Below are 51,026 nucleotides of genomic sequence, written 5' to 3' on the forward strand. Positions count from 1 at the left end.
GCCGAGGCCTCTCGCGCCCTGTCCGGCAAGCGGACCGATTCCGGCGTGTACCTCCGAACGTGGGAGGATCGGACGTGGCGGGCCGGGGCCGCGCACCCCGTCGCGCCGTAGCCGTACGCGACAGTGCGTGCGCAGGGCAGTACCGGGCGCGAGCATGGAGGAGCACCGTTGAGCAGGTTGCGCTGGCTGACCGCGGGGGAATCCCACGGTCCCGCACTCGTCGCGACGCTGGAAGGCCTTCCCGCCGGCGTGCCGGTCACCACGGACATGGTGGCGGACCATCTCGCGAGGCGGCGGCTGGGCTACGGTCGCGGCGCCCGGATGAAGTTCGAGCGTGACGAGGTCACCTTCCTCGGCGGCGTCCGGCACGGCCTCACCCTCGGCTCCCCGGTCGCGGTCATGGTGGGCAACACCGAGTGGCCGAAGTGGGAACAGGTCATGGCGGCCGACCCGGTAGACCCCGAGGTGCTGGCCGGCCTCGCCCGCAACGCCCCGCTGACCCGCCCGCGACCCGGCCACGCCGACCTCGCCGGCATGCAGAAGTACGGCTTCGACGAGGCCCGCCCGGTGCTGGAACGGGCCTCCGCGAGGGAGACCGCGGCTCGGGTGGCGCTGGGCGCCGTGGCCCGCTCGTACCTGAAGGAGACGGCCGGCATCGAGGTCGTCTCCCACGTCGTGGAGCTCGCGGCCGCCAAGGCACCCTACGGCGTGTATCCGACCCCGGCCGATGTGGAGAAGCTCGACGAGGACCCGGTGCGCTGCCTGGACGCGGACGCGTCGAAGGCGATGGTCGCGGAGATCGACCAGGCCCACAAGGACGGTGACACCCTCGGCGGAGTGGTCGAGGTGCTGGCGTACGGCGTACCGGTGGGACTCGGCTCGCATGTCCACTGGGACCGGCGTCTCGACTCCCGGCTGGCCGGCGCCCTGATGGGCATCCAGGCGATCAAGGGCGTGGAGGTCGGCGACGGCTTCGGCCTGGCTCGGGTGCCCGGCTCCCAGGCACATGACGAGATCGTCGCCACCGACGACGGCATCAGGCGCTCCTCGGGCCGCTCCGGCGGCACCGAGGGCGGTCTGACCACCGGTGAACTGCTGCGCGTACGGGCCGCGATGAAGCCGATCGCGACCGTGCCGCGGGCGCTGAAGACCGTGGACGTCGTCACCGGCGAGGAGACCGCCGCCCACCACCAGCGCTCCGACGTGTGCGCCGTGCCGGCGGCCGGCATCGTCGCCGAGGCCATGGTCGCCCTGGTCCTCGCGGACGCGGTCGCGGAGAAGTTCGGCGGCGACAGCGTCACCGAGACCCGCCGCAATGTGACGTCCTACCTCGAGAACCTGGCCATCCGGTGACTCCGCTGATCGTGCTGGTCGGCCCGATGGGCGTCGGAAAGTCCACCGTCGGGCACCTGCTGGCCGAGCGGCTGGGCGTCGGCTACCGAGACACCGACGACGACATCATCGCCGGGACGGGCCGCAGCATCGCCGAGATCTTCGTGGACGAGGGCGAGCCCGCCTTCCGCGCGATCGAGAAGCAGGCGGTGCGCACCGCGCTCGCCGAGCACGGCGGCGTCCTGGCCCTGGGCGGCGGCGCCATCCTCGACGCCGACACGCGCGCGCTGCTCGCCGGGCAGCGGGTCGTCTATCTGTCGATGGACGTCGAGGAGGCGGTCAAACGCACCGGTCTCAACGCCGCCCGGCCGCTGCTCGCGGTCAACCCGCGCAAACAGTGGCGCGAGCTGATGGAGGCCCGGCGCCATCTGTACGAGGAGGCAGCCACGGCCGTCGTGGCCACGGACGGCCGCACGCCGGAAGAGGTCACCCGCTCCGTTCTGGACGCACTGGAGATGAAGACCGTATCCCCCGGGGGACACCCCCCGGACCCCCGGCCGGAGGACGTTGTGGCAGACCAGGTGACAAGGATTCAGATCGGCGGTACCGCGGGCACCGACGCGTACGAGGTCCTGGTGGGCCGGCAGCTCCTGGGCGAACTCGGCGGGCTGATCGGGACCGCCGCCAAGCGGGTCGCGGTCGTGCACCCCGAGGCCCTGGCCGAGACCGGCGAGGCGCTCCGCGCCGATCTCGCCGGGCAGGGCTACGAGGCCATCGCCATCCAGGTGCCGAACGCGGAGGAGGCCAAGACCGCCGAGGTCGCCGCCTACTGCTGGAAGGCGCTCGGCCAGTCCGGGTTCACCCGCACCGACGTCATCGTCGGCGTGGGCGGCGGCGCCAGCACCGACCTGGCCGGGTTCGTGGCCGCCACCTGGCTGCGCGGAGTGCGCTGGATCGCGGTGCCGACCACGGTGCTGGCCATGGTCGACGCGGCCGTCGGGGGCAAGACCGGCATCAACACCGCCGAGGGCAAGAACCTCGTGGGCGCCTTCCACCCGCCCGCCGGCGTGCTGTGCGACCTCGCAGCCCTGGACTCCCTCCAGACCAACGACTACGTCTCCGGGCTGGCGGAGGTCATCAAGGCCGGCTTCATCGCCGACCCCGTGATCCTCGACCTCATCGAGGCCGATCCGCAGGCCGCCCGCACCCCGGCGGGCCCGCACACCGCCGAGCTCATCGAGCGCTCGATCCGGGTCAAGGCCGACGTCGTCTCCTCCGACCTGAAGGAGGCGGGCCGGCGGGAGATCCTCAACTACGGCCACACGCTCGGGCACGCCATCGAGAAGAACGAGCGCTACAAGTGGCGCCACGGCGCGGCGGTGTCGGTGGGCATGCACTTCGCCGCCGAACTCGGCCGGCTCGCCGGGAGGCTGGACGACGCCACCGCCGACCGGCACCGCGCCGTCCTCGAAGCGGTCGGGCTGCCCCTGCACTACCGCCACGACCAGTGGCCCAGGCTGCTGGAGAACATGAGGATCGACAAGAAGTCCCGCGGCGACCTGCTGCGCTTCATCGTCCTCGACGGCCTTGCCAAGCCCACCGTGCTGGAGGGGCCGGACCCGGCGGTGCTGCTCGCCGCGTACGGAGAAGTCGCGGAATAGCACCCGCGGACCTCGCGGAGCCTGCCCGCCGGGTATTCGGCCCGGCGGGTCAGGCACTCAGGGCCGCCTTCGGCCGTTCATCGGACAACGGTAGGGGCGGTACCCGTTCGAACAGCCGCTCCGACACCCTAGGCTGTCGGAGAGCGCGGGGACCCCCCTGCCATCAGTGCTTGTCGCCTGCGGCGAGTGAACCGAGCCCAGCAGACCGAGACGGAGTGGCACCGGATGCAGCACGCAGTGGGTTCTCCGCTGCCGCCGCCCCACCGACCGGGGCACGGACCGGCCGACGGCTGGTCACCGGCCGCACAGCACCCGGGAGCGCACCCCCCGGGAGCACACCAGGGGCCCGCCCCGGTGCCCGCGCCACCGCCGGCCCCCGGCTACCCCGGACCGACGCCGCAGCCCACGGGCGTCCCGCAGCCCCCGCATCCGCCACCGGACACCACCGGGCATGTGCCGCTGCCGCCCGGTGGCCCCGTCGCCATGCCCAGTGCCCCGCAGGCCCCCGCGGCGGCCGACCCGGCCGGCACGACCCTCGCGGTCCTGCTCATAGGCCCCGCGGGCGCCGGGAAGACCAGCGTCGCCAAGTACTGGGCGGACCACCGCCGGGTGCCGACCGCGCACATCAGCCTGGACGACGTACGAGAGTGGGTGCGGTCCGGCTTCGCCGACCCGCAGACCGGGTGGAACGACCACTCGGAAGCGCAGTACCGTCTGGCCCGCCGCACCTGCGGCTTCGCCGCACGCAACTTCCTCGCCAACGGGATCTCCTGCATCCTCGACGACGCCGTCTTCCCCGATCGCCCGGTCGTCGGCCTCGGTGGCTGGAAACGGCATGTGGGGCCTGGGCTGCTGCCGGTCGTGCTGCTGCCCGGTCTGGACATCGTCCTGGAACGCAACGCCGAGCGGTCCGGCAACCGCCGCCTCGGCGACGAGGAGGTCGCCCGCATCCACGGCCGCATGGCCGGCTGGTACGGCTCGGGCCTCCCGATCATCGACAACTCCCAGCTCGGCATACCGGAAACGGCCGACGTCCTGAACGACGTCCTCGCCAGGTCCATCGCCAGCCCTCCGTCCTGGTGAGCCACATGGTGCGGCTGGAGGACACACCAGCGGCCCTCGCCCGCCTGCCCTGGGCAGGCGCAGCGCGTTTCCGCCGACCGGATCCGCCGGACAGGCCTTGAGGGCCGCGCCCGACCCGCTGTCTCCGGCCCGCTGCTCCTTGTCACCCCGGCCGTGGGCCACGCTGCCGATACAGCCGATACAGCCGATACAGCCGATACAGCCGATACAGCCGATACAGCCGATACAGCCGATACAGCCGTTTACGAGCGGGAGCCGCGCGGAACCCGCGACGGCTCCGCGCGGCCCGTCGCGCATGCCGTGGCCCTTTCCACCGGACACGGCCGCCTCATCCTCGAGGGCCGGCACCTCGCCGCACTGCCCCGGGACGCCGCAGCGCACCACCGCGTACCGCCGCCCACTCGGACCTCTCGACCGGCGGTTTCCGGCCACCGCTCATAGGCTCGGGACATGTCTGAGGTGTACGCGCTCCGCCGGACGCGGCTGAGGGAATGCTGCAACGCGGGTGGCAGCGCGGCGGCGCTGGTCACCCGGCCCGCCAATGTGCGCTATCTCGCGGGTCCCGCCCCGGAAGGCGCCGTACTGCTGCTGGGCCCGGCCGAGGACTTCCTGGTGTGCGCCGGGCTGCCCGACGACCGTTCCGGGCAGCCCCGGCCCGACGAAGCGCTGCGGGTGCACGTCGTGCCCGGCACCGGAGGTGATCCCGCCGTCGCGGCCGCCGGGCTCGCCGCCACCGGGGGCGCCGACTCCCTCGCCGTCGAGGAGCACCACCTCACCGTGACCCGGCACCGCGCTCTCCGCTCGGTCGCCCCCGGGCTGCGCCTGGCCGACATCGGCGGCGCCGTCGAACAGCTCCGGGTGGTCAAGGACGAGGAGGAGATCTCCTGTCTGCGTATCGGCGCGGAGATCGCCGATCAGGCCCTCGGCGAGCTGCTGGAATCCATTCTCGTCGGCCGCACCGAACGCCATCTCGCGCTGGAACTGGAGCGCCGCCTGGTCGACCACGGCGCCGACGGCCCTGCCTTCGCCACTTCCGTCGCCACCGGCCCGAACGCCGGGCGGCCCGGTCACCGGCCCACCGACCGGCGGGTGGAGGAGGGCGACTTCCTCTCCGTCTGCCTCGGCGCCACCTACCGCGGGTACCGCTGCGAGATCGGCCGTACGTTCGTCATCGGCACCGCTCCCGCGGACTGGCAGATCGAGCTGTACGACCTCGTCTTCACCGCTCAGCGGGCCGGCCGGGAGTCCCTCCTGCCCGGCGCCGCCTGCCGTGACGTGGACCGCGCGGCCCGCCAGGTACTGGACAGCGCGGGGTACGCGGCGGCCCTTCCGGCGCTCACCGGACACGGAGTCGGACTCGAAATCGACGAGGACCCTCAACTGACCCCCGGGACCATGGGTAAACTGGACGCTTGTGTGCCGGTCACCGTCGAACCGGGGGTCCACCTCCCGGGCCGGGGCGGTGTCCGGATCGATGACACGCTCGTCGTGCGCCCCGAGGCGGACGGCGGACCCGAGCTACTCACCATCACGACCAAGGAACTGCTGGCGCTCTAGCTTCGCGCCGAGTGCCGGCCCCGAGTCGTCTCACGTCAGTCCAGGAGATTCCGCAACGTGGCTTCCACGAACGACCTCAAGAACGGCATGGTGCTCAAGCTCGAAGGCGGCCAGCTCTGGTCCGTCGTCGAGTTCCAGCACGTCAAGCCCGGCAAGGGCCCGGCCTTCGTGCGCACCAAGCTCAAGAACGTGCTCTCCGGCAAGACCGTCGACAAGACCTTCAACGCCGGTGTGAAGGTCGACACGGCCACCGTCGACAAGCGGGACATGCAGTTCTCCTACATGGACGGCGAATACTTCGTCTTCATGGACATGGAGACCTACGACCAGCTGCACATCGACCGCAAGGCCGTCGGCGACGCCGCCCACTTCCTCATCGAGGGCTTCGAGGCCACCGTCGCGCAGCACGAGGGCGAGGTGCTCTTCGTCGAGCTTCCGGCCGCCGTCGAGCTGACCATCGCCGAGACCGAGCCGGGCGTCCAGGGCGACCGCTCCACCGGCGGCACCAAGCCGGCCACGCTGGAGACCGGGCACCAGATCCAGGTCCCGCTCTTCATCACCACCGGTGAGAAGATCAAGGTCGACACCCGCACGAGCGACTACCTCGGCCGGGTGAACAGCTAACCGTGGCTGCCCGCAACACGGCCCGCAAGCGCGCCTTCCAGATCCTCTTCGAGGGCGACCAGCGCGGCGCCGACGTCCTGACGGTCCTCGCGGACTGGGTCCGGCACTCCCGGTCCGACACCCGGCAGCCGCCGGTGAGCGAGTACACGATGCAGCTGGTCGAGGGCTACGCGGAACACGCGGCGCGCATCGACGAGCTGATCGCCCAGTACTCGATCGGCTGGACCCTGGACCGCATGCCGGTCGTCGACCGCAACATCCTGCGTCTCGGCGCGTACGAGTTGATCTGGGTCGACGAGACCCCGGACGCCGTCGTGCTCGACGAGATGGTGCAGCTGGCGAAGGAGTTCTCCACCGACGAGTCGCCCTCGTTCGTCAACGGCCTCCTCGGCCGGTTCAAGGAGCTCAAGCCCTCGCTGCGCCGCGACGAGGGCTGATCCGGCACCGGCACTGCCGCGCAGGCACCGGACCGGCACAGACACGCCGGAGGGCCCGCAGCACGACCGCTGCGGGCCCTCCGGCGTGTCCGGGCCCCCGCCCGGACCCCTGGCCTGCTCCTCGGCTCGCAGAACGAACGCGGAACGAACGCCGCCGGGGTGGCCCGACCTCTGCAGGTCGGGCCACCCCGGCGGTACGTTTCTGCTCGGGCGGTGGTGCGATCAGCCCTCGTCGTGCGAGGCGACCGCGCGGCGCGCGTCCGGGTCCAGCACGCCCCAGCTGATCAGCTGCTCGGTGAGGACCGAGGGCGACTGGTCATAGATCACGGCGAGCGTGCGCAGGTCGTCCTGGCGGATCGAGAGCACCTTGCCGTTGTAGTCGCCGCGCTGGGACTGGATCGTCGCCGCGTACCGCTGCAACGGGCCGGCCTTCTCCGGCGGCACCGTGGCCAGCCGCTCCAGGTCGAGGACCAGCTTCGGCGGCGGCTCGGCGGCGCCGCCCGGAGTGGTACCAGGAAGCAGCTCCTGCACCGGAACGCCGTAGAAGTCCGCCAGCTCGGCAAGACGCTGTACGGTCACTGCGCGGTCGCCGCGCTCGTACGAACCCACCACGACCGCCTTCCAGCGGCCCTGGGACTTCTCCTCGACACCGTGGAGGGAAAGGCCCTGCTGGGTGCGGATCGCGCGGAGCTTGGCCCCGAGCTGTTTGGCGTATTCGCTGGACATATAGCTCCCCGGCACTGTGTCGACGCGACCGGCATGATTTCCGGGCCGCGCGGCTGGTAACTCACTGTGAGGTTACGCAGAGTTACTCTCGCCCGTCAAGCCGAACGGTCCACACCGACTCTTCCGGGTCCGGCGAAGACCGTTGCGCCAAGGGAGTGGCTGGTGGCGGCGGAAGGGGGAGTCAAGGGTGTCGCTCCCCACCTGATAGCGTGGGCCACGCAATTCCGACGTCCTTTAAGGTCCGTCCCGTGAGGCGGAGAAGGAGGTCCGTTCCCATGGACACGCAGTCCGATGCGCGGCCCGTTCTCGAAGGCCCCGACATCGCGCGGGTACTGACCCGCATCGCCCACGAGATCGTCGAGCGCGCCAAGGGCGCCGACGACGTGGTGCTCCTCGGCGTCCCGACCCGGGGCGTCTTCCTAGCCCAGCGGCTCGCCGCCAAGCTCGAGCAGGTCACCGAGCGCAAGGTCCCGGTCGGCTCCCTCGACATCACCATGTACCGCGACGACCTGCGCATGCACCCGCCGCGTGCGCTGGCCCGCACCGAGATCCCCGGCGACGGCATCGACGGCCGGCTGGTCGTCCTCGTCGACGACGTGCTCTTCTCCGGGCGCACCATCCGTGCCGCCCTCGACGCGCTGAACGACATCGGGCGCCCGCGCGCGGTGCAGCTCGCCGTCCTCGTCGACCGCGGCCACCGCGAGCTGCCCATCCGCGCCGACTACGTCGGCAAGAACCTCCCCACGTCGTTGCGGGAGACGGTCAAGGTCCTGCTCGCCGAGGAGGACGGTCGCGACACCGTGCTGCTCGGCGCCAAGCAGCCCTCCCCGTAGCGGTCCGGGCGCGCCACCCGCGTGCGCCGGCCCGGTGCACCGCCACGCCCCGGGCTGTCCGGATTCTCCCGTTCTTCCGATTGAACTGTCTTACGGAGCCTGAAAGATGCAGCGTCATCTCATCTCGGCCGCCGACCTCACCCGCGACGACGCCGTCCTGATCCTCGACACCGCCGAGGAGATGGCCCGGGTCGCCGACCGGCCGATCAAGAAACTGCCGACCCTGCGCGGCCGGACCGTCGTCAACCTCTTCTTCGAGGACTCCACCCGTACCCGGATCTCCTTCGAGGCCGCCGAGAAGCGGCTGTCCGCGGACGTGATCAACTTCACCGCCAAGGGGTCCAGCGTCTCCAAGGGCGAGTCCCTCAAGGACACCGCCCAGACCCTGGAGGCCATGGGCGTCGACGCCGTCGTCATCCGGCACGGCGCCTCCGGGGCCCCGTACCGGCTGGCCACCTCCGGCTGGATCGACGCACACGTCATCAACGCCGGCGACGGCACCCACCAGCACCCCACCCAGGCCCTGCTCGACGCCTTCACCATGCGGCGCCGGCTCGTCGGCCGGGACACCGGGATCGGCCAGGACCTCTCCGGCCGGCGCATCACGCTGGTCGGCGACGTCCTGCACAGCCGGGTCGCCCGCTCCAACGTCGACCTGCTGCACACCCTCGGCGCGGAGGTCACCCTCGTCGCCCCGCCGACGCTCCTGCCGGTCGGCGTCGAGGCCTGGCCCTGCGAGGTCTCCTACGACCTCGACCGCACCCTGCCCAAGTCCGACGCCGTCATGATGCTGCGTGTGCAGCGCGAGCGCATGAAGGCCGCGTTCTTCCCGACCGAGCGCGAGTACTCACGGCGCTACGGCCTCGACGGCGAGCGCATGCGGCGGATGCCCGAACACGCGATCGTGATGCACCCCGGCCCCATGGTCCGCGGCATGGAGATCACCGCCGAGGTGGCCGACTCCGAGCGCTGCACCGTCGTCGAGCAGGTCACCAACGGGGTCTCCATCCGGATGGCCGTCCTGTACCTGCTGCTCGGGGGCAACGAACCCGCCCTCACCCACGCCGCCCGCACCACGGAGGAGAAGTAACACGATGAGCAAGACCCTGATCCGCGGTGCGAAGGTGCTCGGCGGCGACCCGCAGGACGTGCTGATCGACGGCGGGACCGTCGCGGCCGTCGGCACCGGACTGAGCGCCGAGGGCGCCGGTCGTGCCGGAGGCGCGCAGGAGGTAACCGTTGTCGAGGCGGACGGCAAGGTGCTGCTGCCCGGCCTGGTCGATCTGCACACCCATCTGCGCGAGCCCGGCCGCGAGGACTCCGAGACCGTGCTGACCGGCACCCGCGCGGCGGCCAGCGGCGGCTACACCGCCGTGTTCGCCATGGCCAACACCTTCCCCGTCGCCGACACCGCAGGCGTCGTCGAGCAGGTCTGGCGACTCGGCAAGGAACACGGCTACTGCGACGTACGACCCGTCGGCGCCGTCACCGTCGGCCTGGAGGGCAGCACACTCGCCGAACTGGGCGCCATGCACGAGTCCGCGGCCGGCGTCACCGTCTTCTCCGACGACGGCAAGTGCGTCCACGACGCCGTGATCATGCGGCGCGCCCTGGAGTACGTGAAGGCCTTCGACGGCGTCGTCGCCCAGCACGCGCAGGAGCCCCGGCTGACCGAGGGCGCCCAGATGAACGAGGGCGTCGTCTCCGCCGAGCTGGGCCTGGGCGGCTGGCCGGCCGTCGCCGAGGAGTCGATCATCGCCCGGGACGTGCTGCTCGCCGAGCACGTGGGTTCCCGCGTCCACATCTGCCACCTGTCGACCGCGGGCAGCGTCGAGATCGTCCGCTGGGCCAAATCCCGGGGCATCGACGTCACCGCCGAGGTCACCCCGCACCACCTGCTCCTCACCGACGAACTGGTGCGGTCCTACAACCCGATCTACAAGGTCAACCCGCCGCTGCGCACCGAGCGGGACGTCATGGCGCTGCGCGAGGCGCTCGCCGACGGCACCATCGACATCGTCGCCACCGACCACGCCCCGCACCCGCACGAGGACAAGGACTGCGAGTGGGCAGCAGCGGCCATGGGCATGGTCGGCCTGGAGACCGCGTTGTCGGTGGTCCAGGAGACAATGGTGGACACGGGCCTGCTGGACTGGGCCGGTGTCGCCGACCGGATGTCCTTCACGCCCGCGCGCATCGGACGGGCCGAGGGCCACGGCCGCCCGGTCTCGGCAGGTGAGCCCGCCAACCTCATGCTCGTCGACACGGCATACCGTGGTTCCGTGGACCCCGCGGGCTTCGCCTCGCGCAGCCGCAACACCCCGTACGAGGGCCGCGAGCTGCCGGGCCGTGTCACGCACACCTGGCTCCGGGGCACGGCCACGCTCATCGACGGGAAGCTCACGTGACACCTGTACTCCTGCTGGCCGCCGAGAGGGAATCGGCGGAAGTGACCGACTGGGCGGCCCGGATCGGCTGGGTCGTCGGACTCGCCCTCTTCGTCGCGCTCGTCTACTGGTTGATGCGCGAGGGCTGGAAGTGGCGCGGCACCCTCCAGGGCGACCTGCCCGAGCTGCCCACCCGCCCGTCTCCCACCGCCACCCTCAACCGAGGCGGCGAGCCGCCGCTGCCTGGAATGCCGGAGTCGCAGGCTGCGGCGAAACTGACGATGAGCGGCCGCTACCACGGCTCCACCACCGCCGGGCAGTGGCTGGACCGCATCGTGGCGCACGGCCTGGGCACCCGCAGCCGGGTCGAGCTCACCCTGACGGACGAGGGACTGGACGTCGTACGCCCCGGCGCGAGCGATTTCTTCGTCCCCGTCGCCGCGCTGCGCGAGGTCCGGCTCGACAAGGGCATCGCCGGGAAGGTCCTCACCGAGGGTGGTCTGCTCGTCGTGACCTGGGCGCACGGCGACAAGCTGATCGACTCCGGCTTCCGCTCCGACCACGCGGCCGAGCACAACGAATGGGTCGAGACCCTGAACGACATGATCAACAAGACGGAAACGGAAGGCGCACGATGACGATCTCCACCAGGGGAGTCGCCAAGACTCCCGCCGTACTCGTCCTGGAGGACGGCCGGACCTTCCGCGGCCGCGCCTACGGGGCAGTGGGGGAGACCTTCGGTGAAGCCGTGTTCTCCACAGGCATGACCGGCTACCAGGAGACCCTCACCGACCCGTCCTACCACCGCCAGGTCGTGGTCATGACCGCCCCGCACGTCGGCAACACCGGCGTCAACGACGACGACCCCGAGTCCCGGCGGATCTGGGTCGCCGGCTACGTCGTGCGCGACCCCGCGCGCGTGCCGTCCAACTGGCGCTCCCGCCGCTCCCTGGACGAGGAACTCGCCGCCCAGGGCATCGTCGGTATCAGCGGCATCGACACCCGCGCGCTCACCCGCCACCTGCGCGAGCGGGGCGCCATGCGCGTCGGCATCTTCAGCGGCGACACCGTGCCGGACGACGCCACACTGCTGGCCCGCGTCCAGGAAGTCCCCCCGATGAAGGGCGCCGACCTCGCCGCCGAGGTCGCCACCACCGAGCCCTACGTCGTCCCGGCGGCCGGCGAGAAGAAGTTCACCGTCGCCGCGATCGACCTCGGCATCAAGGGCATGACCGCCCAGCGCATGGCCCAGCGCGGCGTCGAGGTACACGTCCTGCCCGCGAACGCCACCCTCGACGACGTCTACGCCGTCAACCCCGACGGGGTGTTCTTCTCCAACGGCCCCGGCGACCCCGCCACCGCCGACCACCCCGTCTCCGTGATGAGGGGCGTCCTGGAGCGCGGCACCCCGCTCTTCGGGATCTGCTTCGGCAACCAGATCCTCGGCCGCGCCCTCGGCTTCGGCACCTACAAGCTCAAGTACGGCCACCGAGGCATCAACCAGCCGGTCCAGGACCGTACGACCGGCAAGGTCGAGGTCACCGCGCACAACCACGGGTTCGCCGTCGACGCGCCCCTCGACAAGGTCACCGATACCCCGTTCGGCCGCGCCGAGGTGTCCCACGTCTGCCTCAACGACAACGTGGTGGAAGGGCTCCGACTGCTCGACCGGCCGGCCTTCAGCGTTCAGTACCACCCGGAAGCGGCAGCGGGCCCGCACGACGCCGCCTACCTGTTCGACCGCTTCGTTTCCCTGATGGAGGGCCAGCGTGCCTAAGCGCACCGATATCCAGTCCGTCCTGGTCATCGGCTCCGGCCCGATCGTCATCGGCCAGGCCGCCGAGTTCGACTACTCCGGCACCCAGGCATGCCGGGTCCTCAAGGCCGAGGGCCTGCGGGTGATCCTGGTCAACTCCAACCCGGCGACGATCATGACCGACCCGGAGATCGCCGACGCCACCTACGTCGAGCCCATCACCCCCGAGTTCGTCGAGAAGATCATCGCCAAGGAGCAGCCGGACGCCCTGCTGCCCACCCTGGGCGGCCAGACGGCCCTCAACACCGCGATCTCCCTCGCCGAGAACGGCGTCCTGGAGAAGTACGGCGTCGAGCTGATCGGCGCCAACGTGGAGGCCATCAACAAGGGTGAGGACCGTGAGCTCTTCAAGGGCGTCGTGCAAGAGGTCCGCAGGAAGACCGGGCACGGCGAGTCCGCCCGCTCGGTCATCTGCCACACCATGGACGAGGTCGTGGCCGGCGTCGACGAGCTCGGCGGCTACCCGGTCGTGGTCCGCCCCTCCTTCACCATGGGCGGCGCCGGCTCCGGCTTCGCGCACGACGAGGACGAACTGCGCCGCATCGCCGGACAGGGCCTCGCCCTCTCGCCGACCACCGAGGTGCTCCTGGAGGAGTCCATCCTCGGCTGGAAGGAGTACGAGCTGGAGCTGATGCGCGACAAGCACGACAACGTCGTGGTCGTCTGCTCCATCGAGAACTTCGACCCCATGGGCGTGCACACCGGCGACTCCATCACCGTCGCGCCCGCGATGACGCTGACCGACCGCGAGTACCAGACCCTGCGCGACATCGGCATCGCCGTCATCCGCGAGGTAGGGGTCGACACCGGCGGCTGCAACATCCAGTTCGCGGTGAACCCCGAGGACGGGCGCATCATCGTCATCGAGATGAACCCGCGCGTGTCACGGTCCTCGGCGCTGGCCTCCAAGGCGACCGGTTTCCCGATCGCCAAGATCGCCGCCAAGCTCGCCGTCGGTTACACCCTCGACGAGATCCCCAACGACATCACGAAGAAGACCCCGGCCTCCTTCGAACCGACCCTCGACTACGTGGTCGTCAAGGCCCCGCGGTTCGCCTTCGAGAAGTTCCCGAGCGCCGACTCCACCCTCACCACCACCATGAAGTCGGTCGGTGAGGCCATGGCCATCGGCCGCAACTTCACCGAGGCGTTCCAGAAGGCGCTGCGCTCGCTGGAGAAGAAGGGCAGCCAGTTCACGTTCACCGGCGAGCCCGGCGACAAGGCCGAGCTGCTGCGCGAAGCCGTCCGCCCGACCGACGGCCGCATCAACGCCGTCATGCGGGCCATCCGCGCGGGCGCCACCCCCCAGGAGGTCTTCGACGCGACGAAGATCGACCCCTGGTTCGTCGACCAGCTCTTCCTCATCAAGGAGATCGCCGACGACCTGGCCGCCGCGCCCGAGCTGACCGCCGACCTGCTCGCCGAGGCCAAGCGGCACGGCTTCTCCGACCAGCAGGTCGCGGAGATCCGCGGCCTGCGCGAGGACGTCGTCCGCGAGGTGCGGCACGCCCTCGGCATCCGCCCGGTCTACAAGACGGTCGACACCTGCGCCGCCGAGTTCGCCGCGAACACGCCGTACTTCTACTCCTCCTACGACGAGGAGACCGAGGTCGCCCCGCGCGAGAAGCCCGCGGTGATCATCCTGGGCTCCGGCCCGAACCGCATCGGCCAGGGCATCGAGTTCGACTACTCCTGCGTCCACGCCTCCTTCGCGCTGAGCACTGCGCCCACTCCTCCCGGCGGGTACGAGACCGTGATGGTCAACTGCAACCCGGAGACCGTCTCCACCGACTACGACACCTCCGACCGGCTGTACTTCGAGCCGCTCACCCTGGAGGACGTCCTGGAGATCGTCCACGCGGAGCAGCAGGCCGGTCCGGTCGCGGGCGTGATCGTCCAGCTCGGCGGCCAGACACCGCTGGGTCTCTCCCAGGCGCTCAAGGACAACGGCGTACCGATCGTCGGCACGCCTCCCGAGGCCATCCACGCGGCCGAGGACCGGGGCGCCTTCGGCCAGGTCCTCCAGGAGGCCGGCCTGCCGGCCCCCAAGCACGGCACCGCCACCACCTTCACCGAGGCCAGGGCCATCGCCGACGAGATCGGCTACCCGGTCCTCGTCCGCCCGTCCTACGTGCTCGGCGGCCGCGGCATGGAGATCGTCTACGACGAGGCCCGCCTCGAGTCCTACATCGCCGAATCGACCGAGATCAGCCCCTCCCGGCCGGTACTGGTCGACCGGTTCCTCGACGACGCCATCGAGATCGACGTCGACGCGCTCTACGACGGCGAGGAGCTCTACCTCGGCGGTGTCATGGAGCACATCGAGGAGGCCGGCATCCACTCCGGCGACTCGGCGTGCGCCCTGCCCCCGATCACCCTGGGCGGCTTCGACATCAAGCGGCTGCGCGCCTCCACGGAGGCCATCGCGCGCGGTGTCGGGGTGCGCGGCCTGATCAACATCCAGTTCGCGCTGTCCGGCGACGTCCTCTACGTCCTGGAGGCCAACCCGCGCGCCTCGCGCACCGTTCCCTTCACCTCGAAGGCGACCGCGGTGCCGCTGGCCAAGGCGGCCGCCCGGATCTCGCTCGGCGCGACCGTCGCCGGGCTCCGTGAGGAGGGCCTGCTCCCGGCCCGGGGCGACGGCGGCGACATCCCGCTCGACGCGCCGATCTCCGTCAAGGAGGCCGTGCTGCCATGGTCGCGCTTCCGCGACATCCACGGCCGGGGTGTCGACACGGTCCTCGGCCCGGAGATGCGCTCCACCGGCGAGGTCATGGGCATCGACTCCGCGTTCGGCACCGCGTACGCCAAGTCGCAGGCGGGCGCCTACGGGCCGCTGCCCACCAAGGGCCGCGCCTTCATCTCGGTCGCCAACCGCGACAAGCGCTCGATGATCTTCCCCGCGCGCGAGCTCGTCGCCCACGGCTTCGAACTGTTCGCCACCTCCGGCACCGCCGAGGTCCTCAAGCGCAACGGCATCAACGCCACCGTCGTGCGCAAGCAGTCCGAGGGCACCGGCCCGAACGGCGAGAAGACCATCGTCCAGTTGATCCACGACGGCGAGGTCGACCTCATCGTCAACACGCCGTACGGCACCGGCGGACGCCTCGACGGCTACGACATCCGTACGGCCGCCGTGGCCCGGTCCGTGCCGTGCCTGACGACGGTCCAGGCGCTCGCCGCCGCGGTCCAGGGCATCGACGCCCTCAACCGCGGCGAGGTCGGCGTCCGCTCGCTCCAGGAACACGCGCAACGTCTGACAGCGGCCCGCGACTGACCGTCCCGAGGGGGACACCGGAAACGGTGTCCCCCTCTTCATGAGGCTCTTCAGGCTCTTCACGAGGACACAGGCATGTACAAGTACTTCTTCCCTCTGGTGTTCCAGCGGATGGATCCGGAGCGGGCCCATCACCTCGCCTTCCGCTGGGTCCGTCTCGTCGCGCGCGTCCCCGGCCTGCGCACCTTCGTCGCCGCGGCGTTCGCGCCCCGCCACAGGGAACTGCGCACCGAGGCCCTCGGGCTGCGCCTGCACAGTCCCTTCGGGCTCGCCGCCGGATTCGACAAGAACGCCGTCGGTGTCGACGGCATGGCGATGCTCGGCTTCGACCACGTCGAGATCGGCACGGTGACCGGCGAGCCGCAGCCCGGCAACCCGAAGAAGCGGCTGTTCCGGCTGGTGGAGGACCGCGCGCTGATCAATCGCATGGGCTTCAACAACGAGGGCTCGCTGGCCGTCGCCGCCCGCCTGGCCTCCCGCACGCCCGTCTTCAGGACGGTCGTCGGCGTCAACATCGGCAAGACCAAGGCCGTGCCCGAGGCCGAGGCCGTCGGTGACTACGTGAAGTCCGCCGAGCGGCTGGCGCCGTACGCCGACTACCTGGTGGTCAACGTCTCCTCGCCGAACACTCCAGGCCTGCGCGACCTCCAGGCCGTCGACCATCTGCGCCCGCTGCTCACCGCCGTTCGCGAGGCCGCCGACCGCGCCGTCCCCGCCCGCCGGGTGCCGCTGCTGGTGAAGATCGCCCCGGACCTCGCCGACGAGGACATCGACGCGGTCGCCGACCTGGCCGTGGAGCTCGGCCTGGACGGGATCATCGCCACGAACACCACCATCGCGCGCGCGGGGCTCGGTCTGCGGTCCGACCCCGCCGTCGTCCAGGAGACCGGCGGCCTGTCCGGCGCGCCCCTGAAGGCACGCTCCCTTCAGGTGCTGCGCCGCCTGTACGCGCGCGTGGGCGACCGGATCACCCTGGTGGGTGTCGGCGGCATCGAGAACGCCGAGGACGCCTGGCAGCGCATCCTGGCCGGCGCCACGCTGGTCCAGGGCTACAGCGCGTTCATCTATGAGGGACCCTTCTGGGCCCGCACCCTCCACAAAGGGCTCGCCGCGCGCCTGCGCACCAGCCCGTACGCCACGCTCGCCGACGCGGTGGGCGCCGACGTGAGGACAACGGCATGAGTGGACCGGAACCCTTCGGCGCGCGCCTGCGCCGGGCCATGGACGCGCGCGGGCCGCTGTGCGTCGGCATCGACCCGCACGCCGCCCTGCTCGCCGAGTGGGGCCTGAACGACGACGTGGCCGGTCTGGAGCGGTTCAGCCGCACGGTCGTCGAGGCGGTCGCGGACCGGGTCGCCGTGCTCAAACCGCAGAGCGCGTTCTTCGAGCGCTTCGGCTCACGCGGCATCGCGGTGCTGGAGACGTCGGTCGCTCAGGCGCGGGCGGCCGGCGCGCTGGTCGTCATGGACGCCAAGCGCGGTGACATCGGCTCCACCATGGCCGCCTACGCCGAGTCCTTCCTGCACCCGGACTCCCCGCTGTTCTCGGACGCGCTGACCGTCTCCCCGTACCTCGGCTACGGCTCGCTGAGCCCGGCGGTGGCGCTGGCTCGCGAGAGCGGCACGGGACTGTTCGTCCTGGCCCTGACCTCCAACCCGGAGGGCGGCGAGGTGCAGCACGCGGTACGGGCCGACGGACGCAGCGTGGGCGCGACCATGCTTGGCCACCTGGCCGCCGAGAACGCGGAGGAGACGCCCCTGGGGTCCTTCGGCGCGGTCGTCGGCGCGACGCTCGGCGACCTGTCGTCGTACGATCTGGACATCAACGGTCCGCTGCTCGCGCCCGGCATCGGCGCCCAGGGAGCCACGGCGGCGGATCTCCCGGCGGTCTTCGGCCCGGCGGTGCGCAACGTCGTGCCGAGCGTCAGCCGGGGAGTGTTGCGTCACGGTGCCGACGTGGTCGCGCTGCGTGACGCCGCGGAGCGGTTCGCGGAGGAGATCAGAACGGCCGTGGCGGCGGTCTGAGTCTCCGACGAGGGACGCAGGAGCGCGCCGGGACCGCATACGATAAAAAAACCCGGTCGCTATGCCCCTAAATGTCCGCCATCATCGATCCTGACCTGGAGTTTTCCGCTGTTCTCGCTGACTCAGACGGAGTTGGCCGCTAGTCTCCGACGGAGAGTGAACGGGCAAGCGTGTTGCTCGTGGCTCCCCTGGTGTGGGGCGACTAGGTTCCTCACCGGTCCGTATCCGACAGTTCGACATCCGAGGTGACGTAGGCGTGGCTCTTCCGCCCCTTACCCCTGAACAGCGCGCAGCCGCGCTCGAAAAGGCCGCCGCGGCTCGCCGGGAGCGGGCCGAGGTCAAGAATCGACTCAAGCACTCCGGCGCCTCCCTGCATGAGGTCATCAAGCAGGGTCAGGAGAACGACGTCATCGGCAAGATGAAGGTCTCCGCCCTGCTCGAGTCCCTGCCGGGCGTGGGCAAGGTCCGCGCCAAGCAGATCATGGAGCGACTGGGCATCTCCGAGAGTCGCCGTGTGCGTGGTCTCGGCTCGAACCAGATCGCCTCCCTGGAGCGCGAGTTCGGCAGCACCGGCTCCTGAGTCCCGGGCATACCGGGATTGCTGGAATAATCGCCGCATGGCTGCAACACCCCGGGGGACGACCCCCGTACCCCCGGACGTACGTCCGCGGCTGACCGTGCTCTCCGGCCCCTCGGGGGTCGGCAAGAGCACGGTCGTCGCGCATATGCGCAAGGCGCACCCCGAGGTCTGGCTCTCGGTGTCGGCGACGACCCGTAAACCGCGCCCCGGTGAGCGGGACGGGGTCCACTACTTCTTCGTCACCGACGACGAGATGGACAAGCTGATCGCCAACGGCGAACTGCTCGAGTGGGCCGAGTTCGCCGGCAACCGCTACGGCACACCGCGCGCGGCGGTGCTCGAGCACCTGGAGTCGGGCCTGCCCGTCCTCCTGGAGATCGACCTGCAGGGCGCCCGCCAGGTCCGCGAGTCCATGACCGAGGCCCAGCTGGTCTTCCTCGCCCCTCCCTCCTGGGAGGAACTGGTGCGCCGGCTCACCGGCCGGGGCACCGAGTCGCCCGAGGTGGTCGAGCGCCGGCTGGAGGCCGCGAAGGTCGAGCTGGCGGCCGAGCCGGAGTTCGATACGACCCTGGTCAACACCTCCGTCGAGGACGTGGCCCGCGAGCTGCTAGCCTTGATGAACGTCGTGTGATCGTCAGCGTTTCCCCAACGGTCATTCAGCGATCATGCAGACCGATTCTTTCCCATCCATCGGAAGGTAGAGCGTGTCCTCTTCCATCTCCACGCCCGAGGGCATCATCAACCCGCCGATCGACGAGCTTCTCGAGGCCACGGACTCGAAGTACAGCCTCGTGATCTACGCGGCCAAGCGGGCTCGCCAGATCAACGCGTACTACTCGCAACTCGGTGAGGGTCTCCTCGAGTACGTCGGTCCCCTCGTCGACACCCACGTCCACGAGAAGCCGCTCTCGATCGCCCTGCGCGAGATCAACGCGGGACTGCTGACCTCCGAGGCCATCGAAGGCCCCGTTCAGTAAGTCGCAGTTCAGCAGGTCGCACGGTGCCGAAAGTCACATCAGTGACTCTCGGTCGGCTTTTCCACAGGCCCGGCAGCACGTCTGCCGGGCCTGTGGTGCGGTCGGGGCGCGGGGCCGTTCCCGCGGTGGTGCGAGCATGAGGGGTGCGCGGTGGTCTCCGGCGCGCACGGGAGCCGATGTTCCGGGGAGAGACGGGGAGAGACGTGGACAAGCCGAAGGTCGTTCTGGGCGTCAGCGGCGGCATCGCCGCGTACAAGGCCTGTGAGCTGCTCAGGCGGCTGACGGAGTCGGGGCACGACGTCCGCGTCGTCCCCACCGGCTCCGCGCTGCACTTCGTCGGCGCCGCGACCTGGTCCGCGCTCTCCGGCCACCCGGTCTCGACCGAGGTGTGGGACGACGTCCACGAGGTGCCGCACGTCCGCATCGGACAGCACGCCGACCTGGTCGTGGTCGCCCCGGCCACCGCGGACATGCTGGCGAAGGCGGCGCACGGCCTGGCCGACGACCTCCTCACCAACACCCTGCTCACCGCCCGCTGCCCCGTGGTCTTCGCCCCCGCCATGCACACCGAGATGTGGGAGCACCCGGCCACGCAGGAAAATGTGGCGACCCTGCGGCGGCGCGGTGCCGTCGTCGTCGAACCGGCGGTGGGCCGGCTTACCGGCGTCGACAGCGGCAAGGGCCGGCTGCCCGACCCGGGCGAGATCTTCGAGGTCTGCCGTCGGGTGCTGGCCCGGGGCGTCACCGAGCCCGACCTGAGAGGCCGGCACGTCGTGGTCAGCGCCGGCGGCACCCGGGAGCCCCTCGACCCCGTCCGCTTCCTCGGCAACCGCTCCTCCGGCAAGCAGGGCTACGCGCTCGCCCGGACCGCCGCCGCGCGGGGCGCACGGGTCACCCTGATCGCCGCCAACGCCGCGCTGCCCGATCCCGCGGGGGTGGACGTCGTCTCCGTCGGGACCGCCGTACAACTGCGTGAGGAAGTGCTCCGGGCCGCCGCCGACGCCGACGCGGTGGTCATGGCCGCAGCGGTCGCCGACTTCCGCCCCGCGGCCTACGCGGCCGGGAAGATCAAGAAGCAGGACGGCCGGGAACCCGAGCCCGTCGCCCTGGTGCGCAACCCGGACATCCTCGCCGAGATCTCGGCCGATCGGGCCCGCCCCGGACAGGTGGTCGTCGGTTTCGCCGCGGAGACGGACGACGTGCTCGCCAACGGACGGGCCAAGCTGAAGCGCAAGGGCTGCGACCTGCTCGTGGTCAACGAGGTCGGCGAGCGCAAGACGTTCGGCTCCGAGGAGAACGAGGCCGTGGTGCTGGGCGCCGACGGCAGCGAGACGTCCGTGGCGCACGGCCCCAAGGAAGCCCTGGCCGACACGGTCTGGGATCTCGTGGCCGGGCGCCTGGGCTGAAGCATCCGTGACAGGGGCCGATGCTGTAAGGACCCTTAAACCTTGCCGCCAGGGCGTGGCGCCTCTGGCCAACACGCCCTGGCATGGGCAGAATGCCCGTGCCGCAGGTCACGGGGGTTCCCGAGAGGCGAGACAGGGGGACCCGTGGCGAGGCACGACCGATAAACTGTCCACGGACGGTGTGTGGTGCAGCCCCTGCCGTCCGCCAATGATCAGCCAGCAGCCGCTGCAACCACAGGGAGCGTTGTGTCCCGTCGTCTCTTCACCTCGGAGTCCGTGACCGAGGGTCACCCCGACAAGATCGCTGACCAGATCAGCGACACCATTCTCGACGCGCTGCTCCGCGAGGACCCGAACTCCCGCGTCGCCGTCGAGACCCTGATCACCACCGGCCTGGTGCATGTGGCCGGCGAGGTCACGACCAAGGCCTACGCGCCGATCGCGCAGCTGGTGCGCGAGAAGATCCTGGAGATCGGCTACGACTCCTCGAAGAAGGGCTTCGACGGCGCCTCCTGCGGCGTGTCGGTGTCCATCGGCGCCCAGTCCCCGGACATCGCCCAGGGTGTCGACACCGCGTACGAGTCCCGGGTCGAAGGCGACGAGGACGAGCTGGACCGGCAGGGGGCCGGTGACCAGGGCCTGATGTTCGGTTACGCGACGGACGAGACACCGACGCTGATGCCGCTGCCGGTCTTCCTCGCGCACCGCCTCTCCAAGCGTCTGTCCGAGGTGCGCAAGAACGGCACCATCCCCTACCTGCGCCCGGACGGAAAGACCCAGGTCACCATCGAGTACGACGGCGACAAGGCCGTCCGCCTCGACACCGTCGTGGTCTCCTCGCAGCACGCCTCCGACATCGACCTCGAGTCGCTGCTCGCCCCCGACATCCGCGAGTTCGTCGTGGAGCCGGAGCTGAGGGCGCTGCTGGACGAGGGCATCAAGCTGGACACCGAGGAGTACCGTCTGCTGGTCAACCCCACCGGCCGCTTCGAGATCGGCGGCCCGATGGGCGACGCGGGCCTCACCGGCCGCAAGATCATCATCGACACGTACGGCGGCATGGCCCGGCACGGCGGCGGTGCCTTCTCCGGCAAGGACCCGTCCAAGGTGGACCGCTCGGCGGCGTACGCGATGCGCTGGGTCGCCAAGAACGTGGTCGCGGCCGGCCTGGCCTCCCGCTGCGAGGTCCAGGTGGCGTACGCCATCGGCAAGGCCGAGCCGGTCGGTCTGTTCGTGGAGACCTTCGGTACCGCCAAGGTCGACACCGAGCGGATCGAACGGGCGATCGATAATGTGTTCGATCTCCGTCCGGCCGCCATCATCCGTGACCTGGACCTGCTCCGCCCGATCTACTCCCAGACCGCCGCCTACGGCCACTTCGGCCGTGAGCTGCCCGACTTCACCTGGGAGCGCACCGACCGCGTGGACGCGCTGCGCAAGGCGGCGGGACTGTAGTTCGCGCTCCGGCGCTTTCACCGAGGCCCGGCATCCCCCTTCGGGGATGCCGGGCCTCGGCTGTGCGCGGCTCCGGCGTACCGCTTGAGGTCGCAGCGGCCGTCGTGTGTCAGTGCCGTTTGGTAAGAATGCAGGCGTGAGCAGCGAGAACGGCGGGAGCGGACAGGCGGACGGCGGTGCGCGGGGCGCGCCGCCCGAGCAGCTCGCGCTCATCCGGGAGACCGTGCGCAAGACCGACACGCCCCGGGCCAAGCCGCGGACCTGGCGGGGCGCCGCGCTCGCCGGGCACCTGCCGGTCGCACGCGTCCTCGTCGACAAGGGCGTACTGCATCTCGACCGGTACTTCGACTACGCCGTGCCCGAGGAACTTGACGCCGACGCACAGCCGGGCGTGCGGGTGCGGGTGCGGTTCGGGGCCGGCCGGCACCGGGTGCGTGAGGGGCGCCGCGAGGGCGGCGGGCTCATCGACGGGTTCCTGGTCGAGCGGCTCGCCGAGTCCGACTACTCGGGTCCGCTGGCCGCCCTCGCCCAGGTGGTCTCGCCCGAGCCGGTCCTGAGCGAGGAGCTGCTGGGGCTGGCCCGCGCGGTCGCCGACCGGTACGCGGGCAGCCTCGCCGATGTGCTCCAGCTCGCCGTACCGCCGCGCAGCGCACGCGCCGAGCGGCGACCCTCGCCCGCCCCGGCGCCGCCGCCCCCGGCACCCGAGCCGGGTTCCTGGGCCCGGTACGAGCAGGGGCCCGCCTTCCTCCGGTCGCTGGCCGCCGGCGGCGCTCCGCGCGCCGTGTGGAACGCGCTGCCCGGACCGCTCTGGAGCGAGGAGCTGGCCCGTGCGGTCGCGGCGACGCTGGCCTCCGGCCGCGGCGCCCTCGTCGTCCTGCCGGACGGACGGACCGCCGCCCGCGTCGACGCCGCGCTCACCGAGCTCCTGGGCAAGGGGCGGCACGCGGTGCTGACCGCCGACGCCGGGCCCGAGAAGCGGTACGCGCAGTGGCTCGCCGTGCGCCGTGGGTCCGTGCGCGCCGTGATCGGCACCCGCGCGGCGATGTTCGCGCCCGTCCAGGACCTCGGGCTGGTCGCGCTCTGGGACGACGGTGACGACAGCCACAGTGAGCAGCACGCCCCGCAGCCGCACGCGCGTGAGGTGCTGCTGCTGCGGGCGGCCCAGGACAAGTGCGGTTTCCTGCTGGGCAGCTGGAGCTGCACGGTGGAGGCCGCCCAGCTGGTGGAGACCGGCTGGGCCGGGCCCCTGGTCTCCGGAAGGGACCAGGTGCGGGCCGCCGCTCCGCTGGTGCGGACCGTCGGGGACGGGGATCTCGCGCGGGACGAGGCCGCCCGCGCCGCCCGGCTGCCGTCGCTCGCCTGGCAGGCCGTCAGGGAGGGGCTGCGGCACGGGCCGGTGCTCGTGCAGGTGCCCCGGCGCGGCTATGTCCCGCGGATGGCGTGTGCGGGCTGCCGTACCCCGGCGCGGTGCCGGCACTGTGCGGGGCCGATGGAGGTCCCCGGCGCCGGCGATCTGCGGTGCGGCTGGTGCGGGCGGCGCGAGGAGGGCGGCTGGCACTGCCCGGAGTGCGGCGGGTTCCGGCTGCGGGCCCAGGTGGTGGGGGCGCGCCGGACCGCCGAGGAGCTGGGCCGGGCCTTCCCCGCAGTGCCGGTGCGCACCTCCGGGCGCGAGCATGTGCTGGACACGGTGCCGGGTGCGCCCGCGCTGGTGGTGAGCACGCCGGGGGCCGAGCCGGTCGCCGAGGGCGGGTACGCGGCGGCGCTGCTGCTGGACGGCTGGGCGATGCTGGGCCGGCCCGATCTGCGGGCCGGGGAGGACGCGCTGCGCCGCTGGATCGGCGCGGCGGCGCTGGTGCGTCCGCAGACGGAGGGCGGCACGGTCGTGGTGGTCGCCGAGCCGACCCTGCGGCCCGTGCAGGCGCTGGTGCGGTGGGACCCCGCCGGACACGCGGTACGGGAGCTGGGGGAGCGGGCCGAACTGGGCTTCCCACCGGTGTCGAGGATGGCGGCGGTCTCGGGGCCGGGAGAGGCCGTGGCCGGGTTCCTCCGCGCGGCCGGGCTCCCCGGGGAGGCAGAGGTACTGGGGCCCGTCCCGCTGTCCGTCACCCCCGTGGGCCGCCCGCGGCGCCCCGGCGGCCCGCCGCCCGGGGACCACTGGGAGCGGGCCCTGATCCGGGTCCCCCCGGGCAGGGGAGCCGCGCTGACCGCCGCCCTGAAGTCCGCCCAGGCGGCCCGCATGGCCCGCGGCGGCGACGAACCGGTATGGGTACGGATCGACCCGCCCGACATCGGCTGAGGAGTACGGGCCGGGAAACGGCTGTGGCGAGCAGGCTGGGGAGGGGCTGCCCTCCCGGGCGCGGTCGCGTCCAGGAGGACCGAGGGCGGGCGGTCAGCCGTTACGGGGGCCCGGGAAGGTGGTGGGGCCGGGGAAGGCCGTGGGGCGCGGGTCGTCGCGCAGGGACGGGCTGCCCGCCGTCGGCTGGGTCGGCATGGAACGGGCGGCGGGGACCGTCGGCACGCTGGAGACTCCCGCACCCACGTTGACCGTGCGCGCTCCCGACGGCTCGGCGGTGTGCTCCGTCTCCGTGGCCTGGTTCTGGGTGGCCGCGGCTCGGCGGGCGCCGTAACGACGGTGGACCGCCTGCTTGGTCACGCCGAGCGCGGAGCCCACCGCGTCCCACGAGAAGCCCAGCGAGCGGTCGAAGTCCACGGCCGCGGTGACCAGGGTCTCGACGCTGTCCCGCAGTTCCTGGGCGAGACGGACCGTCGGGGCGGGGGCGCGTCCGTAGACGACGAAGCCCGTGGAGGGGCCGGAGCGGCGCGGGCGGTAGACGTTGCCGAGCTGGGCGGTGAGCGTGCGCAGTGCGTCCACCTGCCGGCGGACCCGCTCGATGTCCCGCACCAGCAAGTGCAGGCTGGCGCGAGCCTGGGCGTCGTGGGTTGCGTGGTCGGCCATGAACAAGCCTCTCGAACCGGCGTTGAAAGGAATGGGCCGCGTCGGAGCGGTCCGGTGTGGTCAACTCTTTCTTGACCAACGCGGATCCGCTCCGTGGGTCACGGGCTGGGGGCGTGGTGATTCCCGCACACGCCCCTGTGGGGTGACTGCGCGCCCAGGCCCTCGTCCGGAGCCCGTTCCCGGGCCCGTTCCCCGGACCGCCCCCTCCCGCGCCCGAACCGTCGCCCGCGTGCTGCCCGTACGCCGCCCGTATGCCCTCAGCCGTCCCCCCATAGACTGGTGCGCTGCCCGCAACGTCCCCGCCCGAGAGGCCCGAATCCACCCCATGAAGCTCGTCTTCGCCGGCACCCCCGAGGTCGCCGTTCCCGCCCTGGACGCTCTTCTCGCCTCGGAGCGGCACGAGGTGGCCGCCGTCGTCACCCGGCCCGACGCGCCGGCCGGGCGGGGCCGCAGGCTGGTCGCCTCTCCGGTCGCCGAGCGGGCGCAGGAGGCCGGGATCGAGGTGCTCAGGCCCGTGAAGCCGCGGGACCCGGAGTTCCTCGAGCGGCTGCGCGAGATCGCCCCCGACTGCTGTCCCGTCGTCGCCTACGGAGCCCTGCTGCCCCGGGTCGCCCTCGACATCCCGGACCGGGGCTGGGTCAACCTGCACTTCTCGCTGCTGCCCGCCTGGCGAGGGGCGGCGCCCGTGCAGCACGCCATCATGGCGGGCGACGAGATCACCGGCGCGTCCACCTTCCTCATCGAGGAAGGGCTCGACTCGGGACCGGTCTACGGCACCGTCACCGAGGAGATCCGCCCCACCGACACCAGCGGCGACCTGCTCACCCGGCTCGCCTTCGCCGGCGCCGGACTGCTCGCCGCGACCATGGACGGCATCGAGGACGGCACCCTGGAGGCCGTACCGCAGCCCGCCGACGGGATCACCCTCGCCCCGAAGGTCTCCGTGGAGGACGCCCATGTCGACTGGAGCGCCCCGGCCCTGCGCGTCGACCGCATCGTGCGCGGCTGCACACCTGCGCCCGGTGCCTGGACCACCTTCCGGGGCGAGCGGCTCAAACTCGTCCAGGTCACGCCCGTCCCCGACCGCACGGATCTCGCGCCCGGCCGGCTGTCCGCGGGCAAGAACAACGTGTACGCCGGCACCGGCTCGCACGCCGTGGAACTGCTGTGGGTGCAGGCCCAGGGCAAGAAGCCGATGCGCGCGGCCGACTGGGCACGCGGTGCACGGATCGGCGCCGAGGAGACCGTCGGCGGCTGACGCCGCAGGACCCCTGCCCCGCGCCCCGCGCCGCCGCACCCCGGCCGGGCGCCCGGCGCCACGCGACCCCGGCCCGTTCCGACGACGTACGCTGGACCGCGCACTTCACCCCACACCCGGAGCACCTTTTCGTGAGTGACCAGCCCCGTCGTCCCCGCAAGCCCGGCAAGCCCTACCGTCGGCCCCAGAAGGACCCCGTCCGCGTCCTCGCCTTCGAGGCCCTGCGGGCCGTGGACGAGCGGGACGCCTACGCCAACCTCGTCCTGCCGCCGCTGCTGCGCAAGGCGCGCGAGGGCGGTGACTTCGACGCCCGGGACGCGGCACTCGCCACCGAGCTGGTGTACGGCACGCTGCGCCGGCAGGGCACGTACGACGCGGTCGTCGCCGCCTGTGTCGACCGGCCGCTGCGCGAGGTGGACCCGCCCGTGCTGGACGTACTGAGCCTCGGCGTGCACCAGCTGCTGGGGACCCGGATTCCGACCCATGCCGCCGTGTCCGCCTCCGTCGAGCTCGCGCGCGTGGTGCTCGGGGACGGGCGGGCCAAGTTCGTCAACGCCGTGCTGCGCAAGGTCGCGCAGCACGATCTCGACGGCTGGCTGGAGCGGGTCGCGCCACCGTACGACGAAGACCCCGAGGACCATCTCGCCGTGGTGCACTCGCATCCGCGCTGGGTCGTCTCCGCACTGTGGGACTCCCTCGGCGGCGGCCGCGCCGGCATCGAGGAACTGCTGCGGGCCGACAACGAGCGGCCCGAGGTCACACTCGTCGCCCGTCCCGGCCGGGCCACCACCGGGGAACTGCTCGAGGAGGAGGCCGCTCTGCCGGGCCGCTGGTCGCCGTACGCGGTGCGGCTGAGCGAGGGCGGCGAGCCGGGCGCGATCCCGGCCGTGGCGGACGGCAGGGCCGGCGTGCAGGACGAGGGCAGCCAGCTCGTCGCGCTCGCCCTGGCCAACGCCCCGCTGGACGGGCCCGACCGGATGTGGCTGGACGGCTGTGCCGGCCCCGGCGGCAAGGCCGCGCTGCTCGCTGCGCTCGCCGCCGAGCGCGGTGCCGTCCTGCTGGCCTCCGAGAAGCAGCCGCACCGGGCCGGTCTGGTCGCCAAGGCGCTGGCGGGGAACCCCGGGCCGTACCAGGTCGTCGCCGCCGACGGGACCCGGCCGCCGTGGCGGCCCGGCACCTTCGACCGGGTGCTGGTCGACGTGCCCTGCACCGGCCTCGGCGCCCTGCGCCGGCGCCCCGAGGCGCGCTGGCGGCGCCGGCCGGGCGACCTGGAGGGCTTCGCCCCGCTGCAGCGCGGGCTGCTGCGCACCGCCCTGGAGTCCGTACGGGTCGGCGGTGTCGTCGGCTACGCCACCTGCTCGCCGCACCTGGCGGAGACCCGGGCCGTGGTCGCCGACCTCCTCAAGCAGTTCCCGGACGCCGAACTCTTCGACGCCCGGCCGCTGCTGCCCGGCGTCCCGGAGCTGGGCGAGGGCCCCGACATCCAGCTGTGGCCGCATGTGCACGGGACCGACGCCATGTATCTGGCGCTCATCCGCCGGACCGGCTGACGCCCGCCTCTTCCGGTTCGCGCACCGCGCCGGCGCCGTCCTCGCGGGCGAGCCGGTGCGGCCGCCACATCTTGGGGCCCACGTCCAGGAACAGGGACGTGACCAGCACCGACCGCACGATGAAGGTGTTCAGCGGCACGCCGAGGGCGACCGCGAAGCCGATCTCGGCGAAGGTGACCGCAGGCAGGGTGCCGAGCGCGGCGAAGGTACCCGCCGGCACCAGGCCCGCCGAGGTGCCGCCAGGCCCCGTGACGCGCACGGTGAGCCCGTCGCCGCTCCTGCCGATCTCGTCCCGCACGGAGCCGACGGCGGGCGCGATCCGCTGCCGGCCCGTCCCGTCCATGGTGATCGGTACGAAGATCTGTGCCGCCCGCGGATCGGTCTCGCGGTCGTGGACCGGGCCCCGGGTCCCGGCACCTCGGATACCGTGATCGGACAGGCGCCTCAGCTGCGCCGCGTCCTCGGTGATCCGCTGCCGGTCGGCGGCCGTCAGGCCGCGCGCGCGTGGACGACGACCGCGGGGATCTGCTCGGGCCGGAAGCCCCGGAGATCTGCAGGACCTGGGTGGACTCCGCGGACCCCGGAAGCCAGGACGCCGCGTCGTTGGCCTGGGCGTCGGTCAGCTTCTGCGCCGGGGGCGCCGCCAGGAACAGCACCACCAGCCACAGCACGGGGACCAGCCACTTGGCGCGGCGTCCACAGACCGGACGCCCGATGCCGCGCGTCCGACGCGCACCCTGCGGTTCGCCCGGATCAGGCACCCGAGGTGCGGCAGGTACCCCGCCCGCATCCTGCGTGCCCGGTGTCCCGCGCTCCCCGGGCGTGCCGCGCTCTTTGGGCATCCCGCTTTCCCCGGGGGTGCCGCCTTTCCCCGGGGGTGCCGCGTGTCGGGCTCCTGGCCGCCTCCACAGCCGGTCGGCCCCGGATCTGGGCGACCGGAGGCCACGGGCCACCGCGCGCCCGGCAACGGACAACCCGCGGTCCGCATACGACTCGTGGACCCCGTGCGACCCGTGAGCCCCGTGCGTCCAGGACGGCGATACAGCGGATACAGCTGATACGACCGCATCCGTCCCCCACCGATGCCGCCGACCCCCGGAGAGCATGGCAGGCTTGGTGCATGGCCGCGCAGATCAACCCCAGTATTCTCTCCGCCGACTTCGCCCGCCTCGCGGACGAGGCGCAGGCGGTCGCGGGAGCCGACTGGCTCCACGTCGACGTCATGGACAACCATTTCGTCCCGAACCTCACGCTCGGTGTGCCGGTCGTGGAGTCGCTCGCCCGTGCGACGGACACCCCGCTGGACTGCCACCTGATGATCGAGGCCCCCGATCGCTGGGCACCCCAGTACGTCGAGGCGGGGGCCGGTTCCGTCACCTTCCACGTCGAAGCGGCCGCCGCGCCCGTGCGGCTGGCCCGGGAGATCCGGGCGAAGGGGGCCAGGGCCTCCATGGCGCTGCGGCCCGCGACGCCGATCGAGCCGTACGAGGATCTGCTCCCCGAGCTCGACATGCTGCTGATCATGACGGTCGAGCCGGGCTTCGGGGGCCAGGCCTTTCTCGACATCATGCTTCCGAAGATTCGCCGCACCCGCGAGTTGATCGGCAAGCACGGCCTGGACCTCTGGCTCCAGGTCGACGGCGGTGTCTCGGCGTCCACCATCGAGCAGTGCGCCGACGCCGGAGCCGACGTCTTCGTCGCGGGATCCGCCGTGTACGGGGCACAGGACCCGGCCGAGGCGGTACGTGCATTGCGCAACCAGGCCGAGACCGCCACGGGCAAGGCATCCTGGGCGTGCGACCACTGAGCCACGGGAACGTGAACGGCTCTCCAGCAGGACCGTTCGACCGCGCCGGATCTGCAAGGATGAACGGCGAATCCAGAGTGTGAACAGCAGTGAGGAGATCGCCGTGTCGGGTATGTCGGCGGCGGGCCGTTCAGCCATGCGGATGGGACCCGCTGAGCTGGTGCAGGCGGCGGCCATGGCCCGCCGCTTCTACCTAGAGGGCAAGTCGAAGATCCAGATCGCCGAGGAGTTCGGCGTCAGCCGCTTCAAGGTGGCCCGGGTCCTGGAGACCGCCCTCGAACGGGATCTCGTACGCATCGAGATCCGTGTGCCCGCCGAGCTGGACGCGGAGCGCTCCGACGCGCTGCGCGCCCGCTACGGCCTCAGGCACGCCGTCGTGGTGGAGTCCCCGGCCGAGGCCGCGGAGACACCCGACCCCGAGAACCTGGGAGAGGTGGCCGCCGACCTGCTCGGCGAACTGGTCAACGAAGGAGACGTACTGGGGCTGGCCTGGGGCCGGTCCACCATCCACATGGCGGCGGCCCTGGACCGACTGGCACCCTGCACGGTCGTGCAGCTGACGGGCGTGTACGACGCCGGGACCGCCGAGCGCGGCTCGGTGGAGGCCGTACGGCGGGCCGCGCAGGTGTCGGGCGGCGACGCCCACCCCATCTACGCGCCGATGCTGCTGCCGGACGCGGCGACCGCCGAGGCACTGCGCCACCAGACCGGTATCGCACGGGCCTTCGAGTACTTCGACAAGGTCACGGTCGCCTGTGTCTCCATCGGCTCCTGGGAGCCGGGCATCTCGACGGTGCACGACATGCTCACGGATGAGGAGCGGGAGCACTACGCCTCCCTCGGCGTCGCCGCCGAGATGTCCGCGCACCTCTTCGACGCCGACGGGCGCCGGGTCGGCCGCGACCTCGGGGAGCGGTGCATCACGGTCAAGACCGACCAGCTCCGCCGGGTCCCCGAGGTCGTCGCGATCGCCGGCGGGCAGCGCAAGGGCTCCGCGATCGACGCGGTGCTGCGCTCCGGGCTGGTCACCAGCCTGGTGACGGACACCTCGGCCGCCGATTACCTGATGGCGGCGGGACCCGCGCCGAGGTCCGCGCTCAACCGGTCCGACCCGGACGGTCCCTGACCGGGCGGGGGACGGGGGCGGGCGTGGCAGCATCGGCGTATGGTGCCACGGTTCCTCCCTCTTTCCTGGCCTGCCTCCTGGTGCTGCCGACGGGCCCGCTCCTCGCAGGCTGCTCGCCCGGCGGCACCGAGGAGCCGCCGCCGGGCCGGGCCGACGGGACGGTCACCGTCCGGGGGGCCGGCCTCCCCGAGGAAGCGCGGCGCACGCCGGACCTCATCGACGCGGGCGGGCCCTTCCCGTACGGGCGGGACGGTGCCGTCCTCGGCGACTTCGAGCGGCTGCTGCCCCGGCGCGAACGCGGCCACCGCCACGAGTGCACGGCCGGGACACCGGACTCGGCCGACCGCGGGCCCGGCGTGTCGTCACCGGACGCGGCGGCGAGAGGTGCTGCACCGATGCCCCTACCCCTCGTTCAGGACGGTACTGGGATGACGCACGAACTGGCGGGCCGGCTCGTGGTCGCGCTCGACCTCGACGGGGCCACCGACAAGGCAGACCTGATGGACCGCTGCGCCCGCGCTCTGGACCTGCCGGGGTGGTTCGGCCGCACCTGGGACGCCCTCGCGGACTCCCTCGCCGACCACACGGTCTGGCCCGAAGGCGCCGTCGAACGTGGACTGCTGATCGTCGTGGACGGCTGGCTGCCCTACGCGACGGCACGCCCCGAGGAGTGGGAGACGGCGCGGGAGGTGTTCGCCGAAGCGGTGCGGCGGACCCCGTCGCTCACCGTGGCCCTCACCCTCGGAGGTTCCTCCCAGCCGCGCTCCGGCCTGCCTGGATGATCGCACCGGAACTGGCGTTCCGGTCGTCATGGGACAATGAAGTACGTGCTCTTCCCCCTGGCTGACCTGTCCGGGGGCCACCTCTGATCGACTGGGATGTGCAGCACGTGCGTTTCCTCAACGACATCCAGCCCGCGTACGACCTGACCTACGACGACGTCTTCATGGTGCCCAACCGGTCCGCCGTCGTATCGCGTCAGGACGTGGACCTCAGCTCCCCGGACGGTACGGGCACCACCATTCCGCTGGTCGTCGCCAACATGACGGCCATCGCCGGCCGCCGCATGGCCGAGACGGTGGCCCGCCGCGGCGGGCTCGTGATCATCCCGCAGGACATCCCGATCGAGGTCGTCACCGAGGTCGTCGCCTGGGTCAAGAGCCGCCACCTGGTCCTCGACACCCCCATCGTGCTGGCCCCGCACCAGACCGTCGCCGACGCGCTCGCCCTGCTGCCCAAGCGCGCGCACAACGCGGGCGTCGTCGTCGACGACGGGCACCGGCCGATCGGCGTGGTCACCGACACCGACCTGTCCGGTGTGGACCGCTTCACGCAGCTCAACGAGGTCATGTCCCGCGACCTGCTGCTCGTCGACGCCGGCATGGACCCGCGCGAGGCCTTCAACACCCTCGACGGCGCCAACCGGCGCTACGCCCCCGCCGTGGACAAGGACGGCCGCCTCGCCGGCATCCTCACCCGCAAGGGCGCCCTGCGCGCGACCCTGTACACACCGGCCACCGACGACCGGGGACGGCTGCGCATCGCCGCGGCCGTCGGCATCAACGGCGACGTCGCGGGCAAGGCCCAGCAGCTGCTGGACGCGGGCGTCGACACGCTCGTCATCGACACGGCGCACGGGCACCAGGAGTCGATGATCAGCGCGCTCAAGCTGGTCCGCGACCTCGACCCGCAGGTCCCGATCGCCGCGGGCAACGTGGTCTCCGCCGCGGGCGTCCGCGACCTGATCGAGGCCGGCGCGGACATCGTCAAGGTCGGCGTCGGCCCCGGCGCCATGTGCACCACCCGCATGATGACCGGCGTCGGCCGGCCGCAGTTCTCCGCGGTCCTGGAGTGCGCGGCGGAGGCGAAGAAGTACGGCAAGCACGTGTGGGCCGACGGCGGTATCCGCCACCCGCGCGATGTGGCGATGGCCCTCGCGGCCGGCGCGTCCAATGTGATGATCGGCTCCTGGTTCGCCGGGACCTTCGAGTCCCCGGGCGACCTCCAGCACGACGCGAACGGCCGCCCCTACAAGGAGTCCTTCGGCATGGCCTCCGCGCGCGCCGTACGCAACCGCACCTCGGAGGAGTCGGCCTACGACCGGGCCCGCAAGGCGCTGTTCGAGGAGGGCATCTCCACCTCCCGCATGTTCCTCGACCCGACCCGGCCCGGCGTCGAGGACCTGATCGACTCGGTCATCGCGGGTGTCCGCTCCTCCTGCACCTACGCGGGTGCCGGCTCCCTGGAGGAGTTCGGGGAGAAGGCCGTCGTCGGCATCCAGAGCGCCGCCGGGTACGCCGAAGGCAAGCCGCTGCACGCCAGCTGGACCTGACCGAGGTCTCGGCCGCCCGGCTCCCGGGCGGCCTTCACGAATCCCGCCGGCCCTGCCGTCCCTGCCGATCCCGCCGATCCCGCCCCGGATCTCCCAGAAGCGAAGTGAACCGCCCGCAGTGCTGAACGATCTCGACGAACGCATCGTGCACGCCCTCGCCGAGGACGCCCGCCGCTCCTACGCGGACATCGGCAAGCTCGTCGGCCTGTCCGCGCCCGCCGTCAAGCGGCGCGTGGACCGGCTGCGCGCCACCGGCGCCATCACCGGCTTCACCGTGCGGGTGGACCCCGCCGCCCTCGGCTGGGAGACCGAGGGTTTCGTCGAGATCCACTGCCGCGGAAACACCTCCCCGGAGACCATCCAGCGGGGCCTGGAGCGCTACCAGGAGGTGGTGTCCGCCTCCACCGTCACCGGGGAGGCGGACGCGATCGCCCAGGTCTTCGCCGCCGACATGCGGCACTTCGAACGGGTCCTGGAACGGATCGCGGGGGAGCCCTTCGTCGAGCGGACCAAGTCCGTGCTGGTGCTGTCACCGCTGCTGCGACGATTCTCGTCCGGACCGCCCGCCTGACGGCCGCCCGCACTATCCTCGGTGCCATGACCTGGCGACATTGATTTACCGGTAACGCCTCCCGAGGGCCGCCCCGGATGCCGTACGTCCTCCACGTCCGGTGTCCGAACCGCCCTTACGGGAAGGCCCCATGACCTCCACGCCCACGCGTGCGCCCGACCCCCGCGTCCGACGGCTGACGACCACGCTGTACGGCTACGCGTTCCTCGAAGACTTCGTGCTGCTCTACCCGGTGTACGCGCTGCTGTTCAGCGACACCGGCCTCACCGTCTGGCAGATCTCCTCCCTGTTCGTCCTCTGGTCGGTCACCGGCGTCCTGCTGGAGGTCCCCTCCGGCGTCTGGGCCGACGCCGTCTCGCGCCGCCTGCTCCTGTGGCTCGGCCCACTGCTCACCGCCGCCGGCTTCGCCCTGTGGGTACTGCTGCCCTCGTACGGCGCCTTCGCGGCCGGCTTCGTCCTGTGGGGCGCCGGCGGAGCACTCGCCTCCGGGTCGCTGGAGGCCCTGGTCCACGACGAACTGGAGCGGCTCGGGGCGGCCGGCCGCTATGCCCGGATCATGGGCCGGGCCCGCGCGGCCGGCCTGGTGGCCGTGATGGCGGCCATGGGACTCGCCGGTCCGGTGCTCGGCTGGGGCGGCCACACCGCCGTCGGCGCCGCCAGCATCCTGGCGTGCCTGCTGACCGCGGCCGCCGCCCTCCGGTTCCCGGAACACCGGCCCCCGGCGGCGGGCCCCCACCGCTGGATCGCACCCCTGCGCGCCGGACTGGCCGAGGCGCGCGCCGACCGGTCGGTGCGCGGCGCGCTGCTGCTGGTACCGGCCGTCGGCGCGGTGTGGGGCGCCCTCGACGAGTACACACCGCTGCTGGTGCGGGACACCGGCGTCGCGGACGAGACCGTCCCCTACCTCCTGTTGCTGATCTGGGCCGGTGCCACCGCCGGGAGCCTGCTCGCCGGCGAGGGCGAACGGCTCGGTACGACCGGACTCGCGGTCCTGCTCGCCGGCGCCGGACTCGCCCTGGCCGTCGGCTCGCTCGCCGGTACGCCCGCCGGGCTGATCCTGGTCGCCCTCGCCTTCGGCGGCTTTCAGACGGCGACCGTACTGGCCGACGCGCGGCTCCAGCGGCGCGTCGGGGACACCGGGCGGGCCACCCTGACCTCGCTCGCGGGCCTGGGCACCGAGCTGGCCACGGTCGCGGTGTTCGGCGGTTATGCCCTGCTCGCCTCGCAGAGCCCGCACAGCACGGCCTTCGCCGTGTTCGCGCTGTCGTATCCGGTGACGGCGTTACTCCTGGTACTCGAGAGGCCATTGCGCTCGCCGGGAGGCATCCCGTAGGTTGTCCGCCACTCGCTACCGATGGGTAACACCCGTTGGTTTCTGCTTCGCCGCCCAGTAACCCGAGCGCCCTGGGGAGAGCCATGCGCCGGCTCATCGGCCGTCCCGCCACGGTCCGCGCCCGCATCGTCGCGCTTGCGTTCGCTCCGGCGCTCGCCCTGCTGGCGCTGTGGACCTTCACCATGGTGTCGGTCACCGGCGAACTGCGCGCACTGGTCCGGCTGCAGGGCGTGTACGAGGACTTCGGCACGCCCGTCGACACGGCGATCGGGCAGATCCAGATCGAACGGCGGTTGGCCGCGACCTACTTGGGGGCGGGCCACCGTACGTCCGCGACCCTGGAGCTCATGGAGCAGCAGCGCCGCACCGACCGTGCCGTGAACGCCATGCGCGACGCGATCCGGGACGGCGACCGCGACCGGCTCTCCGGCCCGCAACGCGAGGCCCTCGACGCCATGGTCGGCGCCGCCGAGGAACTGGAGGAGCTGCGCCAGCGGGTGCTGGCCCGCGATATCTCCTGGGACCGGGCCGTCGACGAGTACGGTGCGCTCGTGGAACCCGGATTCGACATCCAGTCCGCCCTCACCGCCCTGCAGGCAGGGCAGCTCGCGCGGGAGGCGCAGGTCGTCGTCGAACTCGTCCGGGTAAGGGAGTTCGTCTCCAGCGAGGACGCCCTCGTCGCCGGGGCGCGTGCGGCCGGCCGACTGACCGACCGGCAGTACGACACCCTCACCGCGACGATCGGGCACCGCCGGGTCTTCGAGCGGACGTACGTGGCCGACCTGCCGGCCGACTCACGGGCACTGTTCCAGGAGTTCCGGCGCGGCGAGCTGCACGGCGCGTTGACCCGGAGCGAGGACGTGCTGCTGCGGGCGGGGCCGGAGCGCGCCGACGAGGCCGTCGCGGCAGGATCCTGGCGTACGACCACCGACCGGGCCGTCAAGCGCTACATGGAGCTGTGCACCCAGGCGGCCCTCAACTCCGCCGAGCGCGGCCGGACCTTCGCCCATCAGGAGCTGATCAAGGCAGCCGTCGTCGGCGGGCTCGGGCTGGCGGCCATCGGCCTGTCCCTGTGGTGGGCGGTGCGCGGTGCCCGCCGCATCTCCCGCCGGCTGGAGGAGCTGCGGGATGCGGCCGACCTGCTGACCGCCCGCCAGCTACCCGATGTCATGGTCAGGTTGAGCGCCGGTGAGGAGGTGGACGCGGCGGCCGAGGCACCGCCGCTGGCCGACGGGGAGGCGGAGCCCGACGAGATAGGCCAGGTCGGCCGGTCCTTCAACGCCGCCCGTCTCGCCGCCGTCGAGGCCGCCGTCCGGCAGGCCACCCTGCGCCGCGGGCTGTTCGCGGTTCTCCTCACCATCGCCCGGCGCAACCAGACCCTGGTGCACCGCCAGCTGAAACTCGTCGACACGCTGGAACGGCACACGGACGACCCCGACATGCTGGAGCAGCTGTTCCGCATCGACCACCTCACCACCCGGATGCGGCGCCACGCGGAGAACCTGATCATCCTCTCCGGCGCTGCCCCGGGCCGCAGGTGGCGTCTCCCCGTGCCCATCGCCGACGTCGTCTCCTCCGCGGTGAGCGAGATCGAGGACTACACGCGCGTGGAGGTCCCGCCGATGGACCGGGTCGGCATCGCCGCGGACGCCGTCGCGGACGTCGTCCACCTCGTCGCCGAACTTCTGGAGAACGCCACGGTGTTCTCACCCCCGCACACCCGGGTGACACTGCGCACCGGCCGGGAGCGCGGCGGCTTCGTCCTGCGGATCGACGACCGGGGCCCCGGCCTTGGCTTCGGACCGCTCCACGAGGCCCACCGCACCCTCAGCCACCCCGATGACTTCGACCCCTCCCGTCACGACCGGCTCGGCCTGTACGTGGTGGGCCGGCTCGCCGCGCGGCACGCCATCGAGGTGACGCTGCACGATTCCCCGTACGGCGGGACGACGGCCGCCGTGCTGCTGCCCGGAGAGGTACTGGCGCACCTGGAGTCCGAGGTGCCCGAGGAGACGGAGGGCATGTCCTCGCTGCCGTGACCGACGACGGCGACCGGTACGACGGCGACCACCTGCACGACCGCGATCACCTGCACGACGGCGACCGGTACGAGGACGAGACCGGCTTGATGGTGCGGCCCTACGCCGTCACGCGGGGCCGGACCCGGCCCTCGGGCGGGCCCACCGTCGCCCTGCTGTCCCAGGTCGGTGCCGTGGAGTCCGGCCTGGCACAGCCCGGTGTCGACCACGCCCGCACTCGCCTGCTCGACCTGGTGCGCCGCCGGGGCCCACTGCCGGTCGTCGAGCTCGCGGCGGCCGCCGACCTGCCGCTGACCATCATCCGGGTGCTTCTCGCGGACCTGGCCGGGGCCGGCCTGGTGTGGATCGGCGCACCGCGCCGCACAGGCGGGCCGGCGACCGACCCGGAGCTCCTGCGCGAGATCGTGGCACGGCTCCGGGAGCTGTGATCCCACATCCTGCCCACCGACATGCCGACCGCGACCTCACGTCGGGCCCCGGTCGCGGACGGGGACGCCGGTGCTCCGGCCCTGGGCGCCGGGCGCGCCGGACGCGGTGGTGACGACGGAGGCGAGGGAGGTCGTCCCAGAGGGTCTCACCTGCGGTGGTGTGCCGCGTCCGCGGTTGACGGCGGCCTCTGTGCAGGTGAAAGGGAGGTCACCGCGGCCCCCGATGTCGTGCCCGCCCCCTGCGACTCCGGTCGGAGGCAAGCCCCGGTCAGGAGTGCGCAACGAATCGCCGCCGATCCCGCACCGGACGCAATGATCCGCCCACCGGTGCGCAACGGCCACTTCTTGCCTGGCCGAGCCGGCCGACCGTACCGTCTATGCGATCCCTCCCGGCGGCCCCTCCGCCCTCCTCCCTTGCCCTCCCGCGTACCGACGAGGAACACGCATGCGCATCGCCCTGCTCCAGAGCTCCGGACGGCCCGGTTCCGTCGCCGGGAACCTCAAGGCACTCGACGAGGCCGCGGGCCGGGCCGCCGCGGCCGGCGCCGGGCTGCTCGTCACACCGGAGCTGTTCCTGACCGGGTACGCGATCGGCGACGACATCGCGGTGCTCGCCGAGCCCGCCGACGGCGACGCGGCCGACGCGATCGCCCGGACCGCCACCCGGCACGGGCTCGCCGTCGCCTACAGCTACCCGGAGCGCGCGGGCGACACGGTCCACAACTCCACCCAGCTCATCTCCGCGGACGGCATCCGCCTCGCGAACTACCGCAAGACCCACCTCTTCGGCCCCTTCGAGCAGGACCACTTCGCCCCCGGCGACCAACAGGTCGTCCAGGCCGAGCTGCACGGCCTCACCGTCGGCCTGCTGACCTGCTACGACATCGAGTTCCCCGAGAACGCGCGCGCCCACGCCCTGGCCGGCACCGATCTCCTGCTGGTGCCCACCGCGCTGATGCATCCGTTCCAGTTCGTCGCCGAGTCCCTCGTGCCGGTAAGGGCGTTCGAGAACCAGATGTACATCGCGTACGTCAACCGGGTCGGCCAGGAGGGCGAGTGGGAGTTCGCGGGGCTCTCCACCCTCGCCGGACCCGACGGGGTCGCCCGTACCCGGGCGGGGCGCGGCGAGGAACTGGTTCTCGCCGAAGCGGACCCCGTGCTCCTCGCCGCCTCCCGCGAGCACAACCCGTATCTGCGGCACCGCCGCCCCGCCCTGTACGGCTCCTGCGGCTGAACCCGCCTTCCCCGCGACACCTTTCCCCCTCCCCGTAACACCTTTTGACACCATCAGCGCAAGGAGTCCGTACCCCATGACGTCCACGGTGCCCAACGCCGTCGAGCACGCCGACGAGCAGCAGCCGCCGATCACCATGTTCGGCCCGGACTTCCCGTACGCGTACGACGACTTCCTCGCTCACCCCGCGGGCCTCGGCCAGATCCCCGCGACGGAGCACGGCACCGAGGTCGCGGTGATCGGCGGCGGCCTGTCCGGCATCATCACCGCCTACGAGCTGATGAAGATGGGCCTCAAGCCCGTCGTGTACGAGGCCGACCGGATCGGTGGCCGGCTGCGCACCGTCGGATTCGAGGGCTGCGACCCCGCGCTCACCGCCGAGATGGGCGCGATGCGCTTCCCGCCGTCCTCCACGGCCCTCCAGCACTACATCGACCTGGTGGGCCTCGAGACCCGTCCGTTCCCCAACCCCCTCGCCGCGTCGACGCCTTCGACCGTCGTCGACCTCAAGGGCGAGTCCCACTACGCCGAGACCCTCGACGACCTCCCGCAGGTCTACCGGGACGTGGCCGACGCCTGGGCCCGGTGCCTGGAGGAGGGCGCGGACTTCTCCGACATGAACCGCGCCCTGCGCGAGCGCGACGTCCCGCGCATCCGCGAGATCTGGTCCGGGCTCGTCGAGAAGCTCGACGACCAGACCTTCTACGGCTTCCTCTGCGACTCCGAGGCCTTCAGGTCCTTCCGGCACCGCGAGATCTTCGGCCAGGTCGGCTTCGGCACCGGCGGCTGGGACACCGACTTCCCCAACTCCATCCTGGAGATCCTGCGCGTCGTCTACACCGAGGCCGACGACCATCACCGAGGCATCGTCGGCGGCTCGCAGCAGCTGCCGCTGCGCCTGTGGGAGCGCGAGCCGGAGAAGCTCGTCCACTGGCCGTACGGCACCTCGCTGAAGGCCCTGCACGTGGACGGCGAGCCGCGCCCGGCGGTGACGCGGCTGCGCCGCACCGCGGGCCACCGCCTCACGGTGACGGATGCGAACGGAGACGTCCGTACCTACAGGGCGGCCGTCTTCACCGCCCAGTCCTGGATGCTGCTGTCCAAGATCGCCTGCGACGACGCGCTCTTCCCGATCGACCACTGGACCGCCATCGAGCGCACCCACTACATGGAGTCCAGCAAGCTCTTCGTACCCGTCGACCGGCCCTTCTGGCTCGACAAGGACGAGGACACGGGACGGGACGTCATGTCGATGACGCTGACCGACCGCATGACCCGGGGCACCTATCTGCTGGACGACGGCCCGGACCGGCCCGCCGTCATCTGCCTGTCCTACACCTGGTGCGACGACAGCCTGAAGTGGCTGCCGCTGTCACCGAACGAGCGGATGGAGGTCATGCTGAAGTCGCTGGGCGAGATCTACCCGAAGGCCGACATCAGGAAGCACATCATCGGCAACCCGGTCACCGTCTCCTGGGAGAACGAGCCCTACTTCATGGGCGCGTTCAAGGCCAACCTGCCCGGTCACTACCGTTACCAGCGGCGCCTGTTCACGCACTTCATGCAGGACCGGCTGCCCGAGGACAAGCGGGGCGTCTTCCTCGCCGGCGACGACATCTCCTGGACGGCCGGCTGGGCCGAGGGCGCCGTCCAGACCGCGCTCAACGCCGTCTGGGGCGTCATGCACCACTTCGGGGGAGAGACCGACGCGGCCAATCCCGGGCCCGGTGACGTGTACGACGAGATCGAGCCGGTGGAACTCTCCGACGACTGAACCCGGTCGCATCATGGGCGCGGCGACCGGCCGGCCCCGGTTTCCGCTCAGTCGGGCAGCGGTGTGAGCAGCATGCGCCCGGCGAAGCCCACGGCCATGTCGAGGCGTGCGGCGAACTCCTCGGTGACGTCCGGCAGTCCGCGCAGCGCCCACAGCGCGCGGGCCGCCGTCCATGCGGCGTCCCGGGCGCGGTCCAGGCTCCACGCGCCGGCCAGATGGGTGAGGGGATCGGCGAGCTGGAGGATGTCGGGGCCGGGCATCAGGTCCTCGCGGATGCGTTCCTCCAGCGCGGTCAACAGGTCGCCCACCTGCTCGAACTCGTCCTCCAGCCGGGCGGGTTCGCAGCCGAGCGTACGGCAGGTGTCCACGACGGCGAGTGCCAGATCGTGACCGATGTGCGCATTGATGCCCGCCAGTGCGAACTGCAGCGGACGTACGCCGGGATGGTGGCGGAACTGGAACAGCGGACGCCAGCAGGCCGGCGGGCGGAGCCCCTTGGACACCGCTTCGACGGCGGCCAGATAGCGCTCGGCGAACACCACGTTCAGGGTGACCGCCGCCCGCGTGTCCACGAGCAGACCCGCGTCGATGCGCCGGTCGGCCTCCGTCGTCACCGTGAGGTAGACCCGGTTGAAGACCGCGATCCCGTCCCGGCTGGGCAGGGCGGAGTCGAGGGCGCGCATACGGGAGACGACCGTGTCTACGGGGGTGTGGACTTGTTCGCGTTGCGCCATGAGCGCAGAGTCGCACCTTTAGTGTGGTGCCCGTGGCGGCGGGCCCGAGGCTTCCCCGGAACGGGGTAACGCGTCCGTCGTGGGGGAGGGGAGCAGTACGTGTCAGGTTCGCGTGCCCAACGCCTGGCCGCTCGGCGATCCGCGCGCAGAGGCGTGGCCCGGCGCGGCGCCATGGTCGCGGCCGCCTCCGTCGTGGTCGCCGTCGGTACCGCCACCGGGATGATCTCGTCCTTCGGCGAGGACCGCGGCTCGGACGAGGCACGGCCGCCCGAGGTGACCGCGTCGCCCCGGCTGGAACCACCGCCCGCCGTGCCGTCCCCGTCGTCCGCCGGGCCCTCCCCGTCCGCCTCCCCGGAGCCCGGTCCTGAGAAGGACGAGAAGAAGGAGGGGAAGCGGGGGAAGGCGAGTGCCACGCCGTCCGCGGCCGGGAGCGTGCCGGAACAGCGGTCCGGCGCGGCGTCCCCCCGGCTCTACCGCCACTCCGAGTCCCAGGTCCTGGACTGGGTGCGGGCCAACCCCGGCGATCCGCGCCGGGCGGTCATAGAGTCCCGCATCGGCGACCGGCCCGCGGCGGTGTGGTTCGCGGACTACTCACCGGACACCGTGACCACGCGGGTGCGCGCGGTCACCTCGGGCGGTGCCGCGCGGGGGCAGGTGCCCGTCGTCGTGCCGTACGCGATACCCGACCGTGACTGCGGTGGGTACTCCCAGGGGGGAGCGCCCGATCTGGACGCCTACGACGGCTGGATCGACCGGTTCGCCGCCGGGCTGGGGTCCGGCGAGGTCGTCGTGATCCTGGAGCCGGACTCCCTCGCCCAGGTCGAATGCCTCTCCACGGGCGAGCGCACCGCACGCTTCGCCTCGCTGGCCCGCGCCGGACGGGTGCTGAAGGAGGCCAACCCCCGGGCACGCGTCTACTACGACGCCGGGCACTCCGGGTGGAACGCTCCCGCGAAACAGGCCGGCTGGCTGCGGCAGGCCGGGGCCGCGTCGGCGGCCTCCTCCGACGGCATCTTCAGCAACGTCTCCAACTTCCACGCCACCGCCGACGAGATCGCCTACGACCGGCGGGTGCTCGACGCCCTCGGCGGCCCGTCGGGCCTCGGCGCCGTGATCGACACCAGCCGCAACGGCAACGGCGCTCCGGCCGCCGGCCAGTGGTGCGACCCCGAGGGCCGCGCACTCGGCCGGGCCCCGACGCTCAGCACCGGCGAGGCCGGGATCGACGCCTACCTGTGGGTCAAGCTGCCGGGGGAATCGGACGGATGCAAGGGGGCGCCGGGCACCTTCACCCCGTCCTACGCCTACGACTTGGCGCGTTGACCACCTTCGCCGTCCGCCGCGCCGTCGCCCTTCCCACCGCTCTTGCCGCTCGCGCCGGCATCGGCGCCTTCGTCGCTCGTGTCATAGGACGAGGTGCCCTCGTCGAGCAGCGGCTCCTGCGTCTTGAGGTGGGCGGGCGCGAAGGCGCGCAGCGCGTGGTACCCGGTGATGACGACGAGCGTGCCGAGCGCGATGCCGCTGAGCGAGAAGGTGTCGGTGAACTCCATCGTGACGTTGCCGACGCCGATGATGATGCCCGCGGCGGCCGGCACCAGGTTCAGCGGATTGCGCAGGTCCACCTTGGCGTTGGTCCAGATCTGGGCGCCGAGCAGGCCGATCATGCCGTACAGGATGACGGTGATGCCGCCGAGCACACCCCCGGGGACGGCCGCCACGACCGCGCCGAACTTCGGGCAGAGGCCGAACAGCAGGGCGAAGCCCGCGGCCGCCCAGTACGCGGCGGTCGAGTAGACGCGGGTCGCCGCCATCACACCGATGTTCTCGGAATACGTGGTGTTGGGCGGGCCGCCGACGGCGGTGGACAGCATGGAGCCGACACCGTCGGCGGAGATGGCCGTGCCCAGCTTGTCGTCGAGGTTGTCGCCGGTCATCTCGCCGACGGCCTTGACGTGTCCGGCGTTCTCGGCGATCAGCGCGATGACGACCGGCAGGGCGACCAGGATCGCCGACCACTCGAAGGACGGGCCGTGCAGGGCCGGCAGGCCGATCCAGTCGGCCTGGCCGACGCCCGACAGGTCCAGGCGCCAGTGATCGGTGACCTCACCGCTCGCGTCCGCGGAGTGGATCTGCCCGAAGACCCGGTCGAGGCCCCAGGAGAGGACGTACCCGAAGACCAGCCCGAGGAAGATCGCGATGCGGGACCAGAAACCGCGCAGGCACACCACCGCCAGGCCGGTGAACAGCATCACGAACAGGGCGGTCCACTGGTCCTGCGGCCAGTAGGTGGCGGCCGTGACCGGCGCCAGGTTGAAGCCGATCAGCATCACCACCGCACCGGTGACGATCGGGGGCATCGTGGCATGGATGACCCGCGCCCCGAAGTGCCGCACCGCGAGCCCCACCAGGAACAGCGCGGCCCCGACCACGAACACCGCACCGGTGACGGTGGCGCTGGACCCGCCCTGGGCCCGGATGACCGCGGCGACGCCGACGAAGGACAGCGAGCAGCCCAGATAGCTGGGCACCCGGCCGCGCGTGGCCAGCAGGAAGATGATGGTCGCGACGCCCGACATCATGATCGCGAGATTGGGGTCCAGACCCATGAGGACCGGGGCGACGAACGACGCCCCGAACATCGCCACGACGTGCTGGGCGCCGAGTCCCGCGGTGCGGGGCCACGAGAGCCGTTCGTCGGGACGGACCACCGCGCCGGGGGCCGGGGTGCGTCCGTCGCCGTGCAGTGTCCAGCGGACGCCGAGATCCATGGGCTGTCGCTTTCGTCGTTCGTGCAGCGTGTCCGGACCATTGTGCGGGCTGATCAGGCATGCTCCGTTCGCGGGGGGAGGGCGGGGAGCGTTCGCGCAGAGCGCCCGCCCGGAGCGTCCCCGGGCGTGCCCGGTCCCGGGGAACGCGACGGTCAGGGCCGAGGGTCGGGAACCGCCGCGTCGGACCGGGCGATCTTCACCCGGTCCCCGGCGCGCAGCACGCCCGCGAAGCCGGCCAGACCGCACGACAACACCGTGACCAGGACGAACGACACCACCAGACTGGTTGCCTGGGCCAGCAGCCCGATCGCGCTCGGAGCGATCAGCCCCGAGGTGTACGTGACGGTCGCGACGCCCGCGATGGCGAGGCTCGGGTTGCTGCCGCTGCGGCCGGCCGCGGCGAAGCACAGCGGCACCACCACCGCGATGCCGAGACCCATCAGCGCGAAGCCGGCCATCGCCGTCGCGGGGTGCTGCGCGAGGACGATCAGCAGTCCGCCACAGACGGCGACGACACCGCTCGCGCGGACCGTGCGCACCGCGCCGTAGCGGTCCACCACCCGGTCCCCGGCGATCCGGGCGACCGCCATGGTGAGCGTGAAACCGGTGGTGCAGGCCGCAGCGAGACCGGCCGAGGTCTCCAGCTGGTCACGCAGATAGACCGCCGACCAGTCCAGGCTCGCGCCCTCCGCGAAGACCGCGCAGAAGCCGATCGCGCCGATCAGCAGCGCGGAGCGGGGCGGCAGCGCGAACCTCGGCGGCGGCTCCTCGTCCGCGGCGGACCGCAGATCGAGTACGTGGCCGGCCGCGGCGACGCCCACCACGGTCAGGACACCGGCCGCGAGCGTGTGGTGCAGCCGGGCGTCCGCACCGAGGTGCGCGGCGAGCGTGCCGGCCGCCGAACCGATCAGGGCGCCGGCGCTCCACATGCCGTGCAGCCCGGACATGATCGACCGGTCGAGCCGGTTCTCCACCTCCACGCCCAGGGCGTTCATCGCCACGTCGGACATGCCGGCCGTGGCGCCGTAGGCGAACAGGGCCAGGCAGAGGGTGAGCAGGTTCGGGGCGACGGAGGGCAGGACCAGCGCGAGCGTCCACAAAGCGATCAGCCCGCGCAGTGCGGCCCGGGCGCCGAAGCGGTGGCTGATGCGCCCCGCCAGCGGCATCGCGACGGACGCGCCGAGCGCGGGGAAGGCGAGCGCGAGCCCCAACTGTCCGGGGCTCACGCCGGCATGGTCCTGGATCCACGGTACGCGGGTGGCGAACGAGCCCGTGACGGCGCCGTGCACGGCGAACACCGCCCCCACGGCGTACCGCGCCCGCCGCACCTCGCGCTGCCCGTACACCTCTGCGCTCATGGTCCCGCCCCTCCCGGTCGCCTTGGGCATCCCTGACGCGTCGCGTAAACTATCAGGAACCCTGCCTGAAAGATAAGGGGATTTTCGCCAGTCCAGCCCAGTCCAGCCCAGTCCAGCCCGGTCCGGTCCTGCTGCCGTGACTTCGGCCGCCCGCCGCCGGCCGCCCGCCGATCTGGAAGGATCACGCCATGGCCGCATCCCCGAGCACTGCCCGAGCCATCAACGACCGGCTCGCCCTGCGGCTGCTCCAGCAGGAAGGCCCGCTGACGGCCGGGCAGTTGAAGCAGCTGACCGGGCTGTCCCGGCCCACCGTGGCCGACCTCGCCGAGCGGCTGACCGCGGCCGGGCTGATCACCGTGGTCGGAGAGGCCGGGGAGCAACGGCGCGGGCCGAACGCGAAGGTGTACGGGATCGTCGCCGACCGGGCGCACCTGGCCGCACTCGACGTGCGGACCGAGGGCGTCGCCGTGACCGTGTCCGACCTCGTCGGCACGGTCCTGGCCGAGGCCTCCGTGCCGATCGCTCCGGCCGCCGGGACGGGCCCGGCCGTGGAACGGGCGGTGACCCTGGTCGAGCGGACCTTGAAGGAGGCGGGGGCCGACCGGCCGCACACCATCGGCGTCGGCGCCCCCGGGCTGATCGACCCCGCGAGCGGGGAACTGCGCGACTCCAAGGGGCTGCCGGAATGGCACCGCCTGCTGGTCGCCGCGCTTCAGGAACGGCTGCCCGGGACGCGGGTCAGCCTCGAGAACGAGACCAACCTCGCCGCCCTGGCCGAGCAGCGCGACGGGGCCGCCCGCGGCCGCGACACCTTCGTCCTGCTGTGGCTCGGCCACGGCACCGGCGCGGCCGTGATCCTGGACGGCGCCCTGCGCCGGGGCGCCTCCGGCGGCACGGGTGAGATCGGCTTCCTGCCGGTCCCGGGCACGTCGGGCCTGCCGTCGGCCACGGACTGCGGCGGCGGCTTCCACTCCCTCGCATCGGCGGCGGCGGTCGCGGAACTGGCGGGGGAGTACGGGGTCGTGGCCGAGCCGGGAGGGGAACCGGCGGCGGGAGCGGTACGGGCGGCCGTCGCGCGGGCGGGGGAGGAGCCGGGCTCCGCGGACGCGGGTTTCCTCGACGCCCTCGCCGACCGCGTCGCCGTGGGGGTCGCGTCGGTGGCCGCGCTGCTGGATCCCGGGTGCGTGGTGCTCGGCGGGGAGATCGGACAGGCGGGCGGCGAGGAACTCGCCGCCCGCGTGCAGGACCGGACGGCCCGGATGTCACCGTTGCCCACCGAGGTGCGGGCGAGTGTCCTGGGCGGCGGAGCGGTGCTGCGAGGCGCCCTCCTGACAGCCCGTGACCACGCCCAGGACGAACTCTTCGGCCCGGCCGCGCAGGGGCACGCCCACTGAAACGCCCCCTCGGCGCCGCGCACGCCCCCGCGGCGCCCGCGGCGGCTCATTCACCCGGTGCGCGCTCACTTGCCCGCGCGTGCGCGCTGCGCCCGGGCCGCCAGGAACTCCTCGAAGGTGCCCTTGCCCACCGCGTGCTCCGGGGCGAGATGGCCGCCGGCACGGAAGGCGCGGTACGCCGCGCCCCGAAGGGGGACCTTGACCACCGCGCGGCGGCGGCCCGCGGCCTCCAGGTAGGAACGCGCCAGGGACTCCAACGTGCGCACCTCCGGCCCGCCCATGTCCGCGACGCGCCCCGCGGGCCCGCCCCGGGCCAGTTCCGCCAGGCGGTCCGCGACCTCGGTCACCTCGATCGGCTGGTCCTTCACATGGGCCGGCAGCAGCATCACCGGAGCCTTGCCCAGTCCCTGGAGGAGGGTGAGCACCAGGTCGTGGAACTGGGTCGTACGGAGCACGGTCCAGCCGAGCCCCGACTCCTCGATCAGCCGCTCCACCGCGAGCTTGGTCCTGTAGTAGCCGAACGGCACCTGGTCGACACCGACGATCGAGATGTAGACGACATGCCCCACCCCGGCCCGCCGCGCCGCCGCCACGAGGTTCTTCGCCGCCTCCTCGTCGCCGCCGCGCTGGGTGGTCGCACAGTGGACGATCGTGTCCACGCCGGTGACGGCCGCGTCCAGCGCATCGCCGCCCCGGCGCAGGTCGACGGCGTACGGCTGGGAGTGCCGGCTGAGCACCCGCACCTCCTGCGCGCCCGTCCGCGACCGCTCGATGACATGCCGGCCGAGGGTTCCCGTACCGCCGGTCACCAGGATTGTGGTCATGCCGTTCAGCTCCTCAGGTCCTGTCGTCGGACGCCGGCGCTCCTGCCGGCGCACCTTTGTCGAGTTCATCAGGAGAGAGACGGAACGTCCTCCGGGAATGTGACACGGGACCGCCGACCGGCCCGGCGAGCGGGGGCCGGCGGGCACGGTGGTGAGGCCCGGCGGCGGGCAAGGGCCGTCGTCACCGCCGCCGGGCCGGTCTCTGAGGAGGCTGAAGCAGACGGTAAGAGGACTAGACCATTCCGTCAATAGGTATGGACCAGATGCGGGGGTATCCAGGCGTGCTCCGGTGGTGCCCAAGGGTGCGAAAGGGGGCGGCGGTTGGGTGGTCGCGGGCCGCCCTCCGGGGGCCTGTCCTGCGGTGACGGCGCACGGTGTCGCTTTCTGTGAGGCAGCCCACACCCGGCGCCTGTGTGGACAGTGGGCGGGCGTGGCACACTGGCCCTGTACCAGCAGCAGCGCACTCCGGGGTCGGTGAAAGTCCGAACCGGCGGTTACAGTCCGCGACCCGGCCGCTTCCAGTGGCCGGTTGACCAGGTGAAATTCCTGGACCGACGGTTAAAGTCCGGATGGGAGGCAGTGCGCGGCGGGCGGGCATTCATGCGCGCCGCCGTACCGGTCCGTCCTCGTGGCGGGCTCCGTCCGGCGTCGCTCCCGGTGCCCTCGCCCGTACTTCTGTCGTCATCGGCAGCCCCGGAGTCCGTGCCCGAAGAGGCAGGAGGACCCGGGAAGTGTTCACCGGAATCGTCGAAGAACTGGGCGAGATCACCGCCGTCGAGACCCTTGACGACGCCTGTCGTTTCCGGTTGCGCGGCCCCGCCGTCACCGAGGGCGCGAAGCACGGCGACTCGATCGCCGTCAACGGTGTCTGCCTCACCGTCGTGGACCACGAGGACGACGAGTTCACCGCGGACGTGATGGCCGAGACCCTGAACCGTTCCAGCCTCGGTGCTCTCGCCGTCGGCTCCCGCGTCAACCTCGAACGCCCCATGGCCCTGGGCGCCCGCCTCGGCGGCCACATCGTGCAGGGGCACGTCGACGGCACCGGCCGGATCCTCGGACGCGAGCCGTCCGAGAACTGGGAGATCGTCAGGATCTCGCTCCCCGCCGAACTCTCCCGCTACGTCGTGGAGAAGGGCTCCATCACGGTCGACGGCATCAGCCTCACCGTCGTCGACGCCGGGCAGGACTTCTTCACCGTCAGCCTGATCCCCACCACCCTCGCCCTGACCACCCTCGGGCTCAAGCAGAGCGGCGACCCGGTCAACCTCGAGGTGGACGTCATCGCCAAATACGTCGAGCGGCTGATCGGCGACCGCGCGATCGGTGTTCCGGCCGTCGGCGCCCCCGTCGTGGACGCTTCGGCCGCCGGTGAGGGGGCCGCACGGTGAACTGGCTGAACTCGGAGGCCTTCACCCTCTTCGACCAGCACATCAAGTGGTCGGACATGATCGGCAACGTGATCGGTCTGGCCGCCCTGGCCCTCGGCTGGCGGCGCTCCATCTGGACCTGGCCCGCCCAATTCGTCTCGGGCGCCATCCTTTTCACGGCCTTCGCCACCGCCCACCTCTCCGGCAGCGCGGGCAAGCAGATCGTCGTCATGGTCGTCGCCGCCTGGGGATTCCGGCAGTGGAACCGCGGTCGGCAGCAGGCGCAGGACGGTTCCATCGCGGTGCGGTTCGCCACCGGCCTCGAACGCCTGCTCATGGTGGGCGCCGCGGCGGTCGGCACCCTCGCGGTGGGCGGACTGTTCACGCTGTACCCGTCCCTGTCCTGGGACCCCTGGCCGGACGCGTACATCTTCGTCGGCACCATCGTCGCCATGTACGCCCAGGCCCGCGGCATGGTCGAGTTCTGGTTCGCCTGGCTGCTGGTCGACCTCGTCGGTGTACCGCTGAACTTCGCCAACGGCTTCGCCTTCTCCGGCTTCGTCTACGTCATCTACGGCGCACTGGTCCTGTGGGGACTGCGCGACTGGTGGCTGCGCTCCCGCGAGGACGCGCGCCCCGCCCTGGAAGGAGCGCAGGCATGAGCGCGGCACCGATCCTTTACAGCACCGAGGAGTTCGAGGACCCCATGCTCGACCCGGTCGAACAGGCCATCGCCGACATCGCGGCCGGCCGCCCCGTCGTGGTCGTCGACGACGAGGACCGCGAGAACGAGGGCGACCTCGTCGTCGCCGCCGAGAAGGCGACCCCCGAGATCGTCGCCTTCATGATGAGCGAATGCCGCGGACTCATCTGCGCCCCCATGGAGAGCGACGAACTGGACCGGCTCCGCCTCCCGCAGATGGTCGAGGACAACACCGAGTCGATGAAGACGGCGTTCACCGTCTCCGTCGACGCCTCCGCCGCCCACGGCGTGAGCACCGGCATCTCGGCCGCCGACCGGGCCACCACGCTCCAACTCCTCGCGAGCGGCACCGCCGAGCCCGCCGACCTCGTCCGCCCCGGCCACATCTTCCCGCTGCGCGCCCGCTCCGGCGGCGTACTCGAACGCGACGGCCACACCGAGGCCGCCGTCGACCTCGCCCGCCTCGCGGGACTGCGCCCGGCCGGAGCCATCGTCGAGATCGCCGGCGAGGACGGCCGGATGCTGCGCCTGCCCGAACTGATCCCGTTCGCCCGCAAGCACGGCCTGACGATCATCTCCATCGAGGATCTGATCACCTACCGCCGCACCTCCGAGCCCACCGTCCGCCGCGAGGCCGAGGTGCGGCTGCCCACCTCCCACGGCGTGTTCACCGCCTACGGCTACCGCTCCACCATCGACGGCGTCGAACATGTCGCCCTCGTCCACGGAGACATCGGCGACGGCCGGGACGTCCTCGTGCGGGTCCACTCCGAATGCCTCACCGGCGACATCTTCGGCTCCCAGCGCTGCGACTGCGGCCCCCAGTTGGACGCCTCCCTGGACCGCATCCAGACGGAGGGGCGGGGCGTCGTCGTCTACCTGCGCGGACACGAGGGGCGCGGCATCGGCCTGATGTCCAAGCTGCGCGCCTACGAACTCCAGGAACGCGGACGCGACACCCTCGACGCCAACCTCGAGCTCGGCCTGCCCGCCGACGCCCGCGACTACGCCGCCGGCGCGCAGATACTCGCCGACCTCGGGGTGCGCGGAGTCCGCCTGCTGACCAACAACCCCGACAAGTCCCAGGCACTCGTCCGGTACGGCATCGAGGTCACCGGCCGCGAGCCGATGCCCGTCACCGCCGGCGAGCACAACATCCGCTACCTGCGCACCAAGCGCGACCGGATGGGCCACGACCTGCCCTGGCTGGACACGCCGACCGTGCCGGCCTGCGGCAACCAGTGACAGCGCCCGCCCGGGGCGACCACCCACCACGGCCGCCGCAGGCAGGA

The 51,026-nt window shown here is 72.1% G+C and carries 43 protein-coding genes, 1 pseudogene and 1 riboswitch; of the genes and pseudogenes, 37 read left to right on the forward strand and 7 right to left on the reverse strand.

Translation table 11 applies throughout. The features are described 5' to 3' along the window. Positions 1 to 168 precede the first annotated feature (168 nt). The 6 genes from aroC (at position 169) to nusB (ending at position 6,694) form a co-directional block, all read left to right on the forward strand. A complete protein-coding gene (gene aroC, locus ACFP2V_RS18680; RefSeq protein WP_381213271.1) occupies positions 169 to 1,353 on the forward strand; it encodes a chorismate synthase in 1,185 nt (394 codons plus the stop codon). Between the two features lie 26 nt (positions 1,354 to 1,379). Continuing rightward, on the forward strand, positions 1,380 to 2,993 hold the full coding sequence (gene aroB / locus ACFP2V_RS18685; RefSeq protein WP_381213504.1) for a 3-dehydroquinate synthase: 1,614 nt from the start codon (positions 1,380 to 1,382) through the stop codon (positions 2,991 to 2,993). 225 nt (positions 2,994 to 3,218) lie between these two features. Then, positions 3,219 to 4,076: a Pro-rich N-terminal domain-containing protein gene (locus ACFP2V_RS18690; RefSeq protein ID WP_381213274.1), complete on the forward strand. Its 858-nt coding sequence runs from the start codon at positions 3,219 to 3,221 to the stop codon at positions 4,074 to 4,076. Between the two features lie 450 nt (positions 4,077 to 4,526). Next, positions 4,527 to 5,633: an aminopeptidase P family protein gene (locus tag ACFP2V_RS18695; RefSeq protein WP_381213277.1), complete on the forward strand. Its 1,107-nt coding sequence runs from the start codon at positions 4,527 to 4,529 to the stop codon at positions 5,631 to 5,633. A 57-nt stretch (positions 5,634 to 5,690) separates the two neighbouring features. Further along, positions 5,691 to 6,257 (forward strand): elongation factor P, encoded by a 567-nt coding sequence (efp, locus tag ACFP2V_RS18700; protein ID WP_381213280.1) that lies wholly within the window; start codon positions 5,691 to 5,693, stop codon positions 6,255 to 6,257. Between the two features lie 2 nt (positions 6,258 to 6,259). Continuing rightward, the gene (gene nusB / locus ACFP2V_RS18705) at positions 6,260 to 6,694 is read left to right on the forward strand and encodes a transcription antitermination factor NusB (RefSeq protein WP_381213283.1); all 435 of its coding nucleotides are present in this window, start codon (positions 6,260 to 6,262) and stop codon (positions 6,692 to 6,694) included. Positions 6,695 to 6,916: 222 nt separating this feature from the next. On the opposite strand, the gene bldD is transcribed toward nusB, so the two are convergent. Next, complete coding sequence (gene bldD / locus ACFP2V_RS18710) at positions 6,917 to 7,420, reverse strand: transcriptional regulator BldD (protein WP_055572227.1); 504 nt, start codon at positions 7,418 to 7,420, stop codon at positions 6,917 to 6,919. A 275-nt stretch (positions 7,421 to 7,695) separates the two neighbouring features. On the opposite strand from bldD, the gene pyrR reads away from it, so the two are divergent. From pyrR to ACFP2V_RS18780, 14 genes are all read left to right on the forward strand, one after another. After that, positions 7,696 to 8,253 (forward strand): bifunctional pyr operon transcriptional regulator/uracil phosphoribosyltransferase PyrR, encoded by a 558-nt coding sequence (gene pyrR, locus ACFP2V_RS18715; RefSeq protein ID WP_381213287.1) that lies wholly within the window; start codon positions 7,696 to 7,698, stop codon positions 8,251 to 8,253. A 106-nt stretch (positions 8,254 to 8,359) separates the two neighbouring features. Then, on the forward strand, positions 8,360 to 9,343 hold the full coding sequence (locus tag ACFP2V_RS18720; protein ID WP_055629161.1) for an aspartate carbamoyltransferase catalytic subunit: 984 nt from the start codon (positions 8,360 to 8,362) through the stop codon (positions 9,341 to 9,343). Positions 9,344 to 9,347: 4 nt separating this feature from the next. Next, positions 9,348 to 10,661 carry a dihydroorotase gene (locus ACFP2V_RS18725; RefSeq protein WP_381213290.1) on the forward strand — a complete coding sequence of 438 codons (1,314 nt, stop codon included), beginning with the start codon at positions 9,348 to 9,350 and terminating at the stop codon, positions 10,659 to 10,661. After that, positions 10,658 to 11,278: a PH-like domain-containing protein gene (locus tag ACFP2V_RS18730; protein WP_381213293.1), complete on the forward strand. Its 621-nt coding sequence runs from the start codon at positions 10,658 to 10,660 to the stop codon at positions 11,276 to 11,278. Before ACFP2V_RS18725 ends, ACFP2V_RS18730 begins: the two co-directional genes overlap by 4 nt. Next, entirely contained in the window at positions 11,275 to 12,417 is a 1,143-nt protein-coding gene (gene carA / locus ACFP2V_RS18735; RefSeq protein WP_381213296.1) for a glutamine-hydrolyzing carbamoyl-phosphate synthase small subunit, read from the forward strand. The genes ACFP2V_RS18730 and carA overlap by 4 nt, the downstream gene beginning before the upstream one ends. Then, positions 12,410 to 15,733 carry a carbamoyl-phosphate synthase large subunit gene (gene carB, locus ACFP2V_RS18740; RefSeq protein WP_381213299.1) on the forward strand — a complete coding sequence of 1,108 codons (3,324 nt, stop codon included), beginning with the start codon at positions 12,410 to 12,412 and terminating at the stop codon, positions 15,731 to 15,733. The genes carA and carB overlap by 8 nt, the downstream gene beginning before the upstream one ends. A gap of 75 nt (positions 15,734 to 15,808) precedes the next feature. Further along, entirely contained in the window at positions 15,809 to 16,915 is a 1,107-nt protein-coding gene (locus ACFP2V_RS18745) for a quinone-dependent dihydroorotate dehydrogenase (RefSeq protein WP_381213302.1), read from the forward strand. Beyond that, positions 16,912 to 17,757, forward strand: a complete 846-nt coding sequence (gene pyrF, locus ACFP2V_RS18750; RefSeq protein WP_381213304.1) for an orotidine-5'-phosphate decarboxylase — start codon at positions 16,912 to 16,914, stop codon at positions 17,755 to 17,757. The genes ACFP2V_RS18745 and pyrF overlap by 4 nt, the downstream gene beginning before the upstream one ends. A 256-nt stretch (positions 17,758 to 18,013) precedes the next feature. After that, a complete protein-coding gene (locus tag ACFP2V_RS18755; RefSeq protein WP_003977346.1) occupies positions 18,014 to 18,337 on the forward strand; it encodes an integration host factor in 324 nt (107 codons plus the stop codon). Positions 18,338 to 18,374: 37 nt separating this feature from the next. After that, positions 18,375 to 18,968: a guanylate kinase gene (gene gmk, locus ACFP2V_RS18760; RefSeq protein ID WP_381213307.1), complete on the forward strand. Its 594-nt coding sequence runs from the start codon at positions 18,375 to 18,377 to the stop codon at positions 18,966 to 18,968. A gap of 73 nt (positions 18,969 to 19,041) precedes the next feature. Then, on the forward strand, positions 19,042 to 19,314 hold the full coding sequence (rpoZ, locus tag ACFP2V_RS18765) for a DNA-directed RNA polymerase subunit omega (RefSeq protein ID WP_055570801.1): 273 nt from the start codon (positions 19,042 to 19,044) through the stop codon (positions 19,312 to 19,314). Between the two features lie 203 nt (positions 19,315 to 19,517). Continuing rightward, the gene (gene coaBC / locus ACFP2V_RS18770) at positions 19,518 to 20,720 is read left to right on the forward strand and encodes a bifunctional phosphopantothenoylcysteine decarboxylase/phosphopantothenate--cysteine ligase CoaBC (protein WP_381213311.1); all 1,203 of its coding nucleotides are present in this window, start codon (positions 19,518 to 19,520) and stop codon (positions 20,718 to 20,720) included. A gap of 246 nt (positions 20,721 to 20,966) precedes the next feature. Next, a complete protein-coding gene (gene metK, locus ACFP2V_RS18775; protein ID WP_381213314.1) occupies positions 20,967 to 22,175 on the forward strand; it encodes a methionine adenosyltransferase in 1,209 nt (402 codons plus the stop codon). A gap of 136 nt (positions 22,176 to 22,311) precedes the next feature. Then, positions 22,312 to 24,471 carry a primosomal protein N' gene (locus ACFP2V_RS18780; RefSeq protein ID WP_381213317.1) on the forward strand — a complete coding sequence of 720 codons (2,160 nt, stop codon included), beginning with the start codon at positions 22,312 to 22,314 and terminating at the stop codon, positions 24,469 to 24,471. 93 nt (positions 24,472 to 24,564) lie between these two features. Here the strand turns inward: ACFP2V_RS18780 and ACFP2V_RS18785 are convergent, their stop codons facing one another. Further along, entirely contained in the window at positions 24,565 to 25,131 is a 567-nt protein-coding gene (locus ACFP2V_RS18785; protein ID WP_381213320.1) for a hypothetical protein, read from the reverse strand. 325 nt (positions 25,132 to 25,456) lie between these two features. Between ACFP2V_RS18785 and fmt the strand changes: the two genes are divergently transcribed. Both fmt and ACFP2V_RS18795 read left to right on the forward strand, forming a co-directional pair. Beyond that, positions 25,457 to 26,389 (forward strand): methionyl-tRNA formyltransferase, encoded by a 933-nt coding sequence (gene fmt / locus ACFP2V_RS18790; protein ID WP_381213323.1) that lies wholly within the window; start codon positions 25,457 to 25,459, stop codon positions 26,387 to 26,389. A gap of 131 nt (positions 26,390 to 26,520) precedes the next feature. Next, positions 26,521 to 27,939 (forward strand): RsmB/NOP family class I SAM-dependent RNA methyltransferase, encoded by a 1,419-nt coding sequence (locus ACFP2V_RS18795; RefSeq protein WP_381213326.1) that lies wholly within the window; start codon positions 26,521 to 26,523, stop codon positions 27,937 to 27,939. On the opposite strand, the pseudogene ACFP2V_RS18800 reads toward ACFP2V_RS18795, so the two are convergent. Then, a pseudogene (locus tag ACFP2V_RS18800) lies at positions 27,920 to 28,781 on the reverse strand (MMPL family transporter). The gene ACFP2V_RS18795 and the pseudogene ACFP2V_RS18800 sit on opposite strands and share 20 nt — an antisense overlap. A gap of 278 nt (positions 28,782 to 29,059) precedes the next feature. Here ACFP2V_RS18800 and rpe point away from each other — a divergent pair. The 10 genes from rpe (at position 29,060) to ACFP2V_RS18850 (ending at position 40,583) form a co-directional block, all read left to right on the forward strand. Beyond that, positions 29,060 to 29,746, forward strand: coding sequence for a ribulose-phosphate 3-epimerase (gene rpe / locus ACFP2V_RS18805; RefSeq protein WP_381213329.1), 687 nt, complete (start codon positions 29,060 to 29,062; stop codon positions 29,744 to 29,746). Positions 29,747 to 29,825: 79 nt separating this feature from the next. Further along, entirely contained in the window at positions 29,826 to 30,872 is a 1,047-nt protein-coding gene (locus ACFP2V_RS18810; RefSeq protein WP_381213332.1) for a sugar-binding transcriptional regulator, read from the forward strand. A gap of 428 nt (positions 30,873 to 31,300) precedes the next feature. Continuing rightward, the gene (locus ACFP2V_RS18815; RefSeq protein WP_381213507.1) at positions 31,301 to 31,654 is read left to right on the forward strand and encodes a barstar family protein; all 354 of its coding nucleotides are present in this window, start codon (positions 31,301 to 31,303) and stop codon (positions 31,652 to 31,654) included. Positions 31,655 to 31,761: 107 nt separating this feature from the next. Beyond that, on the forward strand, positions 31,762 to 33,204 hold the full coding sequence (locus ACFP2V_RS18820) for a GuaB1 family IMP dehydrogenase-related protein (protein ID WP_381213510.1): 1,443 nt from the start codon (positions 31,762 to 31,764) through the stop codon (positions 33,202 to 33,204). A gap of 118 nt (positions 33,205 to 33,322) precedes the next feature. Continuing rightward, positions 33,323 to 33,775, forward strand: a complete 453-nt coding sequence (locus ACFP2V_RS18825) for an Lrp/AsnC family transcriptional regulator (protein WP_381213335.1) — start codon at positions 33,323 to 33,325, stop codon at positions 33,773 to 33,775. Between the two features lie 130 nt (positions 33,776 to 33,905). Next, positions 33,906 to 35,108: an MFS transporter gene (locus ACFP2V_RS18830; protein WP_381213338.1), complete on the forward strand. Its 1,203-nt coding sequence runs from the start codon at positions 33,906 to 33,908 to the stop codon at positions 35,106 to 35,108. Positions 35,109 to 35,191: 83 nt separating this feature from the next. Next, positions 35,192 to 37,147, forward strand: a complete 1,956-nt coding sequence (locus tag ACFP2V_RS18835; RefSeq protein ID WP_381213341.1) for a sensor histidine kinase — start codon at positions 35,192 to 35,194, stop codon at positions 37,145 to 37,147. Beyond that, positions 37,144 to 37,575, forward strand: coding sequence for a DUF742 domain-containing protein (locus tag ACFP2V_RS18840; protein WP_381213344.1), 432 nt, complete (start codon positions 37,144 to 37,146; stop codon positions 37,573 to 37,575). The genes ACFP2V_RS18835 and ACFP2V_RS18840 overlap by 4 nt, the downstream gene beginning before the upstream one ends. Before the next feature lie 445 nt (positions 37,576 to 38,020). Then, on the forward strand, positions 38,021 to 38,809 hold the full coding sequence (locus ACFP2V_RS18845) for a carbon-nitrogen hydrolase family protein (protein WP_381213347.1): 789 nt from the start codon (positions 38,021 to 38,023) through the stop codon (positions 38,807 to 38,809). 76 nt (positions 38,810 to 38,885) lie between these two features. Beyond that, the gene (locus ACFP2V_RS18850; RefSeq protein WP_381213350.1) at positions 38,886 to 40,583 is read left to right on the forward strand and encodes a flavin monoamine oxidase family protein; all 1,698 of its coding nucleotides are present in this window, start codon (positions 38,886 to 38,888) and stop codon (positions 40,581 to 40,583) included. A gap of 47 nt (positions 40,584 to 40,630) precedes the next feature. Here the strand turns inward: ACFP2V_RS18850 and ACFP2V_RS18855 are convergent, their stop codons facing one another. Further along, positions 40,631 to 41,317, reverse strand: coding sequence for a DUF5995 family protein (locus tag ACFP2V_RS18855; protein ID WP_381213353.1), 687 nt, complete (start codon positions 41,315 to 41,317; stop codon positions 40,631 to 40,633). A gap of 171 nt (positions 41,318 to 41,488) precedes the next feature. Here ACFP2V_RS18855 and ACFP2V_RS18860 point away from each other — a divergent pair, with 171 nt between their 5' ends. Then, positions 41,489 to 42,640, forward strand: a complete 1,152-nt coding sequence (locus tag ACFP2V_RS18860; protein WP_381213512.1) for a glycoside hydrolase family 6 protein — start codon at positions 41,489 to 41,491, stop codon at positions 42,638 to 42,640. Here ACFP2V_RS18860 and ACFP2V_RS18865 read toward each other — a convergent pair. Both ACFP2V_RS18865 and ACFP2V_RS18870 read right to left on the reverse strand, forming a co-directional pair. Next, positions 42,622 to 44,085, reverse strand: coding sequence for a uracil-xanthine permease family protein (locus ACFP2V_RS18865; RefSeq protein WP_381213356.1), 1,464 nt, complete (start codon positions 44,083 to 44,085; stop codon positions 42,622 to 42,624). The two genes, ACFP2V_RS18860 and ACFP2V_RS18865, sit on opposite strands and share 19 nt — an antisense overlap. Before the next feature lie 152 nt (positions 44,086 to 44,237). Then, complete coding sequence (locus ACFP2V_RS18870; RefSeq protein ID WP_381213359.1) at positions 44,238 to 45,443, reverse strand: MFS transporter; 1,206 nt, start codon at positions 45,441 to 45,443, stop codon at positions 44,238 to 44,240. Positions 45,444 to 45,631: 188 nt separating this feature from the next. Here ACFP2V_RS18870 and ACFP2V_RS18875 point away from each other — a divergent pair, with 188 nt between their 5' ends. After that, entirely contained in the window at positions 45,632 to 46,837 is a 1,206-nt protein-coding gene (locus tag ACFP2V_RS18875) for an ROK family transcriptional regulator (RefSeq protein WP_381213362.1), read from the forward strand. A gap of 65 nt (positions 46,838 to 46,902) precedes the next feature. Here ACFP2V_RS18875 and ACFP2V_RS18880 read toward each other — a convergent pair whose 3' ends face one another. Next, positions 46,903 to 47,661: an SDR family oxidoreductase gene (locus ACFP2V_RS18880; RefSeq protein ID WP_381213365.1), complete on the reverse strand. Its 759-nt coding sequence runs from the start codon at positions 47,659 to 47,661 to the stop codon at positions 46,903 to 46,905. Positions 47,662 to 48,117: 456 nt separating this feature from the next. Next, a riboswitch (FMN riboswitch) is annotated at positions 48,118 to 48,248 on the forward strand. Positions 48,249 to 48,392: 144 nt separating this feature from the next. Here ACFP2V_RS18880 and ACFP2V_RS18885 point away from each other — a divergent pair. Genes ACFP2V_RS18885 through ACFP2V_RS18895 form a run of 3 tightly spaced genes read left to right on the forward strand, consistent with a single transcriptional unit; the run spans position 48,393 to position 50,979 of the window. Continuing rightward, positions 48,393 to 49,052, forward strand: a complete 660-nt coding sequence (locus tag ACFP2V_RS18885) for a riboflavin synthase (protein ID WP_381213368.1) — start codon at positions 48,393 to 48,395, stop codon at positions 49,050 to 49,052. Beyond that, complete coding sequence (locus tag ACFP2V_RS18890; RefSeq protein WP_381213371.1) at positions 49,049 to 49,693, forward strand: nicotinamide mononucleotide transporter family protein; 645 nt, start codon at positions 49,049 to 49,051, stop codon at positions 49,691 to 49,693. The genes ACFP2V_RS18885 and ACFP2V_RS18890 overlap by 4 nt, the downstream gene beginning before the upstream one ends. Beyond that, positions 49,690 to 50,979, forward strand: coding sequence for a bifunctional 3,4-dihydroxy-2-butanone-4-phosphate synthase/GTP cyclohydrolase II (locus ACFP2V_RS18895; protein WP_381213374.1), 1,290 nt, complete (start codon positions 49,690 to 49,692; stop codon positions 50,977 to 50,979). Before ACFP2V_RS18890 ends, ACFP2V_RS18895 begins: the two co-directional genes overlap by 4 nt. Positions 50,980 to 51,026 lie beyond the last annotated feature (47 nt).

The sequence above is a fragment of the Streptomyces incanus genome (assembly GCF_042656345.1).
Taxonomy (GTDB): Bacteria; Actinomycetota; Actinomycetes; order Streptomycetales; family Streptomycetaceae; genus Streptomyces; species Streptomyces incanus.

Bases quoted from the DNA above. Each gene is read 5' to 3' on its own strand.
- aroB (WP_381213504.1), top strand. From the start codon at position 1,380: ATGGGCGTCGGAAAGTCCACCGTCGGGCACCTGCTGGCCGAGCGGCTG.
- ACFP2V_RS18690 (WP_381213274.1), top strand. From the start codon at position 3,219: ATGCAGCACGCAGTGGGTTCTCCGCTGCCGCCGCCCCACCGACCGGGG.
- ACFP2V_RS18695 (WP_381213277.1), top strand. From the start codon at position 4,527: ATGTCTGAGGTGTACGCGCTCCGCCGGACGCGGCTGAGGGAATGCTGC.
- bldD (WP_055572227.1), bottom strand. From the start codon at position 7,420: ATGTCCAGCGAATACGCCAAACAGCTCGGGGCCAAGCTCCGCGCGATC.
- pyrR (WP_381213287.1), top strand. From the start codon at position 7,696: ATGGACACGCAGTCCGATGCGCGGCCCGTTCTCGAAGGCCCCGACATC.
- ACFP2V_RS18720 (WP_055629161.1), top strand. From the start codon at position 8,360: ATGCAGCGTCATCTCATCTCGGCCGCCGACCTCACCCGCGACGACGCC.
- ACFP2V_RS18725 (WP_381213290.1), top strand. From the start codon at position 9,348: ATGAGCAAGACCCTGATCCGCGGTGCGAAGGTGCTCGGCGGCGACCCG.
- carA (WP_381213296.1), top strand. From the start codon at position 11,275: ATGACGATCTCCACCAGGGGAGTCGCCAAGACTCCCGCCGTACTCGTC.
- ACFP2V_RS18745 (WP_381213302.1), top strand. From the start codon at position 15,809: ATGTACAAGTACTTCTTCCCTCTGGTGTTCCAGCGGATGGATCCGGAG.
- pyrF (WP_381213304.1), top strand. From the start codon at position 16,912: ATGAGTGGACCGGAACCCTTCGGCGCGCGCCTGCGCCGGGCCATGGAC.
- gmk (WP_381213307.1), top strand. From the start codon at position 18,375: ATGGCTGCAACACCCCGGGGGACGACCCCCGTACCCCCGGACGTACGT.
- ACFP2V_RS18785 (WP_381213320.1), bottom strand. From the start codon at position 25,131: ATGGCCGACCACGCAACCCACGACGCCCAGGCTCGCGCCAGCCTGCAC.
- fmt (WP_381213323.1), top strand. From the start codon at position 25,457: ATGAAGCTCGTCTTCGCCGGCACCCCCGAGGTCGCCGTTCCCGCCCTG.
- rpe (WP_381213329.1), top strand. From the start codon at position 29,060: ATGGCCGCGCAGATCAACCCCAGTATTCTCTCCGCCGACTTCGCCCGC.
- ACFP2V_RS18815 (WP_381213507.1), top strand. From the start codon at position 31,301: ATGACGCACGAACTGGCGGGCCGGCTCGTGGTCGCGCTCGACCTCGAC.
- ACFP2V_RS18830 (WP_381213338.1), top strand. From the start codon at position 33,906: ATGACCTCCACGCCCACGCGTGCGCCCGACCCCCGCGTCCGACGGCTG.
- ACFP2V_RS18835 (WP_381213341.1), top strand. From the start codon at position 35,192: ATGCGCCGGCTCATCGGCCGTCCCGCCACGGTCCGCGCCCGCATCGTC.
- ACFP2V_RS18845 (WP_381213347.1), top strand. From the start codon at position 38,021: ATGCGCATCGCCCTGCTCCAGAGCTCCGGACGGCCCGGTTCCGTCGCC.
- ACFP2V_RS18850 (WP_381213350.1), top strand. From the start codon at position 38,886: ATGACGTCCACGGTGCCCAACGCCGTCGAGCACGCCGACGAGCAGCAG.
- ACFP2V_RS18855 (WP_381213353.1), bottom strand. From the start codon at position 41,317: ATGGCGCAACGCGAACAAGTCCACACCCCCGTAGACACGGTCGTCTCC.
- ACFP2V_RS18860 (WP_381213512.1), top strand. From the start codon at position 41,489: ATGGTCGCGGCCGCCTCCGTCGTGGTCGCCGTCGGTACCGCCACCGGG.
- ACFP2V_RS18865 (WP_381213356.1), bottom strand. From the start codon at position 44,085: ATGGATCTCGGCGTCCGCTGGACACTGCACGGCGACGGACGCACCCCG.
- ACFP2V_RS18870 (WP_381213359.1), bottom strand. From the start codon at position 45,443: ATGAGCGCAGAGGTGTACGGGCAGCGCGAGGTGCGGCGGGCGCGGTAC.
- ACFP2V_RS18875 (WP_381213362.1), top strand. From the start codon at position 45,632: ATGGCCGCATCCCCGAGCACTGCCCGAGCCATCAACGACCGGCTCGCC.
- ACFP2V_RS18880 (WP_381213365.1), bottom strand. From the start codon at position 47,661: ATGACCACAATCCTGGTGACCGGCGGTACGGGAACCCTCGGCCGGCAT.
- ACFP2V_RS18895 (WP_381213374.1), top strand. From the start codon at position 49,690: ATGAGCGCGGCACCGATCCTTTACAGCACCGAGGAGTTCGAGGACCCC.